Raw genomic sequence first — 54,359 nt, 5'->3', positions numbered from 1 at the left:
CACGATCTGTTGCCGGCGCTGAGGCATTTGCACGCGGCGCTGGAGGCCAAGACCAGGGCGTTCGCCCACATCATCAAGATCGGCCGCACGCACACGCAGGACGCCACGCCCCTCACCCTCGGCCAGGAATTCTCAGGCTATGCAGCGCAGGTCGCCTCCTCGATCAAGCGCATCGAGATGACGCTGCCCGGCCTGCAGGAACTGGCGCAAGGCGGCACCGCCGTCGGCACCGGCCTCAACGCGCCGGTGGGCTTTGCCGAGAAGGTGGCGGCGCGCATCGCCGCGATCACCGGCATCGGCTTTGTCACCGCGCCGAACAAGTTCGAGGCACTGGCAGCACATGATTCCATGGTGTTCTCGCATGGCGCCATCAACGCAAGTGCTGCCGCCCTGTTCAAGATCGCCAACGACATCCGCTTCCTCGGCTCCGGGCCGCGGTCTGGCCTCGGTGAATTGTCGCTGCCGGAAAACGAGCCGGGTTCGTCGATCATGCCGGGCAAGATCAACCCGACGCAGTGCGAGGCGATGACCCAGGTCTGCGTGCAGGTGTTCGGCAACAATGCCGCACTGACCTTCGCCGGCAGCCAGGGCCATTTCGAGCTCAACGTCTACAATCCGCTGATGGCCTATAATTTCCTGCAATCGGTGCAGCTGCTCGCCGACGCCTCCATCTCCTTCACCGACAATTGCGTCGTCGGCATCGAAGCGCGGGAAGACAACATCCGTGACGCATTGAACCGTTCGCTGATGCTGGTGACGGCACTGGCGCCGACCATCGGCTACGACAACGCCGCCAAGATCGCCAAGACCGCGCACAAAAAGGGCACAACCTTGCGCGAGGAAGCGCTGGCCACCGGATTGGTCAACGAGGCCGATTACGACCGCCTGGTGCGGCCGGAGGACATGACGCATCCGGGATAGGCTGATCGCAAAAACGTTACTGCTGTGAACGAACTGTAACCAAATCTGCATCTTTGGTGAACAGTCGGCATGCTCTATCTGGACGGGCATCCAAACCCCTTCCGGAGAGAGTCACCATGTCCACCAACACGTCCGTTGCCGGTTCCGGCACAACTTCCAATGCCTCGGCCACCATCCTGCTTGGCCGCGTCCTGCTTTCGGTCATCTTCGTGCTTTCCGGGTTCGGCAAGCTCACCGCGATTGCCGGCACTGCAGGCTATTTCGGTAGCATGGGCCTGCCGTTGCCGACCGTAACGGCCATTGTCGTCGGCCTGATCGAGCTGCTCGGCGGTCTCGCCATCCTCATCGGCTTTCAGACACGGATCACCGCTTGGGTGCTGGCGGTCTTCACCGTTGCCACGGCGCTGGTCGCCCACACCGGCTGGGCCGATCAGATGCAGATGATCAGCTTCATGAAGAACCTGGCGATTGCCGGTGGCTTCCTCGTGCTGGCCTCGTCGGGCGCCGGCGCCTATTCGGTCGACGCCAGGCGGGGCTGAAGCCGCCCAAGACCGTTTACTGCAAAGGGGCGCGGAATTTTTCGCGTCCCTTTTTCGTTGTCGATCTATCCAGACTTTCGATTCGCCGGGCCGAGTGACCTGGCCCCGATTTCTGCCAAGATCGAGACGTCGGGGAGGAGCAGGCCAACCGCCCGGCCGACATCGAGCGGTTCAGTTTCCGATAGAATCGTAGAACCGCTCCAAGTGTTTGTTTTTACGCAATTCCGGACGGAAACCGTTACACGCTTTTCCTGGAATTGCTCTAGGAGGTGACCAATGCCCGGCAATGCGCTGCTTCTGCTTTCCCGACTGCTGCTCGCCGCGCTTTTCGTTCCATCCGGCTTCCACGCGCTTACCGACATTGCCGGCACGGCTGGCTATTTTGCCGGCCTCGGCCTGCCGCTGCCGACGCTCGTGGCCTGGGCAACGGGCCTGTTCGAGCTGATCGCCGGACTGCTCATCCTCATCGGCCTAAAGACGCCGATCGTGGCACTCCTGCTTGCCGCCTTCTGCATCGCGGCAGGTTTCATCGGCCATTACGGCCAGGGCGACGGCGACCCGACGCTGACCTTCATGCATTCACAGATGCTGATGAAGGACATCGCCCTATCAGGCGGTTTTCTGGCACTGGCGATGACTGGCGCGGGCGCCTGGTCAATTGACGGGCGCAGCTTCTCCATCGGCGCCGACGCGACCTGACCGCCTCAGGTGCCCCGAAAATTGGCCAGAATGATTTCGCGCCAGACGCGGGTCGGCGTCACCCAGGCATCCCAGGCATTGTATTTGCCGGCATAGATCACGGCCGCGATGTCCGCCTCGGGCATCAGCCAAAGCCGCTGTCCGCCATTGCCGAAGCCGGCATGCCATGGTTTGAGCGTAGCGAATGCGGGTGCCGGGGCATCGCCGATGAACCACAGCCGGCCATAACCCAGACCATCCGGAGTCGAAGTCGCGGCTGTGAACGAATCCTCGATCCAGCCCTCCGACACGATCCTTCGCCCATTCCATGAGCCTCTACGAAGAAGGAGCATGCCGATCTTCAGAAGATCAGGGGCGGTCAGCCGCAATCCGGACGCGGCGGAAGCAACACCGTCGCGACCGGCCGACCAGTGGAACCGGTCGATGCCGAGCGGCGCGAACAGCGCATCGCGGGCAAAGTCGGGAAGCGACTTGCCGCTGCCCCTTTCGATGACGGCGCCGACGAGGGCGACGCTGCCGCCGGAATACATCCAGCCTGTTCCGGGTTCGGCGACGATCGGGCGTTCGAGGATGAAGCGATAGCGATCGGGCGCGTTCTCCATCGCAATCTCGCTGTTTTCCGGATCGCTGTAGGGACGGTTTTCGTCCCACTCCATGCCGAGCGTCATCGTCAACGCATTTCCGATCGTGATCTTCGAGCGGGCAGCATCGGAGGCAAGGTCGGGATATTCCGGGAACTGGGCGAAGAGCGGCGCGTCGGGCGGCGGCACCAGCCCCTTGTCGAGCGCAATGCCGTAGAGCAGGCCGACGATGCTCTTCGTCACCGAACGGAGATCGTGGAGCGTGCCGGCGTCGAACGCGACCCGCCCGATCTGACGCCCCCATTCCTCATCATTGCCCTCGGCATAGTGCTGGAGGAACACCTCTTCAGAGCGGGCGGTGAGAACGACATGCAGGTCACGCAGCAAGCCGGACTCGATGCCGGCAACAAGCTTGCGGTGGATTGCAGGATCAAAACCGAGCGCCTCCGCTTTATCGCCGGTCGGGGATGACGACAGAGGCTCCTGTGCGATGGCCATAGATTTACACTCCGTGTTTGCCCACCGTCGCGAAACTTCAAGCGACAATCCGCCCCCTGGGCCGGCTGCTCACTTCACCGACACGCTCGGGCCGCCCTCGACCGCCAGCACCAGCCGGCGATTGGTGACCCTCGCCAGTTGCGCCATGCGCCCGGCAGGCCGCTCGCCGTAAAGATCGGCCAGTGGCGCCGGCAGCACCAGCGCTAGCACGCCATTGCCGCGATTCTCCCATTTCAGCCGCGGCATGACGCCCGGCATCGCCGCCGTCAGCAGGTAGACGACGCGCATCACCGCGGCCAGCGCGCGGGCGCGTTCGAGGTAGCGCGGCGTCGCCAGTCCCCGGATTTCCGGAGCGGCTTCGTTGAACAGGCCCTCGTGGCGAAACAGACTGACAAGCGCCAGGAAGGCGCGCCCGGGATGGTCGACGCCGATGAAGGAGGCATGGGCGATGATGTTGAGCGACTGCTTGCCGCGATATTCGGGATGCGCGCGCCAGCCGATGTCGGCAAGCAGGCAGGCGGCCCGGCGATAGCGCGTCTCGTCATCGGTTTCGTCGATGCCGAAGGCGGCAAAGGTCTTGCCCGTCCATTCGACAAGCTCCTGCGCGTGGGTGACCGAGCGCGAGCGAAGCCGGGCGAGTTCCTCCGCGGCCGAGATCAGCGGATCTGCCTTCTGCTCGGCGGCGTCGAGCAGCGAATAGAGAAAGCCCTCGCGCACGCCCAGCGCCGAGACGATGATCTTGGACGGCTGCATCGCCGCCATGATCTCCTGCAGCACGATGGCGCCATAAGGCAGCAGCGAGCGGCGGTTCTTCGAAACGCCTTCGATACCTCTCACCTTCTCGATCTCGCCCTTGGCCACCTGCTTGAGGAAATTCGCAGCGCTGTCGATGCCGATCTCGTAGTGGTGCATGACGCTCAGCGGATATCTGGTCATTTCCATGTGCAGCCGAGCGAGGTTTCGCCAGGTGCCGCCGACCGCATAGAACGGCCTGCCCCGCCCGCCTTTCAGAAGCTTTGCCCGCGCCAGTTCGTCGCGCGCTATCTTTGCCGCCTGGGGCAGTGAATTCCTGGCCATGTCCTGCAGACGCAGGCCGCCCAGCGGCAGCGTGATGCCGTCGCCGATCGCCTCGCCGTCGACGTCGACCAGTTCGAGGCTGCCGCCGCCGAGGTCGCCGGCGATGCCGTTGGCCGGATGGAAGCCGGAAATGACGCCGAGCGCGGAATAATGCGCTTCCTGTCGTCCGCTCAGCACCTGGACTTCGGTCTTGAGCACGTCTTCGGCGCGGTGGATGAAATCGGGGCCGTTGACCGCCTCGCGGGCGGCGGCGGTCGCCAGCACATACATATGCTCGGCGCCAGCCTGATTGGAGAGCGCGCGGAAACGGCGAAACTCCTCCATCGAGCGCGTCACCGCCTCGGGGTCGAGCTTCCCGGTCGAAACGATGCCGCGGCCGAGGCCAGCCAGCATCTTTTCGTTGAACAGCGTGGTCGGCGAGCGCGCCAACCCCTCGTAGACGACAAGACGGATCGAGTTCGACCCGATGTCGATGATGGACAGCGGTCGGCGGTCCTGAAGCCGGCCCTGGGACGTTGAAATCATCAGCCGGACGCTGCGCCGTTTTTCTTGCGGCGCTTGAACTGCGCGATGCGCTTGGGCGCATGCGATTTCAGCGCATCACCCCGTCCGGAAAGGCTCGGATTGGTCATGAAATATTCCTGCGCGTTGAACGGTTCCTCGCCCTCCTCAAGCACGGCGCGCCGGGAGGTTCCGTCAGCCAATACGTCGAAACTTTGCTGGTTGTCCATGATGTTGCCCAGCATGATCTGGCCGAGAACCTGTTCATGCACAGTTGGATTGGTGATCGGCACCATGGTTTCGACACGGCGGTCGAGGTTGCGCGGCATCAGGTCGGCCGACGAGATGTAGACGACCGCCTCGTCCGACGGCAGTCCATGGCCGTTGCCGAAACAATAGATGCGGCTGTGTTCGAGGAAGCGGCCGACGATCGACTTGACCCTTATGTTCTCCGACAGGCCCGGCACCTGGGGCCTCAGGCAGCAGATGCCGCGCACGACGAGATCGATCTCGACGCCGGCGTGGCTCGCGTCATAGAGCGCGTCGATGATGATCGGATCGACCAGCGAATTCATCTTCATCCAGATGCGCGCCGGCCTGCCCTCCAGCGCATGGGTAACCTCGTTCGAAATGTGCTTGAGGATGCGTTTGCGCAGCGTGAAGGGCGAGATGGCCAGCCGCATCTCCTCGGTCGGCTCGGCATAGCCGGTGATGAAGTTGAACAGCTGGGCGACATCGCGGGCGATCGTCGGATCGGTGGTGAAGAAGGACAGGTCGGTGTAGATGCGCGCGGTGACCGGGTGGTAGTTGCCGGTGCCCAGATGCACGTAGTTGCGCAGCTTGCCGTCCTCGCGCCGCACCACCAGCGACATTTTCGCGTGGGTCTTCAGTTCGAGGAAGCCGAAAACGACCTGCACGCCGGCGCGCTCGAGGTCGCGCGCCCAGCGGATGTTGGCCTCCTCGTCGAAACGCGCCTTGAGCTCGACCAGCGCCGTCACCGACTTGCCGGCCTCCGCCGCGTCGACCAAAGCGCGTACGATCGGGCTGTCGTTGGAGGTGCGATAGAGCGTCTGCTTGATCGCCACCACTTCCGGGTCGGCCATTGCCTGGCGCAGGAACTGCACCACCACGTCAAAGGATTCGTAGGGGTGATGAACGATGATGTCCTTCTCGCGGATGGCGGCGAAACAGTCACCGCCATGCTCGCGGATGCGCTCGGGAAAGCGCGGATTATAGGGCGTGAACTTGAGATCATCGCGAGCGACGGCGACGATCTCGGAAATCTGGCTGAGCGCCAGCGGACCGGTGAGCACGCTGATGCGGCTCGACGACACCCCAAGCTCGCCGGCGACGAACTCGCGCAGTTCAGCCGGCATCAGCATGTCGAACTCGATGCGGATGACCGAGCCGCGGCGGCGGCGCTTCAGCGCCGTCTCGAACAGGCGCACGAGATCCTCGGACTCTTCCTCGACCTCGATATCACTGTCGCGGATGATGCGGAACGTGCCGGAGCCCTTGACCTCATAGCCGGGGAACAGCTTGCCGATGTAGAGGCCGACCGCCTCTTCCAGCGGGATGAAGCGGACATGTTGCTTGCGGTCCGGCAAGCGGATGAAGCGCTTCAGCGCTACCGGTAGACGCAACAGCGCGCTCATCTCCTCGCCATTCTTGCGATGGCGCAGTTGCAGGGCCATCGAGAAGCCGAGATTGGGAATGAACGGGAACGGATGTGCCGGGTCGATCGACAGCGGCGTGAGCACCGGAAACACCTGCTCCTGGAAATGATCCTCAAGCCAGGCCTTCTCGTCCTTGGTCAGCGCATCGCGGCTGACGCTCTCGATGCCTTCCTTGTCGAGCAGCAGCATCAGCGCGGAAAGACTTTTCTGCTGGTCCTCCTGCAAACGCTCGACCTCGCGCAGCAACTGTTCCAGCTGTTGTTCGGGGGTGCGGCCGTCCGGGCTCTTCAGCGTGATGCCTTCGCGAACCTGGCCGGCGAGGCCGGCGACGCGGACCATGAAGAACTCATCGAGATTGGCGGCCGATATCGACAGGAAGCGGACACGCTCGAGCAGCGGGTGATTGGCGTTCAGCGACTCCTCGAGGACGCGGCGGTTGAATTGCAGCCAGGAAAACTCGCGGTTGACGAAGCGGTCCGGGTTCCCGCCTTCGGGGCTCGCCACCTCGACAGTGGTGAATTCGCTCTGCACTGGCTTTAATTGGTTCATCATTCCTGCTCGTTCCCACCCGCTACCGGCCGGAGCGCCGCACGTCCTTTCGGACGCGCAAGGGACGCGGGGCCCATTCTGAAGCTACTCACGATCCCTGCCGAAAACCCGTTTTCGGTTTTCGGGGCCATGCCTTAACCGGCTTAACTTATCCTCTGACAGGCTTTTGCGACAGTTTCATTTCATCGATCTTGCAAAGAGACGGGTTATGATCCAGATGCAGATAGAGACTGCAGCGCCGCGCGTCCTGCTGGATGCGCAACGGACGCCGCAGAATTCCAAACTGCGCATGACCTTGAAAATGTCGATTTCGAGATCATGCGTGAGCTAAAGGAGACGACGATGGCAGGCGGTTCCATTCCCCATTTCCAGAACGATGCGGGCTATCCGGCGATCGACATCGGCGTCAGGGAATTCATGTGCACCGGCGCCAACCCGCCTTTCGACCATCCGCACGTATTTCTCGACATGGGCGACGACAATGAAAAGGTCTGCCCCTACTGCTCGACGCTTTATCGCTATTCGCCAAAGCTGAAGGCGATGGAAACGCAGCCCGCAGGGTGCCTGTATATCGGCCAGGCCGCTTGACGCACGCATGGACGATACGCGGTCCCGGCAGGTCGTCATCGCCGGAGCCGGCATTGCCGGGCTGACCGCGGCGCTGGCATTTTCCGAGCGCGGCTATCTGGTGCGGCTGTTCGAGCAGGTACAGCACCTCGAAGCGGCCGGCGCCGGCATCCAGCTCTCACCCAACGCTACGCGCATCCTTCGCCAGCTCGGCGTGCTCGACCGGCTGTTGCCGGCGGCGGTGCGGCCGGAGGCGATCGTGCTCAAAGACGCCGCCACGCTGCGCGAGCTGGCGCGGGTACCGCTTGGCGAAGCAGCTGAAAAGCGCTGGCAGGCGCCCTATCTCGTCGCTCATCGGGCTGATCTGCAAGACGCGCTGATGGCGCGCCTTACGGAACAGCCCGACATCAGCCTCGTCACCGGCGCGCGCGTCGGCGGCATCGTCACAGGACCGCGCCATATCACGGCAGCGGCCGAGATTGCCGGCAAGACCGTCGAGGCGAGCGGCTTTCTGCTGATCGGGGCCGACGGCGTCTGGTCGACGATCCGCGGCCTCGACCCTTCCGGCAGGAACGGGTCGGGCACGAACGGGGTCTCCGCCTCCGGCAAAGCTTCGAGCCGGTTTTCGGGCGAACTTGCGTGGCGCGCCACGATCGGCGCCGACAGTGCCGCGGGAGAGACCTTTGCGGCGGTCGGCGCCGCCAATTGCGTGACCGCCTTCCTGCATCCCGGCTTCCACCTTGTCGCCTATCCAGTCAGCGGTGGCACCGCTTTCAACCTGGTCGCCTTCACCAGGGGCGAGATCATCGCCGAGGGCTGGTCGGGCCATGCCGACCCCAACATCCTCACCAGCGCCATGCGCGGCACGGCGGCGGCACTGGCCCGGCTTGCCGAGGATGCCGGCCCGTGGGCCGCATGGCCGGTCCACACGGTCGACCAAAGGCAGCCATGGACGACGCCCGCCGGCATCGCACTGATCGGCGATGCGGCGCATGCGATGACGCCGTTTGCGGCACAGGGCGCGGCGATGGCGATCGAGGACGCCGCAACCCTTGCCGGCTTTGTCGCCGCCTCACCCGCCGATCCCGCAAGCGCGCTTGCCGCCTGGGAAAAGGTGCGGCGTCGGCGCGTTGCCCAAGTCGCCCGCCGCGGTGCCGTCAACCACCTCGCCTGGCACGCTTCCGGGCCGGTGGCGGTTGCCCGCAACCTGTTCCTGAAGTTGCGCTCGCCGGAAAAGCTCGCGGCCGATCTTGACTGGCTCTACGGGTGGCGGGTGTCGGAAAGCAGACTCGAGACGTCTAGGTCGTCGACGTAGCGATCCTTCTGGCCTGCCGACATTGCCGGCACACCATCAGGAAAAAAGAGCCCGGCCGGGTTTCGGCCGGGCTCTTTTGATTTGCGTGAGAGCGATCAGTGCAGGATCTGCGATAGGAACAGTTTCGTGCGCTCGTGGCGCGGATTGTCGAAGAACTCCACCGGCGTGTTCTGCTCGACGATCTGGCCCTGATCCATGAAGATCACCCGGTTGGCGACCTTGCGTGCAAAGCCCATCTCGTGGGTGACGCAGAGCATGGTCATGCCCTCTTCGGCGAGGCCAACCATCGTCTCCAGCACTTCCTTGATCATTTCCGGATCGAGCGCCGAGGTCGGCTCGTCGAACAGCATGATGCGCGGGTTCATGCACAGCGAGCGGGCGATGGCGACGCGCTGCTGCTGGCCGCCGGAAAGCTGGCCGGGATATTTGTTGGCCTGCTCCGGGATCTTGACGCGCGTGAGGAAGTGCATGGCGATTTCCTCGGCCTGCTTCTTCGGCGTCTTGCGCACCCAGATCGGCGCCAGCGTGCAGTTTTCCAGGATGGTCAGGTGCGGGAACAGGTTGAAGTGCTGGAACACCATGCCGACTTCGCGGCGCACCTCGTCGATCTTCTTCAGATCGTTGGTCAATTCCTTGCCGTCGACGATGATCTTGCCCTTCTGGTGCTCTTCCAGCCGGTTGATGCAGCGGATCATCGTCGATTTGCCGGAGCCCGAAGGGCCGCAGATGACGATGCGTTCGCCGCGCATCACCTTCAGGTTGATGTCCTTCAGCACATGGAATTCGCCGTACCATTTGTGCATGGCGACGATGTCGATGGCGACATCGGTGTCGGAAATATGCATCTTGGCCGCATTGACCTTGATCTCTTCCGCGCTGACGGCATTTTCTGTGGCCATGGCAGGTTCCCCTTTTTCTTCTTAGCGTTTGTGGCCGGTGTCGAGCCGGCGTTCCGTATACATCGAATAGCGCGACATGCCGAAGCAGAACAGCCAGAAGACGAAGGCTGCGAACACCAGGCCGGACCTGGCGGTCTGCGGTGTTGCCCAGTTGGCGTCGGAAAAGTGCAGCTTGACGACGCCGAGCAGGTCGAACATGCCGATGATGTAGACAAGGCTGGTGTCCTTGAACATGCCGATGAAGGTGTTGACGATGCCGGGAATGACCAGCTTCAGCGCCTGCGGCAGCACGATCAAGCCCATCTTCTGCCAGTAGCCGAGGCCGAGCGAATCGGCACCCTCATACTGGCCCTTGGGGATCGCCTGCAGGCCGCCGCGCACCACTTCGGCCATATAGGCAGCGGCAAACAGCGATACGCCGATCAGCGCGCGCAGCAACTTGTCGAAGGTGACGCCGGCCGGCAGGAACAGCGGCAGCATGACGCTGGCCATGAACAGTACGGTGATCAGCGGGATGCCGCGCACCGTCTCGATGAAGATGACGCACAGCATCTTGACGATCGGCATCTTCGAGCGCCGGCCGAGCGCCAGCACGATGCCGACCGGCAGTGAAACAGCAATGCCGACGAAGGACAGGCTGAGCGTCACCAGCAGGCCGCCCCACAGCGGAGTTTCGACATGCGGCAGGCCGAACACGCCGCCGGTCAGCAGGATGAAGGCAACGATCGGCAGCGCCAGGAAGAACAGGATGGCGTTCAACCCCTTGCGCGGCACGCGCGGGATGAGCAACGGCACCAGCAACACCACGAACAGGATGGCGACCAGAATCGGCCGCCAGCGCTCCTCGAGGGGATAGCGACCGAACATGAACTGGCCGAACTTGGCGTTGACGAAGGCCCAGCAGGCGCCGGACCAGCCGTCCGGCTGGATGCCGCCCTGCGCCACCGTGGCGCAGAAAGTGCGGTCGGTTCCGGTCCATTGGGCGTTGACGAAGGCCCAATTGATAATCTGCGGCAGGATCATCGCGACCAGTACGATGCCGACGATGGTCAGGACGGTGTCGCCGGCCGAAGCAATCAGGTTCTTGCGTATCCAGGCGCCCGGGCCGCGCTCGCTTGGCGGCGCCGACTGTGCCAGCGTCATCTCGGTACGGACGAAGGAAAGATCGTGCTCCTGCATGTCGCTACCTCTCCACCAGCGCCATCCTGGCGTTGACCACGTTCATCACCGCCGAGGTCAGCAGGCTTAGCACGAGATAGACAACCATCATGATCAGCACGCACTCGATCGCCTGGCCGGTCTGGTTCAGCACCGTGCCGGCTGTCGCCGTCAGGTCCGGATAACCGATGGCGATGGCGAGCGAAGAGTTCTTGGTCAGGTTCAGATACTGGCTGGTCAATGGCGGAATGATGATGCGCATGGCTTGCGGAACAACCACAAGCCGCAGGATCGATCCTGGACGCAGACCCAGCGCACCGGCTGCTTCGCTCTGGCCCTTGCTGACGCCCATAATGCCGGCGCGCACGATTTCGGCGATGAAGGCCGCAGTATAACAGGACAGCGCTAGATAGAGCGACAGGAACTCCGGCTTGACCTGGAAGCCGCCAGTCAGGTTGAAGGTCGATTGCTTTGGATAGTCGAAGCTCAACGGGAAGCCGCTCAGCGCATAGGCAAGCAACGGCAGGCCGACGATCAGCGCCGCTGACGTCCAGAACACCGGGAATTGCTGGCCGGTCGCCATCTGCCGCTGACGCGCCTTGCGGGCGACGAACCACGCCATGGCGATGCCGACAAGCAAAGCGACGAAGATCAACCAGGAGCCGTCGCCCCAGACGGCGCGCGGAAAATAGAAGCCGCGCTGGTTGAGGAAGGAGCCGAACGGCAGGTTGATGCTCTCGCGCGGTATGGGAAGCACGGCAAGCACGCCGGAATACCAGAAGAAGATGACCAGCAGCGGCGGAATGTTGCGGAAGACCTCGACATAGACCATGCAGATCTTGCGGATCAGCCAGTTGTGCGAAAGCCGGCCGATGCCGAGGATGAAGCCGATGATGGTGGCGGTGATGATGCCGGCGACGGCAACGATGAGCGTGTTGATGAAGCCGACCACAATGGCGCGGCCATAGGTCGAATCCGACGAATAGGCGATGGCGCTGTCACTGATGTCGAAGCCGGCGCGGCCCCTGAGGAAGCCGAAGCCTGATGCAATGCGGAGGCGCGTCAGATTGTCGATGGTGTTTTGGACGATCCACCAGACCAACGCCACCAGCACGATGACGACTACCGCCTGGAAGAAAATGCCGCGGACCGTCGGATCGTTGATGAAGGAGCCGCGGCTTGGCTCCTCGCGAAGAATTTCCTGCGATGCCATTCGACCATCCCCTGGAAAGAGAAACCGGAAGGCAGGAACGCTGCCTTCCGGATCACATTTCGATCAGCGGATCGGCGGAGCGTATTGTAGGCCGCCCTTGGTCCACAACGCGTTGATGCCGCGCGCGATCTTCAGCGGGCTGCCCGAACCCACATTGCGTTCGAACATTTCGCCGTAATTGCCAACTGCCTTGACGATGTTGACGACCCAGTCGTTGGAGACGCCGAGATCGGTGCCGATCTTGGTATCGGCCTCCTCGCCGAGCACGCGCTTGACCTCGGGATTGTCCGAGGCTTTCATCTCGTCGATATTGGCCTTGGTGATGCCGAGTTCCTCTGCCTGCAGCAGCGCGAAATAGGTCCACTTGACGATGTGGTACCACTGGTCGTCGCCCTGGCGCACGGCCGGTCCGAGCGGTTCCTTGGAGATGATCTCGGGCAGCACGACGTGGTCGGCCGGCGCGCCGAGCGTCAGGCGAATGCCGTAGAGGCCCGACTGGTCGGTGGTGTAGACGTCGCAGCGGCCGGCGTCATAGGCGGCGTTGACCTCTTCCAGCTTTTCGAAGACGACCGGGTTGTACTCCATCTTGTTCGATTTGAAATAGTCGGCAAGGTTGAGCTCGGTCGTAGTGCCGCTCTGCACGCAGACCGCCGCGCCCGAAAGCTGCAGCGCGGAATTCACCCCCGGCAGCTTCTTGGCGTTGATCATGAAGCCCTGGCCGTCATAATAGGTGACGCCGACGAAATTCAGGCCAAGCGCCGTATCGCGGTTGATGGTCCAGGTGGTGTTGCGCGACAGGATGTCGACCTCGCCCGACTGCAGCGCGGTGAAGCGTTCCTTGGCGCTGAGCGGCGTGAACTTGACCTTGGTGCCATCGCCGAAGACGGCCGCCGCGACAGCGCGGCAAAAATCCGCATCGATGCCTTGCCAGTCACCCTTGTCGTCCGGCGCCGAGAAGCCGGCCAGACCGGTCGAGACGCCGCATTGGATGAAGCCCTTCGCCTTGACGTCGTCGAGCGTGGCCGCCGAAGCGGCCGCAGCCATCAATCCAAACGCGGCGGCGCCCAGAATGCCGATTGCAATGTGTTTCATAACCCACAGACCCTTTTCTGTTTTTTTCAGGCGAACCTGACTTTTTTTCCGTGTGAACGCAGCTTCCCGTTCCGGCCCATTCCCGGAACCCCTGCCTCCCATTCACGAACTGCATCGAAGGCGATTATTCCAGTGAGGTCAAGGAAAATGACCGAAACCGAAAGAGTTTGAAAACCAATTGCCGCAAATGCCTGAATTGCAGACAAACACGCCTGGAAATTGGTCAGCAGTGCGAACAAAGCCGGCAAAAGCCCGATCAACGCAAATCGGGGCTGGGCCTGCAAAATCCACCCGTCGGCTTTACGCCGCGTTACTGACTTTCTCATGGAATGAATTGGCATGGTCCGCGCCTTTGCGTGTCCAGACGGGCGCTCGCCAATGGGCGTGAAGGACGCTGCAGCACTTTGATTTTGCGCGTGATCCCGAGCGAAATCGATGTCGGTTTTTGCTTTGCTGACCGTCGGTTCGGGATCATGCGCTTTACGTTCAAAACGCTCCAACGAGGAGCCAGACGCCGGCGATCGCCATCAGCGCGCCGGAGATGCGCGGGATCAGTTGCCCGGTCGGGACGGTTTTCTCCAGAAGAACAAGGATCGCGATACCGGCGATCCACAGGACGTTCATGACACCGCCGACGAAAAGGAGGGCCATCAGCGCCCAGCAGCAGCCGAGGCAATAGGCGCCATGTTTGATCCCGAACCGAAGCGCGCCGAGCGAATCGGACCGGAAGCCGCCATGACTGGCCAGAAACGCGATCGGCGCCTGGCATTGCCGCAGGCAGACGCCCTTCATCGGCGTCCATTGATAGAGGCCGGCGGCGATCAGAACGAGGCCGCCCACGACCGTGCTGTTGGTCGCCATCACCGGGCTCAGCAAGCTGAGGCTGGTCAGCAGCCATTGTGCACCGGTCGCCGCGATGCTGAAGGCGACCCAGACGAGCAGATAGCCGGTAAAAAACCATGCTGTCGACGCGATGGGGCGGCCGCTCGCCTGCGCCTTGCGGCCGACGCCGGCATACAGAAGCACCATCGGCGCAACCGATGGCGTCATCATGCCGACCATCATCACGGCCCACATCGCGAAGATGAAGGCGAAATCGGCCGGCGTCCAGGCCTGGAACCCGGGCGCAATCGCGGCCCCCATGTCCATGCCCGCCATATCCATGCCGGCCATGTCGGCGCCTGGCGCGGATGCGGTGGGCATGGCCATGTCGGCGGCGAGCCACAGCACATAGGCCCAGGCGAGTACGGCAACGGCGACAAGCGCCGCCGTCACGATCGCGCGGTCGTGCCGCAGCACCGCCTCGAGGGCCGTGTCGCTCATGGCCTAATGCACGACACCGCTTTGCGAGAGGTGGATATCGGCGAAGTGGCTATGCGTGTCCGCGACTTCGAATTTGATTGGGCCGGTCGCCTTGGTCCAACCACGCCCGGCTTCGGCGAGCGTATATTCAAAGCCATGCGGAAGATTGATGCGCACCTGATGCTCGGCGCCGGTGACCGGGTTCTTGATCGGCTCGCCGTGGCCATCGGTCACGCCGGGCACGTTCAGCCGGCCGGTGCGCGCGTCAACGTCCACTTCGAAGGCGATCGGGGCGAAGATCGGATCATGGAGTTTCTCCAGCGTCGTCGAGAAGACCTGGAATATGGTGGCGCCGGGTTCGGTGTCCTGGCCGCTGAGAATGCGGAGCAGCGCACCCCGCTGCACCTCGGTCGCCCGTTCGTCGATGACCACCGCGGCCTCGCCCTTGCCTTCATGGATTGCGCCCGGCCAACGAAAGACTGCGGCAAACCGCAAGCCGTCAAGGTTGGTATCGCCGTGATAGCCGTGCTCGATTTCCATGCCGGCCACCGCCTGGCAGAATCCGTGCGTCGGCAGTGCGTTGAACTGGCACGGACAGCCATAGGCACAGTTGCAGTTGACGAACTCGCGCGCTTTTATCATCCAGTTGACGTTAGGCATGGCATTCCTCCCCTTGGTATAATCATCCTCTGTTGGCGAGAAGCGGGATCGCGGAGGGAACAGCCGGCGTGCCACGGGAATCCGGCAGCGTTCGATCAGGGCAATCCGGCAACTTATATTAGATTTCAAGTATATATATGTTTTGCGGTCGCCTTCATAGTCCCATCGCCCGAGGGGCGTGAGCGACGCAACCTTCGATCGCTGACTACTTGGACTGATTTGGTCCATCCGAAGTCCGCCGGCTGGCGGGGCGCCGGTGGTTGCACGGTCAATGCCGCCGCACTATGGCTAGCGGTTTACGAGAGGGCGAAGAGAGCAATGGTAAAAAACGACAGCGAGATGGGTATCAACACGCTGCTTGCCCATTCGGGCAACAATCCGCGCGACTATTTCGGCTTCGTCAATCCGCCCGTCGTGCATGCCTCGACCGTGCTTTATCCCGACGCGGCGACGATGGCTGCGCGCAGCCAGAAATACACCTACGGAACGCGCGGCACGCCGACCACCGACGCGCTTGCCCAAGCGATCGACGCGCTGGAAGGCTCGGCCGGCACGATCGTGGTGCCCTCGGGCCTGGCGGCGGTGACGGTGCCACTGCTCGCCTTCCTGTCGGCGGGCGACCATGCGCTGATCGTCGATTCCGTCTATCATCCGACCCGCAATTTCGCCGACACGATGCTGAAACGACTGGGCGTCGAGGTCGAGTATTACGACCCCCATGCCGGCGCCGGCATTGCGGCGCTGATCAAGTCCAACACCAGGGTCGTGTTCACCGAATCGCCGGCCTCCAACACTTTCGAGGTACAGGACATACCGGCCATCGCCAGCGCGGCACACGCCGCCGGCGCGATCGTCATGATGGACAACACCTGGGCGACGCCGCTCTACTTCCGCCCGCTCGACTATGGCGTCGACATTTCGATCCATGCGGCAACGAAATATCCTGCCGGCCATTCCGACGTGCTGCTCGGCACCGTATCAGCCAACAAGGCCTTCTGGAAACAGCTTTGCGAGACCTTCTACACGATGGGCTGCTGCGCCGGGCCGGACGACGTCTATCAGGTGCTGCGCGGCCTGCGCACCATGGGCGTGCGCCTTGACCATCATCAGCGCAGCGCACTGGCCATCGCCGGCTGGCTGGAGGGCCAGCCGGGCGTGGCGCGTGTGCTGCATCCCGCTCTCCCCAGCCATCCCGACCATGCTCTCTGGAAGCGCGACTTCTGCGGCTCGAGCGGCATTTTTTCGATCGTCCTTGCGGGCGGCGCCCAGAAACAGCAGCATGCCTTCCTCGACGCGCTCGAGATATTCGGCCTCGGCTATTCCTGGGGCGGCTATGAGAGCCTTGCGGTGCCGGTCTTCCTCGGCGACCGCGTCGTCGCCAAAGGCCCCTATGACGGCCCGCTCATCCGCCTGCAGATCGGACTCGAGGACGTCGAGGATTTGAAGGCCGATCTGTCGCGCGGCCTCGCCGCGGCGGCGGCCGGCTGAACGATCGGCCCACCTTTCAAAATCGATTCCGCAAGCCGATACAACCTCCTGAAAAGATTGTCGAATACGGTGTCGCCTGATGGCTTGGCGGCCCCCAAAGGCCGTTCAGAACCCAAGCGCCAGCCACGCCGTTCCAGCAAGCAGCGTCACCAGCGTCAGGGGCAGGCCGACCTTGAAGAAGGCTCCGAAAGACAGCGCCTTGCCGGCGGAGCGCGCCTGCTCAGCGACAATCAAATTGGCGACCGAGCCGAGCAGCGTGAAATTGCCGGCCAGCGTCGAGCTCATCGCGACCACCAGCCAGGCGCGCTCGGGGTTCTCCAGGCCGGGTATGAATGGCCGCAGCGCCAGCACGGCCGGAACGTTGCTCATGATGTTGGACAGCACCGCAGTGAAGCCGGACAGCCGCCAGACATCGTCCAGTGCAAGGTCTTTTGCCGAGGCGACGATGTCGGGGGTGAGCAACGTCTTCTCGGCCCCGGCGACGACGATGAACAGGCCGGCGAACATGAACAGCAGCGGCCCGTCGATCTCGCGGTAGATGCGCGCCGGCTTGATGGCGCGGGTCACCAGAAGAATGGCGCCGCCGATGAGCGCTGCCTTGGCGACCGGGACGCCGGCGAAGAAGGCGATCGCCAGCCCGATGCAGACGACCACCGCCTTCAGCACCTGGCCCGGCAGCATGCGGCCGCGATAGACTTCGGGGCTGAGCTCGGCCTTGCGCGCGAATTCGGCGCGGTAGACGATGCGCACGATGACGATGACGGCGACGAGGCCGAACAGCGCGACCGGCGCCAGAGCTGCCGAGAAGGCCGGATAGGAAATCCCCGACAGCGCGCCGATGACCATGTTCTGCGGATTGCCGGTGATGGTGGCGACGCTGCCGCAATTCGACGCCGTGGCGGTGGCGATCAGATAAGGAACCGGGTTGCGGTTGATGACGCGGGTGACGTGGACGACGATCGGCGCCATGACCAGGCAGATCGCGTCGTTGACCAGGAAGGCCGACAGCACGCCGGTCAAGAGCGTCACCATCACCAGCAGCATGAACGGCGCGTGCGCGTGCTCGATGGCGACGGCGCCGAGCGCACGGAAGGCGCCTGACACTTTCAGATGCGCGACGACGATCATCATGCCGAGCAAAAGCGTGATGGTGTCGAAGTTGATGGCGCTGTAGGCGTCCTCCAGGCTGAGCGCGCCGATGGCGATCATCGCCGCACCGCCGAGCAACGCAATGCCTGCCCGGTCGAGGCGCAGCCCGGGGATCCTGCCGATGGCGACGCCGGCATAGGTCAGGATCAGGATCAGCAGCGCCGCCGCACCCATCGCTGTCATTCGTGGAAAGCCCCGTTCAGATCCGCCCTGCCCCGCCATTGGCGTATCCGCCAACGCCCTCCTCGCTGCGGACATGGAATGAGCGCAAGCACAGGAGGTGCCCGCGACATCGGCGAATCCTGTTTGCCGAGGCGTCCGGGCGATTGGTGATACCTGAAAAAAGACACGGATTCACGCGCCATGTCTCCGGTACGAACCGTAACCTATGTCTCCGGGCCGGACAATTGAATTACTGGCGATCCCGACAGGATTCGAACCTGTGACCATCGGCTTAGAAGGCCGGTGCTCTATCCAGCTGAGCTACGGGACCGCTGCGCCGGCCCCAGGGGCCGGCTGAAACCATGCGCCGGAATCAGCTCCCGGCGTTGCCGGTCAATGTGTCCAGGGCGTCCTGCGGTCATAGCGGAAATTCTCCGCATAGGAAATCTGGCGGCGCTTGGTTTCCTTCGGCTCCTCGACACGGAAGGCCAGCCCCTCTTTCTCGGCGTAGGCCACCGCCTCTTCCCGAGTGTCGAAGGTCAGCCTGATCTGGCTGCGCATGTCGCCCGAGGTGGTGTAGCCCATCAGCGGATCGATCTTCTTGCGCATCTCGGGATCGAATTCGAGCACCCAGTGACCGGTCTTGGCCTTACCGGACTGCATCGCGGTTTTGGCTGGGCTGAAAATGCGCGCGGACATGGACACCTCGTTGCTACGTGCAGGCGGCACCCGCCGCTTTACTCCCGTCATTACTTCGCAATGCCGCCGGCGGCAAGGCCGATGCTCGCCGCGGCTTTTGGCACGGCGGGCAACCGACGATGGTAGTGTGACGGTAGTGCGTGGCGGAAAATCAACTCCCCGCCATCAGCTTGAGCACTTTGCTATGATCGGCATTTGGTGAGTCCAGCTTCAGATAGTCGTCATAGGTAATTCGGCCCGAAGCGATGCCGCCGAGAAAGCGGCGGCAGTAGGTGGGGGCATAGTTGGCGACATTTCGATTGACGAGCTTTGCGTGCGCCACTTTCTGGTGCGAGTTCAACCCGCGCTGGCGCGCTATGCAGTCGGCGATAAGCCTGTGTCTTGTTTGCGGGCTATCGCGCATCTTCTCGTGCAAATTATTCCAAGTCCCAGAACTCATAGTGGTGCAACCAGCCAAAATAATGGCCGAGGCGGATACAGAAAATATGCTTGGCGAGATCACAGATTTTCTCCAGTTGCGATGACATCGGACCAATTTGACGGGATGAAGTCAAGAATCCATTGGACGGACCAGCGATAATCCATTGAGACAAGCAAGACGAGCCACACGCATGCGGACATCCAACGGCTGAAAAATTCCCCGACTCAAATGATCTCAGTCAATGGATCGTCAAGACCGTGACGCAAGACACCGGTACGGCGTTCCGCTCTCGGCTTGAGCCGGGTTTGTGCTGGTTTCGTCGTTTAAGGGGTTGCCTTCCAAAGCCCGGAACCCTATAGCCCGCAAGGACTCGGAGTGTAGCGCAGCCTGGTAGCGCATCTGGTTTGGGACCAGAGGGTCGGGAGTTCGAATCTCTCCACTCCGACCATCCATTCACCGGAAATCATCGTCCGTGCCTACGGCTCACCTGCGCCAGACCGCGTCCGCGGCCGACGAAGCATGCAGACGGGTAGCCCCGGATTTTCCGCGCGGCCCGGCTAAAGCGCGTCGCGTTTGAAGAGATAATGCGACGCACTTTAGGCCTTTTTATGCATGTCGTTATCCCAAAGCCGCTGCGCACTTTTGGGCGACATGCTTAAAGCGCCGAAGCGTCAGCCTTGGACGAACGCCAGGAGATCCGGATTGATGATCTCCGGGTGGGTGGTGCACATGCCGTGCGGAAGGCCTTTGTAGACCTTGAGCGTGCCATGCTTCACGAGCTTGGCCGCAAGCAGGGCGGAGTCGGCAATCGGCACGATCTGGTCGTCATCGCCGTGCATGACGAGGACGGGCACGTCGATCTTCTTCAAATCGTCGGTGAAGTCGGTCTCGGAAAAGGCCTCGATGCAGTCGTAATGGGCCTTGGCCCCGCCCATCATGCCCTGACGCCACCAATTGTCGACGGCCCCTTGCGAGACCTTGGCGCCCTCGCGATTGAAGCCGTAGAACGGGCCAGCCGGCACATCCCTGTAGAACTGGGCGCGGTTGGCGACCAAAGCGGCACGGAAGCCGTCGAAGACCTCGATCGGCAGGCCGCCGGGATTGCTGTCGGTCTTGACCATGATCGGCGGCACTGCGCCGATCAGCACCGCCTTGGCGACGCGTCCATCGCCACCATAGCGGGCGACGTAACGCGCCACCTCGCCGCCGCCGGTCGAGTGGCCGATATGGACGGCGTTCTTGAGGTCGAGGTGAGCGACCAGAGCGGCGACATCGGCGGCATAGGTGTCCATCTCGTTACCGGTCGCCGTCTGTGTCGAGCGGCCGTGCCCGCGCCGGTCATGCGCGATCACGCGATAGCCCTTCTCGAGGAAGAACAGCATCTGGTTGTCCCAGTCATCGGCACTGAGCGGCCAGCCGTGATGGAACACGATTGGCTGGCCCGTGCCCCAATCCTTGTAGAAAATCTCGGTGCCGTCCTTTGTGGTGAACACGCTCATCGTCTAACTCCTTGATCTAAAAGTTGAGAGGTCTGTCGGGGAAGGTTCGTTCCTTCTGTGGACAAGCTATCGCAACGGGGGCATGGTGTGGATTGGCAAAACAGACATTGGACAAGGCAAAACTGACAGATGGTTGCGGTGCGTAATCCGGTCGAAATCGGGCTCGTCGTGTATCCCGGGGTTCAGGAAGCCGCCGTCCTCGGCCTCACCGATCTCTTCCAGCTGGCCAACCGGCTGGCTGCCGAACGGTCGCCGGACGCGCTAAGGCTTCGCGTCAGCCATTGGCAGTTGGAGGACGCGAGCCGAACCGTCGTCCGCACCTTCGACAGCGAGTCCGGAGACAGCGAGCCCAGCGCCGGCAACGAACCGGCCATGATTATCCTGCCTCCGACCCTGGGGGATCCGATCGCTCGCGAGGCGGCGGCGCCCTATGCCGGCTGGCTCAAGGCCCGCCATGCGGCGGGCGCGACTCTGGGCTCGGTCTGCGCCGGCGCTTTCGTACTTGCCGAGACCGGCCTGCTGTCCGGTCGCGCGGCGACAACGCACTGGGCCTATCGCGACGCGCTGGCGATGCGTTTCCCCGACATCGCGCTGGATGCCGACAAGCTGGTCATCGACGATGGCGACATCATCACCGCCGGCGGCTATATGGCCTGGACCGATCTCGGCCTGAAATTCGTCGACAGGGTGCTTGGGCCGACCGTCATGATGGACACCGCTCGTTTCATGCTGGTGGATCCGCCGGGGCGCGAGCAACGCTTCTACAGCCCCTTTGCGCCCAGGCTGAACCATGGCGACGGGGCCATCCTCAAGGTGCAGCATTGGCTCCAGACGAGAGGCGCGCGCGATGTGACGCTTGCCACGATGGCGGAGCATGCCGGCCTGGAGGAGCGGACGTTCCTGCGCCGCTTTCGAAACGCCACCGGCCTCAAACCGACCGAGTACTGCCAGCACCTGCGCGTCGGCAAGGCGCGCGAAATGCTGGAAGCGACGATCCGGTCGATCGACCAGATCGCCTGGGATGTCGGCTATGACGACCCAGGCTCCTTCCGCAAGGTATTCGCCAGGATAACCGGCCTGGTGCCAGGCGATTACCGTAGGCGCTTTGGCGTCGAACGCGCCGCCCTGCCGGGCGGCGAGCGCTGAGTTATGGCGGCGGTGGCGACACGACCCGACGGCTGCGTGAAGCGATCGGACTGAAACGGAAGTGCGGGGTGAGCCAATGACTGACCGATCAATCACGACTTGCGACGAATGCGGCAGCACATATTTCGTCGAAAGCAGCGCAATGGCCAGCCTTTGCCCTGAATGCGCGTTTCGTCTCTATAGATACCCCGCCTGCGAACATCAGTTCAAAGACAGCCGATGCACAGCCTGCGGGTGGGACGGCTCTCGGTCAAAATATATTGCCGACATCATTTCGAGGGAAAGCTCATAGGGTGGTAGCGTCGACCCCGTACCCTTGTCGCGCATTTGGCGCAGATAACCCCATACTTCCTTAGAGAGCGCTTTCGATATCGGTCCTCGAAAAATCGTCGCCGACATAAAGCAGGCGGGAGGCATGTTCCTTGGCCACCTCATAGGCGAAGCAGTCACCGAAATTGAGCGCGGCCGGGTGAATGCCTTTACCCCATTTTGCGTAGGCCTCAGCGATGCGACGCGCAGAGGCCGGCGTCACTGCCGCAATTTCGAAACCAAGCCCGTCAATGAGGCCGGACAGCTCTTCGCCTACATTGCGCCGCGCCGCGACGATCAGCGCTTCGGCCACGGTGCCGGCGGAAATCAGGATGTCGTCTTCGGCCTCGAGCGCCGCGATGCAGACGTCAGCCTCCGGCTCGTCAAGAACGATCGCCATCAGCGCCGAAGTATCGACCACGATCATTTGGGCAGGCCGTCATCACCGTAGAGAAAATCCTGGCTTCGCGCGGCAGATGGCCCGGCCTTCGCCCTCGCGGCGCCGGATGCCCGCATCGCCTCCAGCAACGCCCGGCGGCTTTTCCTGTCCGGCATTGCCTTGACAGGAACCAAGCGCACGGCCGCATGACCGTGACGGGTCAGGATGATTTCGTCACCCGCCTCGGCACGACGCACCAGTTCGGTCAGCTGCCCCTTGGCGTCTGTAACGGATACCTGCATCGGCCGCTCCTTCATAGACCATCCTGTGGTCAATATTTTCGGTGAAAATAGACCATTCAGTGGTCCATTACAACGGCCAAAGACGGAGCGGATTGCGACTGTCCGTGAGCGCGGTTGCCAGTGCCGTACGCGCGACTACCGCCCCTCATTGAAGGTAAGCTCGCCGGGAAGAGAACCCCAACCGCCCCGTCTCCCGGCGAGCCTACTACCTGATTTGATACGCAATCAGGACCGGGGTTAGCCGGCAAGGCTGACGCTGCAAGACGGATGCCAGGATTATTTCCCGAAACGGGACACCGGCCGAGACTGTCGTATCAGATCTCGAACTCGCCCTGCCCCTCATCCATGGCGCTGACGGTCTCGGCGGCCAGCGCCCGGGTGATCGGCGTCTTGCGCTCCAGTGCCGTGCGGTCGAGCCGTTCCACTACCCGCATCGCGGTGGCCAGCGAGCGTTCGATGCGGCGCACCAGATATTGCACGACATTCGGCTCGACCTCGACCTGGCGGTCTGCGAACAGTTTTGTGATGACGCCGGCCAGAAGCAGATCGTCGGGCTCGTGGATCTCCACTGTCGCCGCTGCCTTCAGTCGCGAGGCGAGGTCCGGGAGCCTGACACCCCAGGCGGACGGAAAGCGCCGCGCGGTCAGCAGCAAGGTCGAGCCGGCCCCGCGCACCGCGTTGATCAGATGGAACAGCCCCTCTTCGTCGACAGGGCCGGCATCGACATCGTCGATCAGGGCCGGCCGCGCGCCGAGGCTCGCCATGCAGTCGCCGATACGCCGGGCGTCGACCCCCACCGCGCCGGCGCAGGAGCGCCAGATCGAAGCCAGATGGGTCTTGCCCGAGCCGGCCGGGCCGGCGAGCACGACCACCGGCGACGGCCAGTCCGGCCAGCGATCGACCAGCGCTACCGCCTGGCTGTTGGTGCCGGAGACCACGAGCTCGTCGCGCGAATAGCCGGTGCCATGGCCGAGATCGAGCGGCAGTTGGCGCGGCGGGTCGATCTTGTTGTCCGGCATCTGGCTCAACCGCGCGGCCCGCCGCCCCCGCGGCGCGCCGGCAGTGGCGGCACCGGCTCATCGGAGTGGCCCTTGTAGAGCGGCGATTCGAGGTAGCGGGCAATGGCAAAGCGCACCAGAACGGCGACCGCGGCAGAGGCTGGCACAGCGATCAGCAAGCCGACGAAGCCGAACAGCGCGCCGAACGCAAACAGGGCAAACATCAGCCACACCGGATGCAGGCCGACGCTTTTTCCCACCAACCTCGGCTGCAGGATGTTGCCCTCGATGAACTGGCCGACGAAGAACACGCCGGCCACCGCCGCGACCATGGTCCAGTCCGGCCAGAACTGAACGAAGGCGACGCCGACGGCCAGCACCAGCCCGGTCAGCGAGCCGACATAGGGAATGAAGGAGATCAGCCCGGCGAACAGGCCGATGAGGATGCCGAAGTTCAGGCCGGTCAGCGTCAGGCCGGTGGCATACATGGCGCCCAGCACCAGGCACAGCGTGCCCTGGCCGCGCACGAAGCCGGCGGTGGCGGTGTTGATGTCCTTGGCGATCGCCCTGACGGTCTGGACATAGTCGCGCGGCACCCAGCTGTCGACGATCGCCACCATGCGATCCCAGTCGAGCAGCATGTAGAAGGCGACGACGGGCGTGACGACGAACAGGCTGACCACCGACACCAGCGCCACGCCGGAGCTCCAGACCGAGGTGAACACCGTGGTCAGGAGGCCGAAGCCGGAGGTCAGCAGCGAGTTCAACCCTTCGCGCAGGCCATTGGCGTCGACGCCGAATTTCTCTTCCAGCCATCTCGGGTCGAAGCTGGTGATCAGGGTCTGCAGCCGGGTCAGGTATTCCGGCAGCTTGCTGGCGAAATCGGCCATCTGCGTCGCCAGCACCGGAATGAGGATGACGAAAGCCAGCACCAGAACGACGATGAAGGCAATAAGGATGACCACCGTCGCCATCAGCCTGGACAGGCCGAGCCGCTCCAGTCGGTCGGCTACGGGATCGAGGAAATAGGCGAGCACCATGCCGGCGACGAACGGCAGCAGGATGCCGCTGAAGACATAGAGGAAGATGGCGAGGATGATGGCGCTGATCAGCCAGAAGCGGATCTGGCGACGAAACACCGCCGATGCCGCAGCCTCGGCTGCCGCGTCGATATCCTGGTCAGTTGCCCGGTGTGGAGCCTTCGCCATAGCCGCTCATATGCCTCAGCCAAGCCACGAGATAGGCCGCGGCTGAAGCCACGGTCAAGACCCCGGACAGCAATATGAGCACCGGCCTGAGCGGGTCAAGATCGATGGCGAGAGCCAGTTCGCCCAGCACCACCGCCGCCAGCACGATCTGGATGGCAGTGTTGGCCTTCGACACGAACAGCGGCTTCATCTCGACCGGGTGGGCCATGACGGTGGACAAAAGCACGGCACAGACGATCAGCGCATCGCGCGACACCATGGTGACGACCAGCCACAGCGGCAGCTCGCCGATGAAGCCCAGCACCACGAACACCGAGACCAGCAGCAATTTGTCAGCCATCGGGTCGAGATAGGCGCCAAGCGCCGAAAACTGGTTGAAACGGCGGGCGATGAAGCCGTCGACGCCGTCGGAAATGCCAGCGATGACGAAGCCGGCAAAGGCCCAGTCCCAGCGCGCCTGCAACATGGCCAGCACCACGGCCGGCACCAGCACGAAACGCATGATCGTGATGATGTTGGGGATGGTCAAGGCGATGTCCCGTCGCTTTTGTCTTGCTGATAGATGATGGAGATGGAGAGCGACGGCAAGTGGGAGCGACGCAGAAGCTGCCTGTCCACGCTTTTGTCGTCTTTTGTCGGGTCGAAAAGATCGGCATAGCTCCGTTATCCTTGCGGGGCGCGACGGTTCATGCGAAGAGCCCCGGAAAGCAGGAACGAGTGATGGGCAAGCGCAAGAACGGGCTCACCTATGCCGAGGCGGGTGTCGACATCGATGCCGGCAATCTCATGGTCGAGAAGATCAAGCCGCTGGTGCGCGCGACGCGCCGGCCGGGCGCCGATGGCGAGATCGGCGGCTTCGGCGGCCTGTTCGATCTCAAGGCCGCCGGCTTCACCGACCCGGTTCTGGTCGCCGCCAATGACGGCGTCGGCACCAAGCTGAAGATCGCCATCGATGCGGGCAAACACGACACGATCGGCATCGATCTCGTCGCCATGTGCGTCAACGACATCGTCGTGCAGGGCGCCGAGCCATTGTTCTTCCTCGACTATTTCGCCACCGGCAAGCTCGACCCCGACCAGGGCGCTTCGATCGTCGGCGGCATCGCCGAGGGCTGCCGGCAGGCCGGCTGCGCGCTGATCGGCGGCGAGACAGCGGAAATGCCCGGCATGTATCACGGCAAGGACTACGATCTTGCCGGCTTCGCCGTGGGCGCGGCCGAACGCGGCCAGTTGCTGCCGAGCGACGACATCGTCGAGGGCGACGTGCTGTTGGGGCTGGCCTCGTCGGGCGTGCATTCGAATGGCTTTTCGCTGGTCCGCCGCATCGTCGCCACCAGCGGCCTGGCGTGGGGCGATCCGGCGCCCTTCAACGACGAGGCTACATTGGCGGAAGCGCTGCTCGAGCCGACCCGCATCTACGTCAAGTCGATCCTCAAGGCGATCCGCGGCACGCATGGCATCAAGGCGCTGGCCCACATCACCGGCGGCGGCTTCCCCGAGAACATTCCGCGCGTGCTGCCGAAGGACTTTTCCGCCGAGCTCGACCTCGACGCTATCGAGGTGCCGGCCGTATTCTCATGGCTGGCGAAGACCGGCGGCGTGGCGCCGCAAGAGATGATGCGCACCTTCAACTGCGGCGTCGGCATGATGCTCGCCGTCGCCTCCGGCCAGGCCGCGCAGGTCGCCGCCGTGCTGCAGGAGGCCGGCGAGACGGTGACACCGATCGGCCGCATCGTGCCTCGCCGCGACGCCGGTGTCATCTATCGAGGCTCGATCGACCTATGAGCATACGCAAACGCACCGTGGTGCTGATCTCGGGACGCGGCTCCAACATGACGGCGCTGATCGCCGCAGCCAGCAACCCGGACTATCCAGCCGAGATCGTCGGCGTCATTTCCGACCGGGCCAATGCCGCCGGCCTCGGTATCGCCGCGGCGCGCGGCATCGCCACCAAGGTGATTTCGCGGTCGGACTACACCAGCAAGGAAGCGCATGACGGGGCGATCGACGCGGCGCTTGTCTCGTTCGGCGCCGAGATCGTGGCGCTGGCCGGTTACATGCGCATCCTCGGCGCGCGTTTCGTCGAGAAGTGGCTGGGGCGGATGATCAACATCCACCCTGCCCTGCTGCCGGCCTTCAAGGGCCTCGACACCCATGCCCGCGCGCTGCGCGCCGGCACACGCATCCATGGCTGCACGGTGCATTTCGTCACGCTGGATATGGATGACGGTCCGATCATCGCCCAGGCCGCCGTGCCGGTGATGGTCGGCGACAATGAGGATACGCTCGCCGCCCGCGTGCTGAAGGCCGAGCACCGGCTCTATCCGCTGGCGCTCGGGCTGGTCGCCGAGGGCAAGGCGCGGATGGAAGGCGGCCGCACCGTGCTTGCCCGCTTCGCCGACGACGCCGACAACAGCACCTCCGTGGTCATGGCGCCCGATCCGCGGCGCGGAGAGACCGACCTCGAGCATCTGGCCCGCATCACGCCCTGAGCAGGAGGAGGCTGGCATGGCGACAACGAAGCAACTCCTTCTTCTGCGTCATGCCAAGTCGAGCTGGGACGATCCTAACCTTATCGACTTCGACCGGCCGCTTTCCGGGCGCGGGCTGAAAACAGCCCCGCTGGTCGGGCGCGAACTGGTCAGGCAAAGTTGGCTGCCTGACCTGGCGCTGGTGTCGCCGGCGCTGCGCAGCCGCGACACATGGCGGCTGGTCTCGGCGGAATTGCCGGGGCAAACGCCGGCCAAATTTGTCCAAGCGCTCTACGAGGCCAGTGCGGCAGACATTCTCGCCAAGGTGCGGCAGGCAAATGCGGCAACAGGCAGCCTTTTGGTGCTGGGCCATAATCCCGGCCTGGAGGAATTCGCACGCCGGCTTGCCGGCGCCGGATCGGATGCCACGGCACTCGAAAGGCTTGAAGAAAAATTCCCGACAGCGGGCCTTGCCCGCTTCGTTTTCGACGGCGGCTGGGCACGGCTGGCCCTTGGCGATGCGCGGCTGACGCACTGCGTTCGGCCGAAGGATCTGCGCTAAGGTTGTGACTTGAATGCAAAAGCAAGAGCGGCGGGCCAAGCCCGCCGCTCTTTGTCTTCCGGAGTTTGAGGACTTAGCGACCCCAGTTGCCCCGGCCAGATTGCGGCGCGACGGGCTGAGCCGTGCCGGACTGCGTCGTCGTCGCATCGGTGTTAACGGCATTGTGCTCTGTCGGGAGCAGCTTGCGGATCGAACCCGTGAACGTGTTGTCGACGTTGGTGGCTTGGCCAGCGGCAACAGGCGCTGCCGGCTGGTTGACGCCGTCCGAACCATAGTGGTCGCTGCCGGCAAAAGCGCTGCCCGTGGCAATGAAGATGGCGGCGACGGTAAGAGCAATCTTGGTCATTTCAGGTACTCCAGTGTCTTCATATTTTTAGTGTTCTGTCCGTCAAGTGGCGTGCCTTGGGAGGATTTCGCGTCGCTCGGACCGTCTCAAAGTGGGTTGGCGGTGCTGCGATTTCCAATCACGAAGATGTTCCGCGCACACCCTGAATCGGGTGGTTGAAATCCGCTAAAAGGCTCCCTTAGCCTTATTTTTTTGCATTGTTTTCAAATTGTTATGCGAATACGCCGCTGCGGAGCGCGCGCATTGGCCGGGCCGGCGTTCACCCCGTCCTGCACGATGCGTCAACAGAAACGAACCGATCGGTTCGATTTCATACGGCTGCCGGCCCATTGCCGGCGTTGCCGCGCTTGATGCGCCGCTGGCCAGAAGCACGACCGGGCGATTGCAAGTCGCCAGAACAGCGCTGGCGGTGTCGCCGAAGAACAGGTCCTTGCCCGGACGACGGGTGACGCCCATCACGACGATCGCCGCACCTTTGGTCACCTCGCTGATGATCACCTGGTCGGGTGTGCCGTGGGTGTGGATCGCGGTGTCAACAGGCACGCCGTAGCGGCTGGCCAGGTCGGCAATATCTTTCAGGACGGCTTCTTCCCGGCGATGCGAAACCGATGTCGGCTTGTCACCCCTGGCTGCGCCTTGCGAGACGTAGAGAACCTTGACCCGCGCCCGGTTTGGGCGGGCCAGCGCGAGCGCAAAGTCGGCGGCGCGGCGCGCCACCTCGGTGCCGTTGACGGGAACGAGAATACTGGCGCCGGCTTTCAGCGTCGGCATCCTGTCGTCTGCGTTGCCGCCATTCAGGACCAGGCAAAGCGGGCCCTCGAATCCCCCGGCTATGTCGTTGAGGGTCGGCGTGAACGCGCCTTTGGCGGTCAGCACATCGTCAAGGCCGACCAAAAGCATACCGTATCCCTTGCGCCTCTTCGGCGATGGTCTCGCCGGTGGCTTCCGATTCGGTTCGGGCTGTGAGATGCACTTTGTCGACAAGCGTGTGTTCGGTCCGCTTCACCACCCGGGCGCTTCTTTCCGCACCCTTCTTCAGAGTGCGCTCCGGTCCCCTGGTATCAGTCGGCCTGTCAATCCGGCCGTCTTTCAGGTGAAGCAAGGTGGTAGGCATGCCGCTGCCCCCGCCGATCAGCCCGGCGAGATAGGCTGTGAACTTGCCGATCCTGCTGTCGTCGACCAGCACCAGCAGGCGCTCCAGCTTGGAAACGAAACCGTATTCGTCCAGCGCCTCGCGCTCGACACGCTGCTGCTCGTCGGGGCTGATCGGCAGCCGGCCAAGCGCCCAGCGGAGCATTGGCGGCATGGCCAGCGTGGTGATGACAGCCATGGTGACGATCATGGTGAAGAGATTGTGCGATAGGATGTTCATCGACAAGCCGATACTGGCGACGATCACCTCGGTCGAACCGCGCGCGTTCATCGCGCTGCCGACGGCAGTTGCTTCCTTGAATGACATGCCGGCAAGCTTGCCGCCCACGAACGCGCCGCCAAACTTGCCGACGCTGGCGATGACGACGAGAGCCGCCGTCAGCATGGCAAGCGTCGGGTCGGCAAGTACGGTAAGGTCGGCCGAAAGCCCGGCCATGCCGAAGAAGATCGGCATGAACAGCGCGGTGATGACGCCGCGAAGCTGGCCCTCTATGTGGCTCGAGAGGATGGGTGATTCACCGACAAGGATGCCGGCGACAAAAGCCCCCAGAACGGTGTGGACGCCAATCAGGTTGGTGATCAGCGCCATCACTCCCATGATGATGAGGATCATGGTGATCACCGCAAACTCGCTGCGGAAGGCATCGTTGGTCCAGCGGATCAAGGCGAACACCAGGCGGCGGCCGATGGTGAAGGAGAACACCATAAACAGCGCCACTTCGGCAACGGTGGTCATCAGCGGCACGAACTCCAACCTGCCGTTGGTGGCGATGCCGAACGTTATGGCGATGATCAGCCAGCCGATCGTATCCTCGATGATCGCCGAGGAGATGATCACCTGGCCGAGGTTGCGGCGCATGAAGTTCATCTCGCGCACCACCATGGCGACGATCTTGACCGACGAGATCGACAGTGCGGTGCCCAGGAACAGCCCGGCGACGGTGCGTTGCGTCGCGTCGGGCAGCAAGGCGTCGGGCAGCACCTGCGCCAATGCGAAGCCGCAGACGAAGGGCAGGACGATGCCGGTGGCCGAAATGGAAAAACAGGCCGCGCCAACCCGGCGCACCAGCCGCAGATCCATCTCCATGCCGGTCAGTAAAAGCAGCATCAGGATGCCGAACTGCGAGACGGCGTCGATCATGCCCTTCTGCTCAGGATCGCTCGGAAAAATCAGATGCTGCGCCGATGGCCACAGCCAGCCGAACAGCGAGGGACCGAGCAAGATGCCGCCGATCAACTGGCCCATGATTGCCGGCTGGCCATACCGCTGCAACACTTCACCCATGCCACGCCCGACAAGCAGGAGGAGAACGATTTCAGCGACGAAGATGCCTTCGGCCGAACCGCCCATCCCCGACGCCACGGTTCCAGCAGTCTGTGTCTCCGCCGCCCAGCTCGCCGCGACAGGGACGAGCGCACAAGACAGTATCGCGAGGACGATAGAGCGTGTCGACGTCTGCCAAGCCATGAGACTCCTCGCCAATGCGCCTGCCCACAACGCGCGACAGGAAAGTTGCGTTGCCACTCTCGAGCGGCGGACTTTCCAGTCGAATCGTACCACTCTGTTTTTTGTTTGAGCATCGAATTTTCCCAAAACCGGTACCCACTTTTGGGGTCCGATGCTCTAGACGTGCACCTCACCAAAGGAGAGTTCGCCGTCGTCGCCAGCAGCCAGGAAGGCCGTGACGAGCAGCCCGGCATAGAGGGCGGTGACCAGCACGATGATGACCACGCCGGGAATAGGTCCCAGGGCAGCGCCGGCGGCGGCCTCGCGTACCGAACCGACGAAGCCGATGCGGACACCTTCGGTTAGAAGACTGGGAGTCGACAGTTTGAGGATCCAGGCCAGCAGCAGGATCAGCAGCATGTGGATGTAGTTTCGACGCAGGCGGCGCGCCAACGCCACTCGTTGCGAAATGAGGAATTTTGGAGCGCGAAGGCCTTCGCCGACGACCAACAGCCAATCGGACGCGAAGTCCGGCTGCGGAGAGAATATCTGCGCGAAGTAGTGCCGTTCGAACTGGCGCACGCGGGCCCTGTAAAAGTCGAAGAAGCGATATCGCCGCGCCTCTATCCACAGCAGCAACAGGACAAGCATCATGGCAAACAGCAGCACGCCGTGATGCGCGCTGGCCGCCGAAAGCGAGACGGATAACATCGCGGCGACGACCGTTATCGCCCAATTGCTTGTCCGGTCCAGGCGGTCGCGCCACCCCGCCATGCGCAGAATCTCGGCGCGATGAAAGTGCGACATCGTGGTTACCAGTTCGCCGGACGAAAGCGTTCTTCCAATGGGCTCCGGGGCTGCCGCTACATCTGCCATTATCGCGCCTCCACCCGCCACGCAAAAACGGCTGGGCGGACATATCGTTCCGAAGCTTCACCTCGCCTTGCGCAGCCAGACCTTGTTGTCGTGGAACGCAGCACCGCCATAGGGCGCCGGCGCGTCGGCGCCGGTCAGCACGTTGATGCCCTCGCCGCGCTCGTGGGCGCTGTTCGGCCAGATGCCTTCGGCCACCACGACGCCGCGCTTGATGCCGTCGAACAGTCTTGCGTGCAGCACGACTTCACCGCGCGCATTGCCGATCTCGACGCGGTCGCCATTGGCCAGCCCGTGAGCTGCGGCGTCGTCCGGATGCAAAAGCAGTTCCGGCCGGCCTTCCCTAGCCCTCGACACCGGCGTCTCCGAAAAAGTCGAGTTGAGGAAATTGCGCGCCGGCGAGGTGGTCAGCCGGAACGGATGCGCCGCATCCGCCACCTCGATCAGGTCGACGTGATCGGGAAATTCCGGCAGGCTTGCCACCGGTCCGAACAGGCCCATACTTTTCGGCGGCCGGTTGGGCGCCGCCTGCCCGGTCCAGTCGGCGCGGAAGCGGAATTTTCCGTCCGCGTGGCCGAAGCCGTTGATGAAATGCGCCGCCTCGAAATCCGGCTGCAAATCGACCCACTTTTCTTGCTTGAGGCTCGAAAAACTGCCCAGGCCGCGCTTGCCCAAAATGATGTCGATATGCTGCTGCTCGGTCAGGCCGAAGCCCGGCCTGTCGCCAACGCCGAGCCGCTTGCCGAGTTCCTCGATGACGAAATGGTTGGTGCGCGGCCCTTCCGGCGGGTCGATCAGCTTCGGGCCGAGCGTGATGTGCTGGTTGCCGCCGCCCTTGTAGACGTCGTCATGCTCCAGAAACATCGTCGCCGGCAACACGACATCGGCGAGTTCTGCGGTGTCGGTCATGAACTGCTCGTGCACGCAGGAAAACAGATCGTCGCGCAGAAAGCCCTGCTTCACCAGCCGCTGCTCCGGCGCAACATTGACCGGATTGGTGTTCTGGATCAGGAGCGCCGTCACCGGCGGGCCGCCATAGAGCGCATCCTCCGCCCCGGTCAGCACCGGGCCGATGCGGGAATGGTCGAGATGGCGGATCGCAGGGTCACGCATCCGCGCGCCCTCCAGCAGTTCCTGGTTGAGCTTGAAGATGCCCGAATTGGAATGGAAGGCGCCGCCGCCCTCATATTGCCAGCAGCCGGTGACCGCTGCGATCGAGGCGGCGGCATGCATGTTGACCGAACCGTTGCGCTGGCGCGAGAAGCCGTAGCCGAGGCGGAAATAGGTTTTCTTCGTGGTGCCGACCAGACGGGCAAAGGCTTCGATCTCGGCGACTGAAAGCCCGGTGATCGCGGCTGCCCATTCCGGCGTGCGGGTCCGCAGATGCACTTCGAGCCCATGCGGATCGTCGGTGTATTTCTGGAGATAGGCGCGGTCGGCCATGTCGTCCCGGAACAGCACATGCATCACCGCGCAGGCCAGCGCCCCATCGGTGCCGGGCTTCAGCACCAGGCCAAGGTCGGCCTGTTTCATCGTCGCGTTGTCGTAGACGTCGATGACGACGATACTGGCGCCGCGTTCCTTGCGCGCCTTGATGGCGTGGGTCATGACGTTGACCTGGGTCACCACGGCATTGGTCCCCCAGATTACCACGCAGTCGGACTTGGCCATCTCGCGCGGGTCGGGACCGCGCAACGCGCCGGCACCCATCATCCAACCGGTCCAGGCCAGGTTGGTGCAGATCGAACTGAAGAAGCCGGAATATTTCTTGGCGTGCCTGAGCCGCTCGATGCCGTCGCGCTGCACCAGCCCCATCGTGCCGGCATAGTAATAGGGCCAGACCGTCTCCGAGCCGTATTTTGCCTCGGCGGCGATGAACTTTTCGGTGACGAGGTCGAGTGCTGCCTCCCAGCTCGCTTCTTTCCAGGCGCCCTCGCCCTTGGCGCCGGCGCGGATCAGTGGCTTCAGCAAGCGGTCGGGATGATGGACGCGGTCGGCGTAACGGGCGACCTTGGCGCAGATGACGCCTGATGTATAGCTATTGGCCTTGGCGCCATGGACGCGGCCGATGCGCTTGTTATCGAGCAGCTCGACTTCGAGTGCGCAGGTTGAGGGGCAATCATGCGGACAGGCCGAATGGCCGATCCTGAGCTTGGCGTGCTGGTTCATGGGAGCAGACTAGTCGGTTACGAAAGCGACGTGTAGGGCCAGATGCAGCGCTAACTTGCTTCTCCTTGCTGAGGCAAGCTGAAAATCTGGCGACCACCAGCGCGGAGCCGTTAGAACTGCGTCGTCAACGCCGTCAGCCACTCGGGCGAAGCGTTGACGAGTGCGGTTTCCAACGCCTTGTCGAACCCAGACAGAATCGCGGCGGCGGTCATCACCAGCAGGATGCCGAAGGCGACCTTCAGCCCGCTGCCGGCGCCGGCGATGTGGCTGCGCCAACTCAGCAAGGTCTCGCGGGACAGTAGGCCGAGGATCAGCAACGGCACGGCAGCACCGAGACCAAACAGGACCATGGTGACCCCAACCTGGCCAAGGTCTTGGCCCTGCGCTGCAAGGACGGAAGCGGCACCGAGAGTCGGGCCAACGCAAGGGCTCCACACCGCGCCGAGCAGCAGACCGACGCCGAACTGCCCCCAAAGGCCAACGGAGGAAAAGCCGCCAAACCGCTGCTCGACCCAGTTGCCGGCCGGGCCGGCCGCAAGCGCGATATGCGCCTGGAATGCCGGCACGATCAATATCGTGCCGAGGACGAGCATCAGAACTGCGGCGGCGCTGCGAAAGACACCGCCGTCAAGCCCGATGGAGAACCCAATCGTGGCGACGAAAAGCCCTATGGCCGTGAAGGATATGGCAAGTCCTGCGGCCAGCGCGATGGGGCCATAGCGATGCTGGCTGACGGCAGCACCGAGCACGACCGGGATAAGCGGCAGCACGCATGGCGACAGCGTCGACAGCACCCCGGCCAGGAACGAAAATATGAAGCCGAGTAGCATCGCCACCGCTCAGATCGTTTTATCAAGCAATTGCTTGATGGCATCCGCCTTGGTCACGCCAACAAGCCGACCGACTTCCGTTGCGCCCTTGAAGGTGATCAGCGTGCTCTGCATCCGCGCACCAAGAGCCCGAACAACCTCTTTTTGGGAATCGAAATCGACTTCGAAAACGGCCAGGTTTGCGTGCTCGGGCGCAGGCAGCAACTGGCCGAGCACCCGCTTCTGCGCCTTGCAGATCGGACACCAGCTGGCGGTGATCTCGACCAGGATCGGCTTGCCTGCCTTTTGCGCCTCTTCGAAGGCCTGCCGTGTGTAGGCCATCCGGCTGGCAGCCAGCGCCGCCGGGGCCGAGGCGAGGCCCGATATTGCGGTCAGGCCTATGAGGAAGGTGCGACGGTCTAGCATTTCTTGACTCCTGAAGGTGTCGGCGGGCAAGTAATCCCGCCATGGCGGACATGAGGATACGGTCCGTTGTTCGTGCCAGCGACGGCGAACGTTACAGGCTCGCGGTAATGTTACCGAGGCCGCCCTTCGCTTGTGTCCACGTGCATTCGACGCTGTCAGCAGCCATCAGGTGCTGACGCCAAGCGCACCAGTGGCTACAGCAAGCGCTCGGGATGATGGACGCGGCGGCGTAACGGGCGACCTTGGCGCCGATGACGCCTGATATATACGTATTGGCCTTGGCGCCGTGGACGCGGCCGATGCTGTTGTCGTCGAGCAGCTCGACCTCGAGCGCGCAGGTCGACGGGCAATCATGCGGACAGGCCGAACGGCCGAGGTTGGGTTGGTGATTCATAGGGGCAATCTAACTGCCTCGGACGACCAGGTGTAGGGCCAGAGGCAAGTCTCACTCTGGATCGCTGCTTCCGGATCGCTGCGCACTTCGGCCACTGTCACCTTGAGCTGGTTATGTGTCGCCAACACTCTTGAGCAGCGCATTGTGGGCACCGCATTTCGGGCAATGCATATGGCGCTCGACATGGGTTGTCCCTGCCCCGGCATCGATGACCAGCAGATTGCCGTCTCCACATTCAGGGCATTTTACGACAGCTTCGGAATTGATCGCCAAAACCTTGGCAGCTTTGATCCACAGTTTTGTTGACATCGCCGCTACTCCGCCCTGCCTTCCTCGTATTCGGCCGACATCGACAGCCATTTCTCCTCATGGGCGGCCAGCGTCTGGGAAAGCTGCGAGCGCTCCTTGGCCAGCCGCGTCGCCGTCGACGGATCCTTTTCATAGACCGCCGGATTGGCGAGCTCGTCCTCGATGCCGTCAATGCGCTTGCGGATGCGGTCCATCAGCGCTTCGGTGGCACGGATTTCCTTGGCCAGCGGCTCGAAGGCGGCGCGGCGCGCGGCCGCATCGCGGCGGCGGTCGGCCTTCGAAGCTTTTTCCGCCTCGCGCTTGCCGCGGCGGTCGCCGGACACGCCGGTGACCAGCGTCTTGTAGTCATCGAGGTCGCCGTCGTAGGGGTTGACCGCGCCGTCCTTGACCAGCCACAGCCGGTCGGCCGTCGCCTCGAGCAGATGGCGGTCGTGCGAGATCAGGATGACGGCGCCGGGAAACTCGTTCAGCGCATGGATCAGCGATTCGCGGCTGTCGATATCGAGATGGTTGGTCGGCTCGTCAAGGATAAACAGGTTCGGCCCCTCGAAGGCCGACAGCCCCATCAAGAGCCGCGCCTTCTCGCCGCCGGACAGATCCTTGGCGGCGGTGTTCATCTTCTCGGTGGTGAGGCCGAACTGGGCGACGCGGCCGCGCACCTTCGATTCCGGCGCTTCAGGCATCAGCCGGCGGACATGCTCATAGGCATTTTCGTTCGGCCTGAGATCGTCGAGCTGATGCTGGGCGAAGATCGCCACCTTCAGGCCGGGCGCCACCGTCATGGTGCCGGTTTCCTGCTTCAGGCGGCCGGACAGCAATTTGGCGAAGGTCGACTTGCCATTGCCGTTGGCGCCAAGCAACGCGATGCGGTCGTCGGCATCGATGCGCAGCGTCATCTTCTTCAGGATCGGCTCACCCTCGACATAGCCGACACCGACGTTGTTGAGCGCGATGATCGGTGAGGCCACGGTCTTCACCGGCTCGGGAAAGGAGAACGGCCGCACCGTGTCGTTCACGATCGCGGCGATCGGCTTCATTTTCTCCAGCGCCTTGATGCGCGACTGCGCTTGCCTTGCCTTCGAGGCCTTGGCGCGGAAGCGTTCGACGAAGGATTCCATGTGCTTGCGCGCGGCTTCCTGCTTGACGCGGCCCTTCTCCTGCAATTCGCGCTGCTCGGTGTATTGCCGCTCGAACTGGTCGTAGCCGCCGCGCCACAAGGTCAGTTTCTTCTGGTCGAGATGGACGATCGAATTGACGGCGCGGTTGAGCAGGTCGCGGTCGTGAGAGATCAGAAGCACCGTGTGCGGATATTTCGACACGTAGTTTTCCAGCCACAGCGTGCCTTCGAGGTCGAGATAGTTGGTCGGCTCGTCGAGCAGCAGAAGATCGGGCTCGGCAAACAGCACTGCCGCCAGCGCCACGCGCATGCGCCAGCCGCCGGAGAAGGACGAGGCCGGGCGCCGCTGCGCCTCATCGTCGAAGCCGAGGCCGGCCAAGATTGTGGCGGCGCGCGACTCGGCCGAATGAGCGTCGATATCGGCCAGCCGCATATGGATGTCGGCGATGCGATGCGGGTCGGTCGCCGTCATTTCCTCTTCGAGCAGTGCGCTCCGTTCAAGGTCGGCCTTGAGCACGATCTCGATCAGCGGCTCCTCGGTGCCGGGCGCTTCCTGCGCCACCTGGCCGATGCGCGTGTTCTTCGGCAAGCTGATCGAGCCGGTCTCGGAAGCGAGATCGCCGGTGATCGCCTTGAACAAGGTGGTCTTGCCGGTGCCGTTGCGGCCGACAAGGCCTGCCTTGCTGCCGGCCGGCAAGGTCAGCGAGGCATGGTCGAGAAGCAGGCGCCCGGCCATGCGGAGCGAAAGGTCGTTGATGATCAGCATGGTCGCGCTTTTGCACGGGACGTCAGGGCTTCGCAAGACCTTGAGCGCCGGTTGGCCTGATAAGGCATGAAAATGGCTGGCGGCGGATCGCCGGCCTCGCCGGATCAGAGGCCAACTCCAAGTTGGCCCGGAACCTGCTGCGACGGCGCGATGACAGCGCCTGGCGAGCATCGACTTCCCGCATCCGAAAATTGCGCATTTGTCAGTTGATTGCTCGTGCAGGTCGGTTGTCTTCTGCGATCGCACCATGACGCGAGGGGAAGACTCAGCTATGTCTAGGTGTGCGGCGGACCTGATACCCGCCTGGCCGGCGTCATCGCTCTCCTCCCAAGCGGCGCCGGCCATTTTCCTTCACTGTGCCGGCGGCGTGCCGGGTTGATCACCGCCTGACATTGAGTTCGGCGCAGGGTCGACCTGCGGGTTTTGATCGGCCGTGCCAGGGGCCTTCGTCGGCGGGATATTGTTGTCGCAAGCCGCCACAGCCAAGGCTGCGGCTAAAGCCAGCAAGATTGAGAGCTTGTTCATCGCAACCTCCTGTCATCGGGCAACGAGGCGGTGCCGATTTGGTTGCACGCTCAGGCCTCGCTCGGGGCCTTTGGGGAGCGGGGGAACAAAACGCTGCCTCTCCGGTTCCTCCATACCAATTGGAGAAAATCATGATCCGTCTGCTCATAGCCGGGGCCGCCGTCTACGTGGCCTACCGCATAACCAGGGAAATCATCGACGAGGTGCCCGACGACTTCGATCCAGTGCCGTTGCCGCCACCCGACCATCGTAAGTCGCTGCGGCGGCAGTCGGCGGCGATGGGGGTAGAGCCTCAGCGCTAGGTCGAGTTCATCGTTGCGAACAAAGCAGAAACGATGCTTGATGGGCAATGAACCTCGCTGCCCGTGATTCGGCTTTCCGGCCTGCCTATCTCGCGAAGCTGAATGCCGAGCAGTGCCTTGCCGTCGAGCATGGCGACGGCACGGTCGCCGGACCGCTGCTGGTGATCGCCGGCGCCGGCTCCGGCAAGACCAGCACGCTGGCGCATCGCGTCGCGCATCTGATCGTCAGAGGCGCTGATCCCAGGCGCATCCTCTTGATGACGTTTTCGCGGCGCGCCGCATCGGAAATGGCCAAGCGGGTCGAGCGCATCGCCGGTGAGGTGCTGGGCCGAGACGCTTCCGTCATCACCGAAGCTCTGAGCTGGGCCGGCACGTTCCATGGCATCGGCGCCAGGCTGCTGCGCGACTACGCTTTGGAGATCGGCCTCGATCCGGCCTTCACCATCCATGACCGCGAGGATTCGGCCGATTTGATGAACCTTATCAGGCACGAACTTGGCTTCTCGAAGACGGAAGGGCGTTTTCCGACCAAGGGCACTTGCCTGGCGATCTATTCGCGTGCCGTCAACGCGCAGGCGCCGCTCGGCGAGGTTTTGGGTTCGGTGTTTCCCTGGTGCGCCGGCTGGGCCGAGCAGCTCAAGGCGCTGTTCGCCCGATATGTCGAGGCCAAGCAGGCGCAAAACGTGCTCGATTACGACGATCTGCTGCTCTACTGGGCGCAGATGGCCGGCGAGCCGGAGATATCAGCGCATCTCGGTGCGCGCTTCGACCATGTGCTGGTCGACGAATACCAGGACACCAACCGGCTGCAGGCCTCGATCCTCATGGCACTCAAGCCGGACGGATCCGGGCTGACGGTGGTCGGCGACGATGCGCAGTCGATCTATTCGTTTCGCGCGGCGGAAGTGCGCAATATCCTCGACTTCCCCAAACAGTTCGCGCGACCGGCCGAGATCGTCATGCTGGAGCGCAACTACCGCTCGACCGAGACCATCCTGGCCGCCGCCAATGCGGTGATCAGCGAGGCCTCGGAGCGCTTTACCAAGAACCTCTGGTCCGAGCGCAAATCGGCCGAAAAGCCTAAGCTGGTCAGCGTCCGCGACGAGGCCGAGCAGGCGAACTATGTCTGCCGGGCGATCCTGACCGAGCGCGAAGCCGGCACGGCGCTGAAGGCGCAGGCGGTGCTGTTTCGCGCCTCGCACCACAGCGGCCCGCTGGAGATCGAGCTGACGCGCCGCAACATTCCGTTCGTCAAGTTCGGCGGGCTGAAGTTCCTCGACGCCGCCCATGTCAAGGACGTGCTGGCGGTGCTGCGTTTCGCCGAAAACCCGCGCGACCGTGTTGCCGGTTTTCGCGTGCTGCAGCTTTTGCCCGGCATCGGCCCCTCGGCGGCTTCGCAGATCGTCGACACCATGGCGACGTCGCTCGACGAAGCGATGGGGCTGGCGCGCTACCGGCCGCCGCAACGCGCCGCCGACGACTGGCCGGATTTCGTCGCGCTGTTCTCACAGCTTCGCGCCGGATCGGGAAAATGGCCTGTTGATCTCGAACAGGTCAGGCTGTGGTACGAGCCGCATCTCGAGCGCATCCATGAGGACGCGACGACGCGCCGGGCCGATATTTTGCAGCTCGAACAGATCGCCTCGGGCTATGCCTCGCGCGAGCGTTTCCTCACCGAACTGACGCTCGATCCACCGGATGCGACCAGCGACGAGGCCGGGCCGCCGCGTCGCGACGAGGACTATCTGATCCTGTCGACCATCCATTCGGCCAAGGGCCAGGAGTGGAAGAACGTTTTCGTGCTCAACACCGTCGACGGCTGCATCCCGATCGACCTCGGCGTCGGCTCGAAGGAGGATATCGACGAGGAGCGCCGCCTGCTCTACGTGGCGATGACGCGGGCCAAGGACGGCCTGCACCTGGTCATGCCGCAGCGCTTTTTCGTCCACGGCCAGGCGGCGCGCGGCGACCGCCATGTCTATGCCTCGCGCAGCCGCTTCATCCCGGCCTCGATCCTCGGCGCCTTCGAACAGACATCATGGGCGAGCGTTCAGGCCAAGGACGATCCGCGCCGCCAGCCGCAAGTGCGCGTCGACCTTGGCGCCCGCATGCGCGACATGTGGAAATAGCCGCCTCTTCGGCACGGCGCCCGTGCCACGGAACTTGGTGGCGACAACCAAATCCCGGCAACATGGAACCTGATGCCGCAATCCGCGTTTCTGGGCGTCCGATTCAGATCGGAGAGCGGCGTCCGCCGTCACCTCCGCCCAATCCGAGAGGCCAGAATGCACGACACGATGTTCTTCACCCCGGTCGCCTTAACCGTCGGCGCCGGCCATAAGCGCATGATCGCTTCGCTCTTCGACATGCATGAGTTCCTGACCGAGTTCCCGCCATCGCGGCGGCGGCTGAGCTATGGCGCGGCCGTGAAGGCCTGCGAGGCGGCACGGGCCGGCGAAATCTCGCCCGAAGCGGCGCGCGATGCCTTGATCACCTTCGCGATGACGGCAGGCATTCTCTGGCCTTCGGCCCAGCCGGCAGTCTCGGTCAAGCCGGTCGCCCGGGGCCGTGGCGGACACGCTGCCTGACGCCTGGCCACCCCGCTTCGCGACCATGACCGTCGCGGATGCCGCTCATCTTCGACGGGTTTTCCAACCTGCTTTCAATTCGATCACGATAGACGCGGATAATCACAAATCAGGCGAAGGGGCGCCCCTCTTCGCTGCGCTGGAACTGCGTCAGGTCGAGCGCCACCGAAGGCCGGCCAAGAATGGTCAAGATCGCGTGCGCCTGGCCGCGGTGATGGGTCTGGTGGTTGAAGAAATGATCGAGCGCCGGCGCCAGCCGCTGCGAAACGGTGCGCATATCGGAGACGGTCATGTAGGAGAAGCGGCCGGACAAGGCCTTCTCGCTCAAGCTCCCGATCCAGTCGACGATCCTTTTGTCCTCGGCCTCGCGCGCCAGCCGCAAGCTCGGCAAGGCGCGGTGCAGGATCGTGTCGAGCCTGGCCGGTGCGTCGCCCTCGCCGGTAAAGCGCCTCATCCAGATGCGATCGGCGGTCAAGATATGGTTGAGCGTGCCCATCATCGAGCCGAAGAAAGCGCCGACATTGCGGTCGAACTCTTCCTCGCCGAGATCGGCGGCGGCATCGTAAATGCGGTTATTGGCCCATTGATTGTAGCCCGCAAACATCATGAAGTGCTGTTTCATCGTCTTCTCCCGGCCCGCGAAACCCGTTTCGGGTGCCTACCGCATCGGCTCGAAAATCGGTACCGATTTTTGCTACGCTGACCTTCGGTTCGGAAAAACACGATGCGTAGTTTTTAAAAGTGCTAGAGCGTGTTTTGTGCGTCCAAGCGGACGCACAAAACACGCTCTAGTAGACCGCAAGGAAGCCGCCGCCAATGACCATTCTGCTCTATGACCTCGTCGGACATGATGCCGCCCGCCCGTTCAGCCCTCATTGCTGGAAGGCGGCGATGGCGCTCGCCCACAAGGGGCTCGACATCTCGACCGTGCCGACGCGTTTTCTCGAAGTGCCGACCGTTGAAGGCGGCGTTTCGAAACTCGTTCCGGTGATCCGTGACGGCGACAAGGTGATCGCTGATTCCTTCGCCATCGCGCTCTATCTCGACGAGGCCTATCCCGAGCGGCCGACATTGTTTTCCGGCGACGGCGGCAAGGCGATGGCGCGCTTCATCGAACGCTGGTCGCAACTGACCATCCACCCCTATGTCACCACCGTGGCGATCATGGACCTCCACGCCATGCAGGACGAAGCTAACGCCGCCTATTTTCGCCAGAACCGCGAGCAGCGCTTCGGCAAGAAACTGGAACAGGTGATGGCGGCGCGCGACGCCGGCCTTGGCGCCTTCCGCGCCTCGCTGGAACCGTTGCGCTCGACGCTCACCTATCAGCCGTTCATCGGCGGCCAATCACCGCTATTTGCCGACTACATCGTCTTCGGCGCACTGCAATGGGCGCGCATCGCCTCGCCCTACCGGCTGCTCGACGACAGCGATCTGGTGGCGCAATGGTTCGAGCGCTGCCTCGACCTGTATGACGGCCTCGGCCGCAAGGTGGCGGCCGCAGCATAGGGCAGTAAGGCAGCAGGTATGCGGCCTTCCCTACTGCCTTACTGCCGTACTCCGCTACTCCACTAGCAAAGGCAGCACGACACCATGACGTCAGGCCCGGAATTCCCGGACGATTTTCGCGCCGAGCTGGTCAACCTCTTCCGGTGGCGGCGGGATGTCAGGCGATTCAAGCCGACACCGCTCCCCGAAAGCGTTCTGGAGCGGCTACTTGATGTAGCCAGCCTTGCGCCGTCGGTCGGGCTGAGCCAGCCTTGGCGTTTCGTCATGGTCGAGAGTGCGCAGTGCCGCGCCGCCGTCAGGGCCTGCTTCGAGCGCTGCAATGCGGAGGCGCTCGCATCGTTCGGCGGCGAACGCGCCGCGCTCTATGCGCGCCTGAAGCTCGCCGGCCTGAACGAGGCGCCTTGTCAATTCGCGGTTTTCGCCGACCTTGCGACAGAACAGGGGCATGGGCTCGGCCGCCTGACGATGCCCGCGACCATCGAATATTCGGCAGTGATGGCGATCCACACCTTTTGGCTGGCGGCGCGCGCCGAAGGAATCGGCATGGGCTGGGTCTCGATCCTGGATCCGGTCGAGATGGCGACGATCCTGGACGCGCCGCCAGAGTGGACGCTGATCGGTTACTTCTGCGTCGGCTACCCCTGCGAGGACCACAGCGTGCCGGAACTGGAACGGGAGGGCTGGGAGTTCCGGCGCCCGTCGACCATCATAACGCGCTGATCGATCACTTCCCCTTGGCAACATGCCGGGCGGCTTGTATAGACCCCGCCACCTTCAATTCCACTTTCATCACAAGGACGACCCCATGGCGCTCGAACGCACCTTCTCCATGATCAAGCCGGACGCGACCCGGCGCAATCTCACCGGCGCCATCACAAAGATGCTGGAAGATGCCGGCTTGCGCGTCATCGCGTCGCGCCGGGTGTGGATGAGCCGCCGCGAGGCCGAAGGCTTTTATGCTGTGCACAAGGAACGTCCGTTCTTCGGCGAGTTGGTCGAGTCCATGTCGTCGGGCCCGACCGTCGTGCAGGTGCTGGAAGGCGAGAACGCCATTGCCAAAAACCGCGACGTGATGGGCGCCACCAACCCGGCCAATGCCGCCGAAGGCACCATCCGCAAGGTGCACGCGCTGTCGATCGGCGAGAATTCCGTGCACGGCTCCGACGCGCCGGAGACCGCCGCGCAAGAAATCAAGTACTGGTTCTCGGACACCGAGATTGTTGGCTGAGCCGACGGCCCGGATCACCGCTTCATGAGCCAAGAGGCCGGCGTTTCGCCGGCCTTTTTCGTCGACGGCCAGCCAAGCGCCGATTGGCCGACGCCCCTCGCGTCGGGTTCAGATCACTTCGGCTCGCGAGCCTTTACATTCGCATGGTCGTTAGCTGCTTCCGTATCGGTAGCCGGGGTCTGCATATCATGACCGGTGAACGGGCTGCCCTGACCGGGCGCTACATCGCCGCTGTGACCGGCCTTGTTGGTCTGGAAGGGCTGGCTATCAGGACTGAGCCCATGCTGAAGCGCATCGAACAGATGGTCGTCTGCCTTGGCAAGGCCGGTAAAAGCAATGAGCGATGCGCCTGTGGCAGCAAGGATAAGAGCGTGCGTTTTCATCTCTGGATTCCTTTGAGTTAAGGCCAGAACGAGCCGCAGCCATTCTGGCGGCTTCAACGAAGGGGTATCTCGAAATATCCCTTTTGCCTCACCCGCCATCTATGAGGAGGATAACGTTCCTTCCGGCCGATTTATTCCGCTGAAAAAGCATCCGCTTTTTGGGATCATGTGCAAAGGTGTGTTTGAGATTCAGGTCAGGCCGATCCGGAGTCGAAGAGAGGTGCGAAGCGACCAAACAGCCGGATTCCGAAAACCGGAACGGAGCGTACGTTCAGCTACGCGAGCACCGAAAGCGCAGGTGACCGCCGTTTGCAGGCCGGCGTCACCTAGATATCGAATACACCCTAGCTCGCGGCGTTGAAGCGCAGGATGACACGGCCGTCCTTGTCGGCGATGACGAGCTTGCCGGCGTCTACATGGTAGGACGCTGCCTTGGCCAGCGCCTCGAACAGCGCCTTTTCCTCGGCCATGATCTCGGGCGCGCAGGCTTTGAAAGTCGAACCGATGTCAGAGATGGCGATCGTCGAACCATCGACTTTGGCGGTGGCGAAATAGACGTTGCAAGGACCGCTGCCGCCGGCCTTGCCGGCCTCGCTGATCGTGAACGTCGCCTGCGGCTCGGTGATCACACCAATGCCGTCGATATACTCGATCAGCCAGCTCTGCCCGAGCACCGGAGCCGCTGCAGGTTTCTCGCTCGACGTCACCATCTTCAGCATGATGGTCTGCGGCGCGTCGCTCAGCGGATCGACCTGATGGCGCGTATCGGAGACGAACAACAGCCTGTCGTCGACGGTGATGCGCGCCTGTAGCGCATAGGTCATGGCAGGCCGGATCACCTGGGGATCGAAGCTGATCTCGAACTTGATCGGCACCTGGCCGGCCGGCGCCACCTTGCGCTCGCCGATGACAGCGGCTGGCGCGTCGGCCAGCGAGACATCGGCTAGCTGCACGGAAAGCACGGCGTTGGGCGGCAGCGCGATGCGCTCGCGATACATCACCTCGCCCTTCAGGGTCTTCTCCGAAGCGACGGACTGGTCCGGCACAGCCAATATGCCAACGATCAGCGGCACGAAGCCGAAGATGAGGAACTCAGCGATCCTGTCCAGCATGATCCTGCTCCCTAGAGTCCCATCCCGACGAATCGGGATGGGGCTCTATCTCCTTGTTTGAGCATGATCTTGTCCGAAAACCGGATTCCACTTTTCGGGATCATGCTCTGGCGCACCAAACTGGCCTGAAAGTCTCGCAGGATTGCGGTGGTTCCGTGGCGCCCAGGACTGCTCGCACGGAGGGGCCTTTCGGTGGCTTGCGGCCCAGTCGTCGGTCTGCCTAGCGTGATCCGGCACATTTTGCTCGAGTCAGGCCCGAGGCGATCACGAAGTCGTGTTCCCAATCGGATGTAACACGGGGAACCTCCGGGCCGAACTGATCAATGCGCGCTTGAGGAATGGCGCGCTCAACAACCCAATCGGAGGTGAAATCATGTCGACAAGATCAACCGTAAGCGCAGCCTTTCTGGCCGGCGCCGTTGCCACGGCTCTTGCTTCTTTTGCGATGGCCGCGCCGCTGACCGAGGCAGAGGTCAAGGCGGCGATGGATGCCGGCAAGGAGAAGTGCTTTGGCGTCGCCATGAAGGGGCAGAACGACTGTGCGGCAGGACCTGGCACTACCTGCCAAGGCACTTCGACCGTCGATTACCAGGGCAACGCCTGGAAGTTTGTCGACGGCGGCACCTGCACGACGATGGAACTGCCGGGCGACCGCAAGGGCTCGCCGACGGAACTGACCCGCGACATCCCGTCGTAAGCAATGCAACCTGCCTGGAAAGCGGAGGCGAAGATGAACGGACTGGTCCCACCATCCCGCGTGTCGAAAACCTCGCGCTTTCCGGCACACCCGGTCGCCGGCCTTGCCGGCACGAGTTTCAAGCATGAGCATCTACACGCGATCCTCGGCGACGGCCCAAAGGACGGTTTCTTCGAGGTCCATGCCGAAAACTACATGGGCGCCGGCGGCCCGCCGCACGACGCGCTGACCAATATCCGCCGCGACTATCCCGTTTCGCTGCACGGGGTGTGCATGTCGATCGGCGGACCGCGGCCGCTCGACAAAGCGCACCTCGATCGTTTTAAGGCGCTCGTCGACCGCTATGAGCCAGCGCTTGTTTCCGAGCATCTCGCCTGGTCGACCCACGACACCACCTATTACAACGACCTGCTTCCCCTGCCCTACACGCCGGCAACGCTTTCGCGCGTGGCGGATCACATCGACGAAGTGCAGGAGACGATCGGCCGCCCGATCCTGCTGGAGAACCCCTCGACCTACGTCCTTTTCCCGGAATCGACGATGAGCGAGACGGATTTCATCGGCGCGCTGGTGCGGCGTACCGGTTGCGGTTTGCTGCTCGACGTCAACAACGTCTTCGTTTCGGCCACCAATCACGGCTATTCGGCACGTTCATACCTCGCGGATTTCCCGCTCGACCACGTCGGCGAAATCCATCTGGCAGGGCACGCCGAGCAGGAGGATGACGAGGGCGATCTTCTGCTGATCGACAGCCATGACGGCCCGGTCGCCGACGCGGTCTGGAAGCTCTTCGATATCGTCATCGGCCGGTGCGGGCCGCTCCCGACGCTGATCGAATGGGACAGCGACATTCCCGACTGGCCGGTGCTCAAGGCCGAAGCCGCCGCCGCCCAGGCGATCCTCGACCGTCACGCCCACAGCTTGTTCGGAAAAGTCCATGCCGCAGGATGAGATCCAGCCGGGCGATCCCGGTCGCCGGTTCGACTATGCCGCGGCGTTCACCGCCGGCCTGCTCGATCCTGACCGGGTCCCGCCCGACGCTGTCTCGGGGCCGAACGGGAAGGCTGCGGTCAAGCGATATGCCGTCTACCGCAACAACGTCACCGTCAGCCTGATCGATGCGCTGGCCGCCAGTTTCCCGGCGACGCTGCGCATAACCGGCCCGGACTTCTTTCGCGCGATGGCGCGCTTTCATGTTCGCGAAACACCACCGACCTCGCCGCTTCTATTCGAATACGGCCGCGACTTTCCCGATTTCATCGAACGCTACGAATACGCCCAGTCGATGCCCTGGCTGGCCGACGTGGCGCGAATGGAGCGGGCCTGGCTCGACGCCTATCATGCCGCCGACGCGGAACCGCTGGCGTCCGGAGCACTGGCGTCGATCCCGCCCGAACGACTGGCCAATACCGTGTTTGTGCCGCATCCGGCAACACGCGCCATACGCTCGTGCTATCCGGCCGTGACGATCTTCGCTGCAAACCGGAGCGACGGTCCCGTAGGGCGGATCGAGGCCGACGGCCCCGAAGATGCGCTGGTCACGCGGCCCGGGCTTGAAGTCTTCGTTCGCCACCTGCCGCCCGGCGGCGCGGTTTTTCTGAATCGTCTCATGGCGGGCGAGCCACTCGGCGCGGCTGCCGCGGCTGCATTTGCGGAGCGTGCCGAATTCGACCTTCCCGCCAACATCGCCGGCCTGCTGCAAGCGGGCGCCTTCACAGCGGCACACCAGGGAGAATGGCCATGACGAACCATGTGCGGAACGCGAGCACCGGGCCGCGAGGGATCGCCGCCCTTGCCGAAAGGGTGAATGCCGCCCTGCGCGCGATTGCCACCCCATCGCTGACGCAGCTTGTCCTGCGCTGCGCGCTCGCCGTCCCGTTCTGGCGGTCCGGCGTCAACAAATGGGACGGCTTTCTGCAGTTGAACGATGTCGCCGTGCTGCTCTTCAGCTCGGAGTTCAAGCTGCATCTGCCCGGTGGACCTTATGCATTTCCCGCACCTGGGCTGGTGGCGTTCGCCTCGGCGTCGGTGGAGATTCTGTTGCCAATTCTCCTCGTTCTCGGCCTGGCGACACGACTGGCTGCATTCGGCATGCTCTTGATGACGCTGGTCATACAGCTCACCGTGCCGGACGGCTGGCCGCTGCACATCACATGGGCGGCGATGGCGCTTGGCATCATGGCGTGGGGACCCGGCCGGATTGCGCTCGATCACTGGATCGGCACAGACAAAGGCTGATGGGTTCTCACCTTCTGGCAGCGGCGCGAAGCATCAATTTCGTTTCGGCACGGCCTGCTTCCAGCGGCTCGCGGCCTCGTCGTCGGCTTCCTTGGCCTCGACCCAGCCGCCCTCGGAGCCGTCGGCATGGTGTTCCTTCTTCCAGAACGGCGCGCGCGATTTCAGATAATCCATCAGGAAGTTCGCCGCCTCGAACGCCGCCTGCCGGTGCGCCGAGGCCGCGACCACCAGCACGATGTTCTCGCCGGGCGCGATCCTGCCATGGCGATGGATGGCGGTGAGGCCCTGCAGCGGCCAGCGTTTGATCGCCTCAGCGGCGATGCGGCCGATCTCGGCTTCCGCCATGCCGGGATAGTGTTCGAGTTCGAGCGCGGTGAGCCTGCCCGCCTCGTCGCGACAGAGGCCCGAGAACGTCACCACGGCGCCGATGTCGGCCCGTCCATGCGTCATCCTGGCGATCTCGGCGGCGACATCGAAATCCTCCGCCTGGATGCGCACGGTCGACACCACCGCGCCCGGCATTTCAGCCACCCGTCATCGGCGGGAACAGCGCGATCTCGCGGGCGCCGGCGATCTTTTCGCGGTGCTCGACATGTTCCTGGTTGATGGCGACACGGATCACATCGGGATATTGCAGCGCGTGCTCGTATTCCTCGCCGCGCGATTTCAGCCAGCGCAGCAGGTCGGCCACAGTCTCGACGCCGGCGGGCAACTCGACATCCTCTTGCGGCTTGCCGATCCGCTCGCGCACCCAGGCGAAATAGATGAGCCGCGTTGCCATCTCACTCGTCCATGATGTGCTTGAGGCCGGCGCGGAAATAATCATAGCCGGTATAGAGCGTGACAAGTGCGGCGATCCACAACAGCACCAGCCCGGTCTGCGTGGTCAGCGGGAAGATCTTGTCGCCGGCCGGCCCGGCGAGCAGGAAGGCGATGGCGATCATCTGGATGGTGGTCTTCCATTTGGCCAGTTGCGTCACCGGCACCGAGACTTTCAGCGCCGCCAGATATTCGCGCAGGCCCGAGACCAGGATTTCGCGGCACAGGATGATGATCGCCGCCCACAGCGACCAGCCGGCGATGCCAGCGTGGCGATCTGTGTCGGCGGCAAGCAGCAGCAGGCACGTGGCGACCAGCAGCTTGTCGGCGATCGGGTCGAGCATCTTGCCGATATTGGAGGTCTGCTGCCAGGCGCGGGCCAGATAGCCGTCGAAATAATCGGTGATCGAGGCGAGCAGGAAAATGACCAGCGCCGACCAGCGGGCGAAGTCGCTCGACTTCAATTGACCTTCGAGAAAAAAACACAGCACAACCAGCGGCACCGCGAGAATACGGGCGTAGGTGAGCATGTTGGGCAGGTTGAACGCGCGCTGGGCCATATTTTTGGGAACTCTCTCTGCCTGCGTACTCAAATCAGAAGCGAATGTGGGGGTCAACAGGCGATAGTCGATGGACCAACCGAAAATAGCCGAATCCATCAGCTCTCGTGAAAATGGTTATAGACGAGTTTGGCGACCTGCTCGGAAATGCCATCGACCTTGATCAAATCCTCGATCGCGGCGCGGCTGACCGCCTTGGCGGTGCCGAAATGCATGAGCAGCGCGCGCTTGCGGCCTGGGCCGATGCCGCTGATCTCGTCGAGCGGACTCTTGACCATCTCCTTCTTGCGGCGGGCGCGGTGCGATCCGATGGCGAAGCGGTGGACCTCGTCGCGCAGCCGCTGGACGAAGTAGAGCACCGGATCGCGAACGGGGAGCGAAAACGAGTCCCTGCCCCTCACGAAGAAGCGTTCGCGGCCGGCGTCACGATCCTGGCCCTTGGCGATGCCGATCGCCACCACACGGTCCTCGATGCCGAGATCGGCGAGTATTTTTCGCACCGCCGTCATCTGGCCCTGGCCGCCGTCGATGAGGATGATGTCTGGCCAGGCCGGGAAGCTGCCCGTGTCCTCGATGTCGTCGCCCTGTTCGACCGGGGTCGGGTCGTCCGCCAGCTCTCCACTTTGCGGCACATCGCCATGTTCCTTCAGCAGCCGCGAAAAACGCCGCTCCATCACCTCGCGCATCATGCCGAAATCGTCTCCCGGCGTGATCTCGGTCGAGCGGATGTTGAATTTCCGGTATTGGTTCTTCACGAAACCTTCCGGCCCGGCGACAACCATGGCGCCGACGGCGTTGGTGCCCATGATGTGCGAGTTATCGTAGACCTCGATGCGTACCGGCGGCTTTTTCAGGCCGAAGGTCTCGGCGAAGCCGGCGAGCAGCCGCCCTTGCGTCGAGGTCTCGGCCAGCCGGCGGCCGAGCGCCTCGCGGGCATTCTGAAGTGCGTTGTCGGTCAGCTCCTTCTTCTCGCCGCGCTGCGGCACCGAGATCGACACCTTGCGACCGGCGCGGGTGGAGAGAGCCTCCGCCAGCAATTCCTGATCCTCGACGCCACGCGACAGAAGGATGGCGCGCGGGGTCGGCTTGTCGTCATAGAACTGCGCCAGGAACGAGCCCAGCACTTCCGATCCCTCCAGCGCCGGATCGGCCTTGGGGAAATAGGCGCGGTTGCCCCAGTTCTGACCGGTGCGGAAGAAGAACACCTGGATGCAGACCTGGCCGCCTTCCTGATGGATGGCGAAGACATCGGCGTCGTCGACCGTCTGCGGGTTGATGCCCTGGTGGCTCTGCACATGCGACAGCGCCGCCAGCCGGTCGCGATAGATCGCGGCCCGCTCGAAATCGAGGTCTTCCGAGGCCTGCTGCATGGCGGCGGAGATTTCCGTCTTCACCTTCTGGCTGCGGCCGGAGAGGAAATCCTTCGCCTCGGCCACCAGCTCGGCATAGCCGCCATGCGATATCTCGCCGGTGCACGGGGCCGCACAGCGTTTGATTTGGAATAGCAGGCACGGCCGGGTGCGGTTCTCGTAGAAGGAGTTCGTGCAGCTCCTGAGCAGGAAGGCGCGTTGCAGCGAATTGATGGTGCGGCCGACGGCGCCGGCCGAGGCGAAGGGGCCGAAATAGTCACCCTTGCGCGAGCGCGCGCCGCGATGCTTGTAGATGCCGGGCGAGACATGATCGCCGGTCAGCAGGATATAGGGGAACGACTTGTCGTCCCGCATCAGAACATTGAATCGCGGCCGCAAGCGCTTGATAAGGTTGGCTTCCAGCAGTAGCGCTTCGATCTCGGTTCGGGTGACGACGAATTCCATCGTCGCCGTCTCGCGCACCATGCGGCCGATGCGGCTGGTGTGGAAACGGCCTTGCGCGTAATTGGTCACGCGCTTCTTCAGGCTGCGCGCCTTGCCGACATAGAGCACGTCGCCGGCGGCGTTCATCATGCGGTAGACGCCGGGAGCGTTGGGCAGCCGTTTGACCAGCGTCTGGATAACCTCGGCGCCGACCATGCCGTCGGCATCGCCTGCATGCGGCGTCCAGTCGATGGCCGTGAAGGCGACCTCAGGGCCGCCGGAACCGGGACCTGACGACTCGACGATCTCCTCCGCCGCCTCGTCATCGAGGTCAACTTCGGGGGGCAGGTCGTCGGCGGCACCGCCTCGTTTGTGTTTCTGGTCCATGGAACTCATTCCGCCATGCCTGTCACATCCGGCGTCTGCCATGCAAGGTGCTGGCCGCCGTCGAGCGCGATCATCTGGCCAGTAATCGAGCGCGCGCGCCAGAGATAGCGGATGGTGGCGCCGAATTCAGGCAATTCCGGGCCGCGCTTCAGGATCAGGCCGTCGACCTGCGCGGCAAAATCGCTGTCGTCCTGGCGCGCGCTCTTCAGCGTCGGCCCTGGACCGATGGCGTTGACGCGAATGCGAGGCCCCAGCGCCTGCGCCATCATCTGCGTCTGCGTCCACAATGTCGATTTCGACAGCGCATAGGAGAAATAGCGTGGCGTCGGGCGCCAGACGCGCTGGTCGATCATATTGACGATCAGCCCTTCCCGACCTTCCGGCAGCGCGCGGGCGAATTCTTGCGCCAAAAGTGCCGGCGCCTTCACATGGACGGCGAAGTGACGATCCCAGGCAGGCCAGTCGAAGTCCTGAACCGTATCGTCCACGAACAGCGAGGCGTTGTTGACCATCAGTGTAACTGGTCCGAGCGCGGCCTGGGCGCGGCCGACCAGGTCGCCGACCGCGGCCATGTCGGTCAGGTCGGCGGCGACCACGGCGGCGCGGCCATCCTTGCCAAAATGGCCTCCGTTGATCCGCGCGGCCAACGCTTCCGCCTCGGCCCGCGAGCGGTTGCAATGGATGGCGACGGCAAAACCGTTCGCGGCAAGATCCTCGACTATCGCCTTGCCGATCCGCTTTCCCCCGCCCGTCACCAACACCGTTCCAGCGGCCTTGCTCATCCTGTCAATCCTCAATGGGCCTCGATTTCAGCCCGCCGGCAAAATATGGCCGGCCAAGCATTAAATGCCGTTCGCACGTTGGGCAGCATTGTGGCAAAGTGGCCGGATCGGTCTTTCGACTCTGGCCGGGACTCGGCCTGCCAGACCACAATATAGGCCGCTGGACCCCTTGCTCCAAGCGGTGTGCAGCGCGGCATGGCAAAGCCTCCTGACACCATCTGTTGCGCAGATGCAACGTCAAGGTTCAGCCTCATTCGTGCCAGGGAATGACCCAAGTTCAGGTTCGCTTCAGCCGCATTTGGACACGACATTTGGAACCGTTGAGCGCCAGACCCGTTTATCCCCCCGGCGGGTTGAGGGTGCTCGTGAAAAGCAAGCCTGTGCCTGTGGCTTAAGGAGTAAAGAACAATGCAAGCCAATCTTAAATTTGCGCGACCGCTGGCGGTGGCGTTCGGGCTCTTCGCCCTCGGCGGAACCGCCTATGCTGCTGACGTGATCCAGGAAGAGCCGCCGGCACCTGCCCCGATCGCCGAACTTCCGGTCGCGTCCTGGGCCGGTCCCTATGCCGGTGTGAGCGTCGGCTACGGCTTCAGCGGCCATGCCGATGCCGAGGATGTCGGCGTCGACGTCGGTACCGATGGTTTCGTCGGAGGTGTCTTCGGCGGCTACCAGTGGCAGCAGGAGAACTTCGTCTACGGTGCTGAAGCCGACATCGGCTACAGCGGCATCGAGGGTGACGATAGCGGCATCGAGGCCAAGGGCGGCTTCGAAGGTTCGTTGCGCGCCCGGCTCGGCTACGCCGTCACCCCGGAAATCCTGCTCTATGGCACCGCCGGCGGCGCGCTGAAGAACCAGAAGATTGAAAACCACAACACTGGTATCGACGACGACAACACCATGCTTGGCTGGACGGCCGGCGTCGGCACTGACATCAAGATCACCGACAATGTGTTTGGCCGTGTCGAGTACCGCTACACCGACTTCGGCGACAAGGACTTCGGCGATATTGGCAAGGTCAAGTCCACCGACAACCGCGTCACCTTCGGCGTCGGTATGAAGTTCTAAATCGTCCAAGCCACGACACGAAAAGCCGGGCCTCGCGCCCGGCTTTTTTTGCGACCCCTTCTCGGGCCTGGCTGCGTCAACCAGTTCACGCCGGAACGCAGGGTTTCAGCTCTGGAAACTTCTCGTCAAAGCGTGCTGCCCAGCGGACCAGCCGGCTGCGGCCCTTTTCCCATTTTCCGGCAAAGCGCAATGACAGATAGCCAAGGCAGGCGCGCAGCGCCAGTTGGCCGGCGGTGATCTTCTTCGGCAGTTTTGGCGGATTGGCGTTGAGCCGATCAAGCGCGCAGGTGATCTTCGCCCACTGGCGGTCGAGCCAGGGCTGGTAGACCATGTCTTCGGGGCGCGTGCGCCGCTCATAGACCATCGACAGTGCGCAGTCGCAGATGCCGTCGGCTAGCGCTTCCAGCACTTCGGCTTCGAGGCGCTTGTCGGGATTGCGCGGAAACAGCGCGTTCTTCGACATGCGGTTGAGATGCTGGGTAATGGCGCGGCTGTCGTAGATCGAGCGGCCGTCATCGAGCAC

Annotated in this window: 59 protein-coding genes, 2 tRNA genes and 1 pseudogene (2 of these 62 running past the window's edge); 22 read left to right on the top strand and 40 right to left on the bottom strand. The window is 63.3% G+C overall.

Going from position 1 to position 54,359, the window contains the following annotated elements:
- The 3 genes from fumC to EJ066_RS19545 all read left to right on the top strand — a co-directional run.
- Window positions 1-921, top strand: partial view of a class II fumarate hydratase gene (fumC, locus tag EJ066_RS19555; protein ID WP_126040766.1) — the 3' portion only. 477 nt of this gene lie to the left of the window's left edge; the window shows 921 of its 1,398 coding nt (coding positions 478-1,398); the start codon falls outside the window, past its left edge; its stop codon occupies window positions 919-921.
- Between the two features lie 116 nt (window positions 922-1,037).
- A complete protein-coding gene (locus tag EJ066_RS19550) occupies window positions 1,038-1,460 on the top strand; it encodes a DoxX family protein (RefSeq protein WP_126040765.1) in 423 nt (140 codons plus the stop codon).
- Window positions 1,461-1,736: 276 nt separating this feature from the next.
- Window positions 1,737-2,159, top strand: a complete 423-nt coding sequence (locus EJ066_RS19545) for a DoxX family protein (RefSeq protein ID WP_126040762.1) — start codon at window positions 1,737-1,739, stop codon at window positions 2,157-2,159.
- Window positions 2,160-2,164: 5 nt separating this feature from the next.
- Here EJ066_RS19545 and EJ066_RS19540 read toward each other — a convergent pair whose 3' ends face one another.
- The 3 genes from EJ066_RS19540 to EJ066_RS19530 form a co-directional block, all read right to left on the bottom strand.
- The gene (locus EJ066_RS19540) at window positions 2,165-3,238 is read right to left on the bottom strand and encodes a serine hydrolase (protein WP_126040761.1); all 1,074 of its coding nucleotides are present in this window, start codon (window positions 3,236-3,238) and stop codon (window positions 2,165-2,167) included.
- A 69-nt stretch (window positions 3,239-3,307) separates the two neighbouring features.
- Window positions 3,308-4,840, bottom strand: a complete 1,533-nt coding sequence (gene ppx, locus EJ066_RS19535) for an exopolyphosphatase (protein WP_126040759.1) — start codon at window positions 4,838-4,840, stop codon at window positions 3,308-3,310.
- On the bottom strand, window positions 4,840-7,041 hold the full coding sequence (locus EJ066_RS19530; RefSeq protein WP_126043974.1) for an RNA degradosome polyphosphate kinase: 2,202 nt from the start codon (window positions 7,039-7,041) through the stop codon (window positions 4,840-4,842). The genes ppx and EJ066_RS19530 overlap by 1 nt, the downstream gene beginning before the upstream one ends.
- A 342-nt stretch (window positions 7,042-7,383) precedes the next feature.
- Between EJ066_RS19530 and EJ066_RS19525 the strand changes: the two genes are divergently transcribed.
- Window positions 7,384-7,629, top strand: coding sequence for a zinc-finger domain-containing protein (locus EJ066_RS19525; protein WP_126040757.1), 246 nt, complete (start codon window positions 7,384-7,386; stop codon window positions 7,627-7,629).
- A gap of 7 nt (window positions 7,630-7,636) precedes the next feature.
- On the top strand, window positions 7,637-8,923 hold the full coding sequence (locus EJ066_RS19520) for an FAD-dependent monooxygenase (protein WP_126040754.1): 1,287 nt from the start codon (window positions 7,637-7,639) through the stop codon (window positions 8,921-8,923).
- Between the two features lie 95 nt (window positions 8,924-9,018).
- Here EJ066_RS19520 and EJ066_RS19515 read toward each other — a convergent pair whose 3' ends face one another.
- From EJ066_RS19515 to EJ066_RS19485, 7 genes are all read right to left on the bottom strand, one after another.
- On the bottom strand, window positions 9,019-9,822 hold the full coding sequence (locus tag EJ066_RS19515; RefSeq protein WP_126040752.1) for an amino acid ABC transporter ATP-binding protein: 804 nt from the start codon (window positions 9,820-9,822) through the stop codon (window positions 9,019-9,021).
- 21 nt (window positions 9,823-9,843) lie between these two features.
- Window positions 9,844-11,001: an amino acid ABC transporter permease gene (locus EJ066_RS19510; RefSeq protein WP_126040750.1), complete on the bottom strand. Its 1,158-nt coding sequence runs from the start codon at window positions 10,999-11,001 to the stop codon at window positions 9,844-9,846.
- Window positions 11,002-11,005: 4 nt separating this feature from the next.
- Window positions 11,006-12,193: an amino acid ABC transporter permease gene (locus tag EJ066_RS19505; RefSeq protein ID WP_126040748.1), complete on the bottom strand. Its 1,188-nt coding sequence runs from the start codon at window positions 12,191-12,193 to the stop codon at window positions 11,006-11,008.
- Window positions 12,194-12,256: 63 nt separating this feature from the next.
- Window positions 12,257-13,285: an amino acid ABC transporter substrate-binding protein gene (locus tag EJ066_RS19500; protein WP_126040746.1), complete on the bottom strand. Its 1,029-nt coding sequence runs from the start codon at window positions 13,283-13,285 to the stop codon at window positions 12,257-12,259.
- A 26-nt stretch (window positions 13,286-13,311) separates the two neighbouring features.
- On the bottom strand, window positions 13,312-13,785 hold the full coding sequence (locus EJ066_RS19495) for a hypothetical protein (protein WP_126040744.1): 474 nt from the start codon (window positions 13,783-13,785) through the stop codon (window positions 13,312-13,314).
- Window positions 13,772-14,608, bottom strand: a complete 837-nt coding sequence (locus tag EJ066_RS19490; RefSeq protein WP_126040742.1) for a DUF2182 domain-containing protein — start codon at window positions 14,606-14,608, stop codon at window positions 13,772-13,774. Before EJ066_RS19490 ends, EJ066_RS19495 begins: the two co-directional genes overlap by 14 nt.
- A 3-nt stretch (window positions 14,609-14,611) precedes the next feature.
- Window positions 14,612-15,247, bottom strand: coding sequence for a DUF1326 domain-containing protein (locus EJ066_RS19485; protein WP_126043973.1), 636 nt, complete (start codon window positions 15,245-15,247; stop codon window positions 14,612-14,614).
- A gap of 318 nt (window positions 15,248-15,565) precedes the next feature.
- On the opposite strand from EJ066_RS19485, the gene EJ066_RS19480 reads away from it, so the two are divergent.
- Entirely contained in the window at window positions 15,566-16,735 is a 1,170-nt protein-coding gene (locus tag EJ066_RS19480; RefSeq protein ID WP_126040740.1) for a cystathionine beta-lyase, read from the top strand.
- Window positions 16,736-16,840: 105 nt separating this feature from the next.
- Here EJ066_RS19480 and EJ066_RS19475 read toward each other — a convergent pair whose 3' ends face one another.
- From EJ066_RS19475 to EJ066_RS19460, 4 genes are all read right to left on the bottom strand, one after another.
- Window positions 16,841-18,067, bottom strand: a complete 1,227-nt coding sequence (locus tag EJ066_RS19475; protein WP_126040738.1) for an anion transporter — start codon at window positions 18,065-18,067, stop codon at window positions 16,841-16,843.
- Between the two features lie 233 nt (window positions 18,068-18,300).
- Window positions 18,301-18,377, bottom strand: a tRNA-Arg gene (locus EJ066_RS19470).
- Window positions 18,378-18,439: 62 nt separating this feature from the next.
- Complete coding sequence (locus EJ066_RS19465; RefSeq protein ID WP_015318428.1) at window positions 18,440-18,745, bottom strand: ETC complex I subunit; 306 nt, start codon at window positions 18,743-18,745, stop codon at window positions 18,440-18,442.
- A 151-nt stretch (window positions 18,746-18,896) separates the two neighbouring features.
- Window positions 18,897-19,247, bottom strand: coding sequence for a hypothetical protein (locus tag EJ066_RS19460; protein WP_126040736.1), 351 nt, complete (start codon window positions 19,245-19,247; stop codon window positions 18,897-18,899).
- 290 nt (window positions 19,248-19,537) lie between these two features.
- On the opposite strand from EJ066_RS19460, the gene EJ066_RS19455 reads away from it, so the two are divergent.
- Window positions 19,538-19,614, top strand: a tRNA-Pro gene (locus EJ066_RS19455).
- Window positions 19,615-19,837: 223 nt separating this feature from the next.
- On the opposite strand, the gene EJ066_RS19450 is transcribed toward EJ066_RS19455, so the two are convergent.
- Window positions 19,838-20,665 (bottom strand): alpha/beta hydrolase, encoded by an 828-nt coding sequence (locus EJ066_RS19450; protein WP_126040734.1) that lies wholly within the window; start codon window positions 20,663-20,665, stop codon window positions 19,838-19,840.
- 129 nt (window positions 20,666-20,794) lie between these two features.
- Between EJ066_RS19450 and EJ066_RS19445 the strand changes: the two genes are divergently transcribed.
- Window positions 20,795-21,811 (top strand): GlxA family transcriptional regulator, encoded by a 1,017-nt coding sequence (locus EJ066_RS19445; RefSeq protein WP_126040732.1) that lies wholly within the window; start codon window positions 20,795-20,797, stop codon window positions 21,809-21,811.
- 352 nt (window positions 21,812-22,163) lie between these two features.
- Here the strand turns inward: EJ066_RS19445 and EJ066_RS19435 are convergent, their stop codons facing one another.
- The 5 genes from EJ066_RS19435 to EJ066_RS19415 all read right to left on the bottom strand — a co-directional run bounded on the left by EJ066_RS19435 (window position 22,164) and on the right by EJ066_RS19415 (window position 25,536).
- Window positions 22,164-22,547, bottom strand: coding sequence for a type II toxin-antitoxin system VapC family toxin (locus tag EJ066_RS19435; RefSeq protein ID WP_126040728.1), 384 nt, complete (start codon window positions 22,545-22,547; stop codon window positions 22,164-22,166).
- A complete protein-coding gene (locus tag EJ066_RS19430) occupies window positions 22,544-22,801 on the bottom strand; it encodes a type II toxin-antitoxin system prevent-host-death family antitoxin (protein WP_126043972.1) in 258 nt (85 codons plus the stop codon). Before EJ066_RS19430 ends, EJ066_RS19435 begins: the two co-directional genes overlap by 4 nt.
- Before the next feature lie 314 nt (window positions 22,802-23,115).
- Complete coding sequence (gene hdaA, locus EJ066_RS19425) at window positions 23,116-23,820, bottom strand: DnaA regulatory inactivator HdaA (protein ID WP_126040726.1); 705 nt, start codon at window positions 23,818-23,820, stop codon at window positions 23,116-23,118.
- A 5-nt stretch (window positions 23,821-23,825) separates the two neighbouring features.
- Window positions 23,826-25,007, bottom strand: coding sequence for an AI-2E family transporter (locus EJ066_RS19420; RefSeq protein WP_126040724.1), 1,182 nt, complete (start codon window positions 25,005-25,007; stop codon window positions 23,826-23,828).
- On the bottom strand, window positions 24,979-25,536 hold the full coding sequence (locus tag EJ066_RS19415) for a CDP-alcohol phosphatidyltransferase family protein (protein ID WP_126040722.1): 558 nt from the start codon (window positions 25,534-25,536) through the stop codon (window positions 24,979-24,981). The genes EJ066_RS19420 and EJ066_RS19415 overlap by 29 nt, the downstream gene beginning before the upstream one ends.
- Before the next feature lie 191 nt (window positions 25,537-25,727).
- Here EJ066_RS19415 and purM point away from each other — a divergent pair, with 191 nt between their 5' ends.
- From purM to EJ066_RS19400, 3 genes are read left to right on the top strand one after another with little or no spacing between them, the layout of a single operon-like run.
- Window positions 25,728-26,792, top strand: a complete 1,065-nt coding sequence (purM, locus tag EJ066_RS19410) for a phosphoribosylformylglycinamidine cyclo-ligase (protein ID WP_126040720.1) — start codon at window positions 25,728-25,730, stop codon at window positions 26,790-26,792.
- Window positions 26,789-27,499, top strand: coding sequence for a phosphoribosylglycinamide formyltransferase (gene purN, locus EJ066_RS19405; RefSeq protein ID WP_126040718.1), 711 nt, complete (start codon window positions 26,789-26,791; stop codon window positions 27,497-27,499). The genes purM and purN overlap by 4 nt, the downstream gene beginning before the upstream one ends.
- 16 nt (window positions 27,500-27,515) lie before the next feature.
- Window positions 27,516-28,040 (top strand): histidine phosphatase family protein, encoded by a 525-nt coding sequence (locus EJ066_RS19400; RefSeq protein WP_126040716.1) that lies wholly within the window; start codon window positions 27,516-27,518, stop codon window positions 28,038-28,040.
- Between the two features lie 73 nt (window positions 28,041-28,113).
- Here EJ066_RS19400 and EJ066_RS19395 read toward each other — a convergent pair whose 3' ends face one another.
- From EJ066_RS19395 to EJ066_RS31465, 11 genes and pseudogenes are all read right to left on the bottom strand, one after another.
- Entirely contained in the window at window positions 28,114-28,386 is a 273-nt protein-coding gene (locus EJ066_RS19395) for a DUF680 domain-containing protein (protein ID WP_126040713.1), read from the bottom strand.
- Window positions 28,387-28,551: 165 nt separating this feature from the next.
- Window positions 28,552-29,286: a universal stress protein gene (locus EJ066_RS32135; RefSeq protein WP_245454944.1), complete on the bottom strand. Its 735-nt coding sequence runs from the start codon at window positions 29,284-29,286 to the stop codon at window positions 28,552-28,554.
- Complete coding sequence (locus tag EJ066_RS19390; RefSeq protein WP_245454943.1) at window positions 29,267-30,889, bottom strand: cation:proton antiporter; 1,623 nt, start codon at window positions 30,887-30,889, stop codon at window positions 29,267-29,269. The genes EJ066_RS32135 and EJ066_RS19390 overlap by 20 nt, the downstream gene beginning before the upstream one ends.
- Window positions 30,890-31,162: 273 nt before the next feature.
- A complete protein-coding gene (locus EJ066_RS19385) occupies window positions 31,163-31,861 on the bottom strand; it encodes a DUF2270 domain-containing protein (protein ID WP_126040711.1) in 699 nt (232 codons plus the stop codon).
- 57 nt (window positions 31,862-31,918) lie between these two features.
- Window positions 31,919-34,027, bottom strand: a complete 2,109-nt coding sequence (locus tag EJ066_RS19380; protein WP_126040709.1) for a molybdopterin oxidoreductase family protein — start codon at window positions 34,025-34,027, stop codon at window positions 31,919-31,921.
- A gap of 110 nt (window positions 34,028-34,137) precedes the next feature.
- Window positions 34,138-34,857: a cytochrome c biogenesis CcdA family protein gene (locus EJ066_RS19375; protein WP_126043971.1), complete on the bottom strand. Its 720-nt coding sequence runs from the start codon at window positions 34,855-34,857 to the stop codon at window positions 34,138-34,140.
- Window positions 34,858-34,866: 9 nt separating this feature from the next.
- Window positions 34,867-35,292: a thioredoxin family protein gene (locus tag EJ066_RS19370; protein WP_245454942.1), complete on the bottom strand. Its 426-nt coding sequence runs from the start codon at window positions 35,290-35,292 to the stop codon at window positions 34,867-34,869.
- A gap of 167 nt (window positions 35,293-35,459) precedes the next feature.
- Window positions 35,460-35,656 (bottom strand): annotated as a pseudogene (locus EJ066_RS19365) (formate dehydrogenase); the annotation flags it as partial.
- Window positions 35,657-35,767: 111 nt separating this feature from the next.
- On the bottom strand, window positions 35,768-35,965 hold the full coding sequence (locus EJ066_RS19360) for a hypothetical protein (protein WP_126040707.1): 198 nt from the start codon (window positions 35,963-35,965) through the stop codon (window positions 35,768-35,770).
- A 5-nt stretch (window positions 35,966-35,970) separates the two neighbouring features.
- Window positions 35,971-37,848, bottom strand: a complete 1,878-nt coding sequence (locus EJ066_RS19355) for an ABC-F family ATP-binding cassette domain-containing protein (RefSeq protein WP_126040705.1) — start codon at window positions 37,846-37,848, stop codon at window positions 35,971-35,973.
- Window positions 37,849-38,199: 351 nt separating this feature from the next.
- Window positions 38,200-38,373: a hypothetical protein gene (locus EJ066_RS31465; RefSeq protein WP_189644315.1), complete on the bottom strand. Its 174-nt coding sequence runs from the start codon at window positions 38,371-38,373 to the stop codon at window positions 38,200-38,202.
- 131 nt (window positions 38,374-38,504) lie between these two features.
- Here EJ066_RS31465 and EJ066_RS31460 point away from each other — a divergent pair, with 131 nt between their 5' ends.
- The 3 genes from EJ066_RS31460 (at window position 38,505) to EJ066_RS19345 (ending at window position 41,263) form a co-directional block, all read left to right on the top strand.
- Window positions 38,505-38,675 (top strand): hypothetical protein, encoded by a 171-nt coding sequence (locus EJ066_RS31460; protein WP_189644314.1) that lies wholly within the window; start codon window positions 38,505-38,507, stop codon window positions 38,673-38,675.
- A 47-nt stretch (window positions 38,676-38,722) separates the two neighbouring features.
- Window positions 38,723-40,804: an ATP-dependent helicase gene (locus tag EJ066_RS19350; protein WP_126040703.1), complete on the top strand. Its 2,082-nt coding sequence runs from the start codon at window positions 38,723-38,725 to the stop codon at window positions 40,802-40,804.
- Between the two features lie 156 nt (window positions 40,805-40,960).
- Window positions 40,961-41,263 (top strand): DUF982 domain-containing protein, encoded by a 303-nt coding sequence (locus EJ066_RS19345; RefSeq protein ID WP_126040701.1) that lies wholly within the window; start codon window positions 40,961-40,963, stop codon window positions 41,261-41,263.
- Window positions 41,264-41,372: 109 nt separating this feature from the next.
- Here EJ066_RS19345 and EJ066_RS19340 read toward each other — a convergent pair whose 3' ends face one another.
- Entirely contained in the window at window positions 41,373-41,885 is a 513-nt protein-coding gene (locus EJ066_RS19340) for a DinB family protein (protein ID WP_126040699.1), read from the bottom strand.
- Window positions 41,886-42,079: 194 nt separating this feature from the next.
- Here EJ066_RS19340 and EJ066_RS19335 point away from each other — a divergent pair, with 194 nt between their 5' ends.
- The 3 genes from EJ066_RS19335 to ndk all read left to right on the top strand — a co-directional run bounded on the left by EJ066_RS19335 (window position 42,080) and on the right by ndk (window position 44,000).
- Window positions 42,080-42,772, top strand: coding sequence for a glutathione S-transferase family protein (locus EJ066_RS19335; RefSeq protein WP_126040697.1), 693 nt, complete (start codon window positions 42,080-42,082; stop codon window positions 42,770-42,772).
- 84 nt (window positions 42,773-42,856) lie between these two features.
- On the top strand, window positions 42,857-43,492 hold the full coding sequence (bluB, locus tag EJ066_RS19330) for a 5,6-dimethylbenzimidazole synthase (protein ID WP_126040695.1): 636 nt from the start codon (window positions 42,857-42,859) through the stop codon (window positions 43,490-43,492).
- A gap of 85 nt (window positions 43,493-43,577) precedes the next feature.
- Complete coding sequence (gene ndk, locus EJ066_RS19325; protein ID WP_126040693.1) at window positions 43,578-44,000, top strand: nucleoside-diphosphate kinase; 423 nt, start codon at window positions 43,578-43,580, stop codon at window positions 43,998-44,000.
- 113 nt (window positions 44,001-44,113) lie between these two features.
- On the opposite strand, the gene EJ066_RS19320 is transcribed toward ndk, so the two are convergent.
- Complete coding sequence (locus tag EJ066_RS19320) at window positions 44,114-44,383, bottom strand: hypothetical protein (protein ID WP_126040691.1); 270 nt, start codon at window positions 44,381-44,383, stop codon at window positions 44,114-44,116.
- Between the two features lie 344 nt (window positions 44,384-44,727).
- On the bottom strand, window positions 44,728-45,495 hold the full coding sequence (locus tag EJ066_RS19315; RefSeq protein WP_126040689.1) for a YbaY family lipoprotein: 768 nt from the start codon (window positions 45,493-45,495) through the stop codon (window positions 44,728-44,730).
- A gap of 373 nt (window positions 45,496-45,868) precedes the next feature.
- On the opposite strand from EJ066_RS19315, the gene EJ066_RS19310 reads away from it, so the two are divergent.
- Genes EJ066_RS19310 through EJ066_RS19295 form a run of 4 tightly spaced genes read left to right on the top strand, consistent with a single transcriptional unit; the run spans window position 45,869 to window position 48,430 of the window.
- A complete protein-coding gene (locus EJ066_RS19310) occupies window positions 45,869-46,192 on the top strand; it encodes a DUF2282 domain-containing protein (RefSeq protein WP_189644313.1) in 324 nt (107 codons plus the stop codon).
- Window positions 46,193-46,225: 33 nt separating this feature from the next.
- Entirely contained in the window at window positions 46,226-47,143 is a 918-nt protein-coding gene (locus EJ066_RS19305; protein WP_126040687.1) for a DUF692 domain-containing protein, read from the top strand.
- Window positions 47,130-47,936 carry a DNA-binding domain-containing protein gene (locus EJ066_RS19300; protein WP_126040685.1) on the top strand — a complete coding sequence of 269 codons (807 nt, stop codon included), beginning with the start codon at window positions 47,130-47,132 and terminating at the stop codon, window positions 47,934-47,936. Before EJ066_RS19305 ends, EJ066_RS19300 begins: the two co-directional genes overlap by 14 nt.
- Window positions 47,933-48,430, top strand: a complete 498-nt coding sequence (locus EJ066_RS19295) for a DoxX family protein (protein WP_126040682.1) — start codon at window positions 47,933-47,935, stop codon at window positions 48,428-48,430. The genes EJ066_RS19300 and EJ066_RS19295 overlap by 4 nt, the downstream gene beginning before the upstream one ends.
- Window positions 48,431-48,463: 33 nt before the next feature.
- Here EJ066_RS19295 and EJ066_RS19290 read toward each other — a convergent pair whose 3' ends face one another.
- From EJ066_RS19290 to EJ066_RS19270, 5 genes are all read right to left on the bottom strand, one after another.
- Window positions 48,464-48,952: a molybdenum cofactor biosynthesis protein MoaE gene (locus EJ066_RS19290; RefSeq protein WP_126043968.1), complete on the bottom strand. Its 489-nt coding sequence runs from the start codon at window positions 48,950-48,952 to the stop codon at window positions 48,464-48,466.
- 1 nt (window position 48,953) lies between these two features.
- Window positions 48,954-49,211, bottom strand: a complete 258-nt coding sequence (gene moaD, locus EJ066_RS19285; RefSeq protein ID WP_126040680.1) for a molybdopterin converting factor subunit 1 — start codon at window positions 49,209-49,211, stop codon at window positions 48,954-48,956.
- A gap of 1 nt (window position 49,212) precedes the next feature.
- Window positions 49,213-49,809 carry a CDP-diacylglycerol--glycerol-3-phosphate 3-phosphatidyltransferase gene (gene pgsA / locus EJ066_RS19280; protein WP_126040678.1) on the bottom strand — a complete coding sequence of 199 codons (597 nt, stop codon included), beginning with the start codon at window positions 49,807-49,809 and terminating at the stop codon, window positions 49,213-49,215.
- Window positions 49,810-49,907: 98 nt separating this feature from the next.
- Entirely contained in the window at window positions 49,908-51,998 is a 2,091-nt protein-coding gene (gene uvrC / locus EJ066_RS19275) for an excinuclease ABC subunit UvrC (RefSeq protein WP_126040676.1), read from the bottom strand.
- Complete coding sequence (locus tag EJ066_RS19270) at window positions 51,995-52,771, bottom strand: SDR family oxidoreductase (RefSeq protein ID WP_126040674.1); 777 nt, start codon at window positions 52,769-52,771, stop codon at window positions 51,995-51,997. The genes uvrC and EJ066_RS19270 overlap by 4 nt, the downstream gene beginning before the upstream one ends.
- Window positions 52,772-53,179: 408 nt before the next feature.
- Here EJ066_RS19270 and EJ066_RS19265 point away from each other — a divergent pair, with 408 nt between their 5' ends.
- Window positions 53,180-53,836, top strand: a complete 657-nt coding sequence (locus EJ066_RS19265; RefSeq protein WP_126040672.1) for an outer membrane protein — start codon at window positions 53,180-53,182, stop codon at window positions 53,834-53,836.
- Between the two features lie 85 nt (window positions 53,837-53,921).
- On the opposite strand, the gene EJ066_RS19260 is transcribed toward EJ066_RS19265, so the two are convergent.
- Window positions 53,922-54,359, bottom strand: partial view of a glutathione S-transferase family protein gene (locus EJ066_RS19260; RefSeq protein ID WP_126040670.1) — the 3' portion only. 159 nt of this gene lie beyond the right edge of the window; only the last 438 of its 597 coding nucleotides appear in the window; its start codon lies beyond the right edge, outside the window; it ends in the stop codon at window positions 53,922-53,924.

The sequence above is a fragment of the Mesorhizobium sp. M9A.F.Ca.ET.002.03.1.2 genome (assembly GCF_003952365.1).
GTDB lineage: Bacteria > Pseudomonadota > Alphaproteobacteria > Rhizobiales > Rhizobiaceae > Mesorhizobium.
The sequence above is the reverse complement of the archived record's forward strand: the minus strand, read 5'-3'. Positions and strand labels throughout refer to the sequence as shown.

Bases quoted from the DNA above. Each gene is read 5' to 3' on its own strand.
- EJ066_RS19550 (WP_126040765.1), top strand. From the start codon at position 1,038: ATGTCCACCAACACGTCCGTTGCCGGTTCCGGCACAACTTCCAATGCC.
- EJ066_RS19545 (WP_126040762.1), top strand. From the start codon at position 1,737: ATGCCCGGCAATGCGCTGCTTCTGCTTTCCCGACTGCTGCTCGCCGCG.
- EJ066_RS19540 (WP_126040761.1), bottom strand. From the start codon at position 3,238: ATGGCCATCGCACAGGAGCCTCTGTCGTCATCCCCGACCGGCGATAAA.
- ppx (WP_126040759.1), bottom strand. From the start codon at position 4,840: ATGATTTCAACGTCCCAGGGCCGGCTTCAGGACCGCCGACCGCTGTCC.
- EJ066_RS19530 (WP_126043974.1), bottom strand. From the start codon at position 7,041: ATGAACCAATTAAAGCCAGTGCAGAGCGAATTCACCACTGTCGAGGTG.
- EJ066_RS19525 (WP_126040757.1), top strand. From the start codon at position 7,384: ATGGCAGGCGGTTCCATTCCCCATTTCCAGAACGATGCGGGCTATCCG.
- EJ066_RS19520 (WP_126040754.1), top strand. From the start codon at position 7,637: ATGGACGATACGCGGTCCCGGCAGGTCGTCATCGCCGGAGCCGGCATT.
- EJ066_RS19515 (WP_126040752.1), bottom strand. From the start codon at position 9,822: ATGGCCACAGAAAATGCCGTCAGCGCGGAAGAGATCAAGGTCAATGCG.
- EJ066_RS19510 (WP_126040750.1), bottom strand. From the start codon at position 11,001: ATGCAGGAGCACGATCTTTCCTTCGTCCGTACCGAGATGACGCTGGCA.
- EJ066_RS19505 (WP_126040748.1), bottom strand. From the start codon at position 12,193: ATGGCATCGCAGGAAATTCTTCGCGAGGAGCCAAGCCGCGGCTCCTTC.
- EJ066_RS19500 (WP_126040746.1), bottom strand. From the start codon at position 13,285: ATGAAACACATTGCAATCGGCATTCTGGGCGCCGCCGCGTTTGGATTG.
- EJ066_RS19490 (WP_126040742.1), bottom strand. From the start codon at position 14,608: ATGAGCGACACGGCCCTCGAGGCGGTGCTGCGGCACGACCGCGCGATC.
- EJ066_RS19485 (WP_126043973.1), bottom strand. From the start codon at position 15,247: ATGCCTAACGTCAACTGGATGATAAAAGCGCGCGAGTTCGTCAACTGC.
- EJ066_RS19480 (WP_126040740.1), top strand. From the start codon at position 15,566: ATGGTAAAAAACGACAGCGAGATGGGTATCAACACGCTGCTTGCCCAT.
- EJ066_RS19475 (WP_126040738.1), bottom strand. From the start codon at position 18,067: ATGACAGCGATGGGTGCGGCGGCGCTGCTGATCCTGATCCTGACCTAT.
- EJ066_RS19465 (WP_015318428.1), bottom strand. From the start codon at position 18,745: ATGTCCGCGCGCATTTTCAGCCCAGCCAAAACCGCGATGCAGTCCGGT.
- EJ066_RS19450 (WP_126040734.1), bottom strand. From the start codon at position 20,665: ATGAGCGTGTTCACCACAAAGGACGGCACCGAGATTTTCTACAAGGAT.
- EJ066_RS19445 (WP_126040732.1), top strand. From the start codon at position 20,795: ATGGTTGCGGTGCGTAATCCGGTCGAAATCGGGCTCGTCGTGTATCCC.
- EJ066_RS19435 (WP_126040728.1), bottom strand. From the start codon at position 22,547: ATGATCGTGGTCGATACTTCGGCGCTGATGGCGATCGTTCTTGACGAG.
- EJ066_RS19430 (WP_126043972.1), bottom strand. From the start codon at position 22,801: ATGCAGGTATCCGTTACAGACGCCAAGGGGCAGCTGACCGAACTGGTG.
- hdaA (WP_126040726.1), bottom strand. From the start codon at position 23,820: ATGCCGGACAACAAGATCGACCCGCCGCGCCAACTGCCGCTCGATCTC.
- EJ066_RS19420 (WP_126040724.1), bottom strand. From the start codon at position 25,007: ATGGCGAAGGCTCCACACCGGGCAACTGACCAGGATATCGACGCGGCA.
- purM (WP_126040720.1), top strand. From the start codon at position 25,728: ATGGGCAAGCGCAAGAACGGGCTCACCTATGCCGAGGCGGGTGTCGAC.
- purN (WP_126040718.1), top strand. From the start codon at position 26,789: ATGAGCATACGCAAACGCACCGTGGTGCTGATCTCGGGACGCGGCTCC.
- EJ066_RS19400 (WP_126040716.1), top strand. From the start codon at position 27,516: ATGGCGACAACGAAGCAACTCCTTCTTCTGCGTCATGCCAAGTCGAGC.
- EJ066_RS19395 (WP_126040713.1), bottom strand. From the start codon at position 28,386: ATGACCAAGATTGCTCTTACCGTCGCCGCCATCTTCATTGCCACGGGC.
- EJ066_RS32135 (WP_245454944.1), bottom strand. From the start codon at position 29,286: ATGCTTTTGGTCGGCCTTGACGATGTGCTGACCGCCAAAGGCGCGTTC.
- EJ066_RS19390 (WP_245454943.1), bottom strand. From the start codon at position 30,889: ATGGGCGGTTCGGCCGAAGGCATCTTCGTCGCTGAAATCGTTCTCCTC.
- EJ066_RS19385 (WP_126040711.1), bottom strand. From the start codon at position 31,861: ATGGCAGATGTAGCGGCAGCCCCGGAGCCCATTGGAAGAACGCTTTCG.
- EJ066_RS19380 (WP_126040709.1), bottom strand. From the start codon at position 34,027: ATGAACCAGCACGCCAAGCTCAGGATCGGCCATTCGGCCTGTCCGCAT.
- EJ066_RS19375 (WP_126043971.1), bottom strand. From the start codon at position 34,857: ATGCTACTCGGCTTCATATTTTCGTTCCTGGCCGGGGTGCTGTCGACG.
- EJ066_RS19360 (WP_126040707.1), bottom strand. From the start codon at position 35,965: ATGTCAACAAAACTGTGGATCAAAGCTGCCAAGGTTTTGGCGATCAAT.
- EJ066_RS19355 (WP_126040705.1), bottom strand. From the start codon at position 37,848: ATGCTGATCATCAACGACCTTTCGCTCCGCATGGCCGGGCGCCTGCTT.
- EJ066_RS31465 (WP_189644315.1), bottom strand. From the start codon at position 38,373: ATGAACAAGCTCTCAATCTTGCTGGCTTTAGCCGCAGCCTTGGCTGTG.
- EJ066_RS31460 (WP_189644314.1), top strand. From the start codon at position 38,505: ATGATCCGTCTGCTCATAGCCGGGGCCGCCGTCTACGTGGCCTACCGC.
- EJ066_RS19350 (WP_126040703.1), top strand. From the start codon at position 38,723: ATGAACCTCGCTGCCCGTGATTCGGCTTTCCGGCCTGCCTATCTCGCG.
- EJ066_RS19345 (WP_126040701.1), top strand. From the start codon at position 40,961: ATGCACGACACGATGTTCTTCACCCCGGTCGCCTTAACCGTCGGCGCC.
- EJ066_RS19340 (WP_126040699.1), bottom strand. From the start codon at position 41,885: ATGAAACAGCACTTCATGATGTTTGCGGGCTACAATCAATGGGCCAAT.
- EJ066_RS19335 (WP_126040697.1), top strand. From the start codon at position 42,080: ATGACCATTCTGCTCTATGACCTCGTCGGACATGATGCCGCCCGCCCG.
- bluB (WP_126040695.1), top strand. From the start codon at position 42,857: ATGACGTCAGGCCCGGAATTCCCGGACGATTTTCGCGCCGAGCTGGTC.
- ndk (WP_126040693.1), top strand. From the start codon at position 43,578: ATGGCGCTCGAACGCACCTTCTCCATGATCAAGCCGGACGCGACCCGG.
- EJ066_RS19320 (WP_126040691.1), bottom strand. From the start codon at position 44,383: ATGAAAACGCACGCTCTTATCCTTGCTGCCACAGGCGCATCGCTCATT.
- EJ066_RS19315 (WP_126040689.1), bottom strand. From the start codon at position 45,495: ATGCTGGACAGGATCGCTGAGTTCCTCATCTTCGGCTTCGTGCCGCTG.
- EJ066_RS19310 (WP_189644313.1), top strand. From the start codon at position 45,869: ATGTCGACAAGATCAACCGTAAGCGCAGCCTTTCTGGCCGGCGCCGTT.
- EJ066_RS19305 (WP_126040687.1), top strand. From the start codon at position 46,226: ATGAACGGACTGGTCCCACCATCCCGCGTGTCGAAAACCTCGCGCTTT.
- EJ066_RS19300 (WP_126040685.1), top strand. From the start codon at position 47,130: ATGCCGCAGGATGAGATCCAGCCGGGCGATCCCGGTCGCCGGTTCGAC.
- EJ066_RS19295 (WP_126040682.1), top strand. From the start codon at position 47,933: ATGACGAACCATGTGCGGAACGCGAGCACCGGGCCGCGAGGGATCGCC.
- EJ066_RS19290 (WP_126043968.1), bottom strand. From the start codon at position 48,952: ATGCCGGGCGCGGTGGTGTCGACCGTGCGCATCCAGGCGGAGGATTTC.
- moaD (WP_126040680.1), bottom strand. From the start codon at position 49,211: ATGGCAACGCGGCTCATCTATTTCGCCTGGGTGCGCGAGCGGATCGGC.
- pgsA (WP_126040678.1), bottom strand. From the start codon at position 49,809: ATGGCCCAGCGCGCGTTCAACCTGCCCAACATGCTCACCTACGCCCGT.
- uvrC (WP_126040676.1), bottom strand. From the start codon at position 51,998: ATGAGTTCCATGGACCAGAAACACAAACGAGGCGGTGCCGCCGACGAC.
- EJ066_RS19270 (WP_126040674.1), bottom strand. From the start codon at position 52,771: ATGAGCAAGGCCGCTGGAACGGTGTTGGTGACGGGCGGGGGAAAGCGG.
- EJ066_RS19265 (WP_126040672.1), top strand. From the start codon at position 53,180: ATGCAAGCCAATCTTAAATTTGCGCGACCGCTGGCGGTGGCGTTCGGG.